The sequence below is a fragment of the Streptomyces sp. NPDC093071 genome, from assembly GCF_044754545.1.
In the GTDB taxonomy this organism is placed as follows: domain Bacteria; phylum Actinomycetota; class Actinomycetes; order Streptomycetales; family Streptomycetaceae; genus Streptomyces.
This window is the reverse complement of the sequence record NZ_JBIVPH010000006.1, coordinates 55,596-111,441: the sequence shown is the minus strand read 5'-3', so window position 1 is coordinate 111,441 and position 55,846 is coordinate 55,596. Positions and strand designations below refer to the sequence as shown.

Below are 55,846 nucleotides of genomic sequence, written 5' to 3'. Positions count from 1 at the left end.
GCCACTCGACGCCGTACGCGCCCGGCGGGCACTTCATGGGCAGCAGGTGCGCCGTGTGGGAGGCGTCCAGGGGCGCGAGCTGCCGGTTCCGGGGCTCGGCGCCGAGCCGCGCGCGGTAGTAGTGCCAACATGTCGACGGCACCGCCGAGGGGTGGAAGCGGACCTGGAGCAGATAGGTCCGCAGGGGCGTGGTGACGCGGCGTTCGTAGTGGTGGGAGACGCCCGCGGTGGCGGTGGAGCGGAGCGTGTACTCGACGACGGCGGTCTCGTTCCTGGCCAGTCGGCGGCCGAGCGGGATCTCGGCGACCACGCAGTTCGGCTCCGGCTGCGACCGGACGGCCGGGGGCGGCCCGTGGGGGACGGTGAGGTCGACCGAGGCGGCCTCCGCCGAGTCCAGGGTGTGCATGACCGTCAGGTGCCGCGCGTCGTCGCGGACGGCCCTGACCGCGACGGTGACGCGGATCTCGTCGATGAGCCGGCGCTCGTTCACGCGCACCGCCTCGTGGACGACCAGGCGCCGCAGACCGGCGTTGAAGTGCGGAAAGGTGTCGCCGAGGACCTTTTCGAGGTCGGAGCCCTCGCCGTAGACGCCGCGGACGGCGGCCGGGTCGTGCTGCGGGACCCAGCCGCGCGGCCGGCGCCTGAGCAGTGAGCGCAGGGCGCCGCGCGGAAGCCCGAGGAAGGGCTCCAGGGCGTCGACGGCGCGCAGGGACTGGGGCCTCTCGGGCAGGCTGCGGCCGCTCTGCCAGTAGCTGAGGGTGGCGAGGCTGAGGGTGATCCCGCAGGACTCCAGGTGGTCGCGCACGCGGTCCAGCGGCAGGCCCCGCCGCCGCAGGGCCTCTCTGAGCACGGCCGCGAACATCGCGTCCGTGCCGTCGTCGTGGGGGGTGTTCGGCATGGCGTCTTCCAGCGGGCGGGGACGGCGGACGGGACGGCGGACGGGGACCGCGGGCAGGGACGGCGGACGGGGGCGGTGGGTGGGGACGGTGGGCGGGACGCGGGGCTCCGTCGGCGCGCGACCGGGGGGCCGCTCGCCTGATTTCGCGAGCGACCCCCCGGCCGGTCATGTCACGGACCCGTTCAGTTGGTGTTGAGCGTCAGCCCGTAGTAGCGCAGGGCGTCGTCGAGCGGCTGGAAGTGCGAGGTGCCGCGGGAGTTGACCCCGCCGGTGCACTTCTGGCCGATCGGGCCGCCCGAGGTCATGCCCTGGGCCTGGTTCCCGGAGATGTACGCGCCGCCGCTGTCGCCGCCCTCGGTGCAGACGCTGGAGGTGGCCAGGCCGGTGACGACCGTGTCGGGGCCGCCGTTCAGGTCCTTGTAAGTGACGGTGTTGTTGTAGGAGCCGATCGTGCCGCAGGTCCAGCCGGTGGTGGCGCCGGACTTGCAGATCGCCGCGCCGGACGAGGCGCGGCTGCCGCCCTTGACGGCGACCGTGCTGGTGCTGCCCTGGCCCCAGGTGCCGACGCTGGTGACGATCGAGTGACCGGAGTTGACGGTCAGGATGCCCATGTCGACGCTGCGGGTGCCGAGCGCGTAACGGGTCTTGTAGCCCTGGGCGAAGGCCGTCCCGTCGTAGCGCAGGGTGTTGGTGACGCAGTGCCCGGCGGTCACCAGGTACTGCTTGCCGGAGCTGTCGCGGGCGCCGTAGCCGACGGAACAGTAGTTGCTGGTGTTGTTGAACGTCATCTTGCTGCCGGGGTAGATCGCGGCCTGGGCCGCGAACTCCTGCTGGCCCCGCACGATCTCGACGGCGGAGCCGTGCTTCGCGGCCGCGGCGAGGAACGCCCTGGCGGCGGCGCCCCGCTCGTTGTTGACCTTGACGGTCACCTTGTCGGAGGCCAGGTCCACGGACCATCCGACGACTCCGGAGGGGACCTTCTTCGCCGCGAGGGCGTCCAGTTCGGCCTTGATCCCGTCGAGCGCGGCCTGGCCGCGGGCGGGCACCCGGGCGGCGAGGCCGGCCTTCTCGATCCTGGTCGCCTCGGCCCTGCCGCCGGCGTTGACGGTCAGCGTGCCGGAGGCGTCGAAGAAGGCGCCGTCGCCGGCCGTCCCGCTCTTCCTCAGCTCGGCGAGCCTGGCCTGCTGGGCGTCCTGGCGGTCGAGGCGGTCGACCGCGGCCTTCTCGCTCACGCCGAGCGAAGCGGCCAACGCCCGTACCATCTCGGGCTGGTAGCGGGGGGTGGACTCCGTGTCCTGCGCCTGTGCCAGGGTCTGGGTGCCCAGGACCGCCGAGGCCGAGAGCACGATGCCCATCGCGGCCAGGCGGTACTTACGAGAGTTGCGCACGTTGATTCCTTCCGGACGACAGCCAGGAACCCGATGGGGGGTTTATCGCCGGAATGCGCCAACAACGCACCGACGAAAGGCGGTTCCTGTCTGACGGGGAGTCGGGGACTCGCCGCGACCCGAACTATCGCCCAGCGGTCGAATGAATTTCAAGACGCGTGCGGCGGGGAGTTTTCAACAGAAATAACGGCTTCTCTGTTGAACGGGGAAACGGGAACCGGGCGGTCTTTTCCGAGGAATGTGCGTGCGGTCGCAGGGGTGCGGAAGAGGTCGGTTCACTCGCCCCCGTGGCGCGCGGCGCCGTGGGGTGGGGATACGTATAGGTGATTGACCGTTTCCGGATATTCAGGGCTCGGCCGGGTTCGTAGGGTGGTGCGATCGGATCGGCGGTCGAGCGGACACGAAGGGGCGCGGCCGTGAGGGCGCGCGGCCCGCCGGGTGAATCCACCGCGGTCCGCGCCGACAGCGCGGGAAAGCGCAGAACCGAGGAGACGGCGTCATGACCAAGGTCTATTTCCAGGTCAATGTCCCCATAAGGAGCTCCGTGCAGCCCGGGCGGTACGGGCTGCACGTCCTCACCGGGCCGGCCGACAGCTGGTCGGAGGCCCTCCGCATCGCGCGCGAGACCTGCGACACGGCGGCCGCCGCGCAGCGGGCGGGCTTCCCGATCCCCCGTCGGCGTCCGGACGGCTGGGGAGCGCGGGGGCTGCGGCCCGGCTGGGTGTTCGACTGGCCGGCCGCGACCGTGGACGCCTGGGAGCACGACGGGATGTTCCGGACCGGCGGGTCTTCCCCGTTCCGGCGGGACGGGTACGCCTGGTAGGGGGCGCTCCCTAGGGGGTGCTCCCCAGGCGGTGGGTGAGGTCGCGGCGGGAGAGCGCCCCGGTCTTGCGCATGGCGCGGGCGATGTGCTGCTCCACCGTCCGGGGCGAGAGGTGCAGGGTCGTGGCGATCTCCCGGTTGGTCAGACCGGAAACCGCGAGCTGGGCCACCTCCGCCTCCCGGGGCGACAGCTCGTCGGCGTGCGAGGGGCGGCCGGGAGGACGGCCCTTCTTCACCGGCTGACGCGTGCGCAGCAGGGCCCTGGCCCGTGCCGCGTCCCAGACGGCACCCAGTTCGGTGAAGCCCCGGGCACAGGTCTCCAGCTCGGCGACCGCCGAGAGGGGGGAGGAGGGGGTGGACGCCGGGTCGGTCGGGGCGGTGGAGGGACCGGACACAGGGACCGCCGCCACGCCGGAGGGACGGCCGGGCGCCGAGTCCGCCGAGTCCACCGACGCGGTGGTGTCCCCGGTCCTCGCGCCCGGACCGGCACCCGCTGCGGTGTCCGCCGCCGCGCCGGAGGGACGACCGGACGCCGGGGCCGCCGCCGCGCCGGTGCCGCCGGTTTCCGTGGCCGGGTCGGTGTCCGCCGCGAGTACGCAGCGGGCGGCGCCCTCCAGGGCCAGGGCCCGGGCGTAGGGGCGGGGCATCGCCGCGTAGACCGCCGCGGTCTCCCGGTACAGCTCGGCCGCCCGCAGCAGTCCGGCCCGCCGCTCCCGGTCCTGGGCCCGGTCCTGGGCCTCCGCCTCGGCGAGTACGGCCCTGCTCCACACCAGCGCGGCCCGGGCGGCGGGCGCGTCGAGCCGGCCGAGGCCCCGGGAGAAGTCCCGGATCACGGCGCGGGCCCCGGCCCCGTCCCCCGCGCGGGCCAGCGCCTCCACGGCCCACGGCGCGAGTTCCGCGGCCCACGGCCACACCCCCTTCCCGGCGACCGCCGCCCAGGCGGCGCGTGCCTGGGCAGCCGCGGCCTCCACCTCCTGGCGGGCCAGGGCGAGGCGGATCACGGCCCCGGCCGTCGTCGCGGCCAGGGGCACGGGCAGCTCCTCGGTGCCGATCGTGCCCCGCTGGGACAGCCAGGAGGCCGCCTCACCCCAGTCCCCCCGGGCGAGGGCGAGCAGGCCCCGCACGACGTAGGCGTCGGAGGCGATGAACGGCATGTCGGCGGTCGCGGCGACGAACTCCTCGCACCGCTCGGCGAGCCCCGTCCACCGCCCGGTCCACCAGTCGCGGAGCAGCCGCGTGCCCAGCGCGTTGTACTCGATGTAGGGCGCGCCGCTCCGCGCGGACAGCTCGCCCCCGGCCGTCAGCAGGTCCTCCGCCCGCTCGTAGAAGCCGAGCCAGACCGCGAAGTCCGCGGCGTTGCACAGACCGCGCGCCGCCTGCCGGGCGCACGCGGGGTCGGTGTCCTTCGCGGGCAGCTCCTTCACCAGTTCCCACGCCTCCGGCTCGGCGCAGCTCATGGCGAGTCCCGTCCGTCCGGCCAGGACCGCCGTGCGCATGGGCTCGTCCCCGCTGGCGTCCGCCGCGACGGTGGCCTCGGCCAGCCAGCCCCGGTGGACGTCGAGGGTGCTGCCCGGCCAGTAGGGGCTGGAGAGGGCCGTCATGGCGCGCGCGGCCAGGCCGGGCCGGACCTCGCGCAGTTCGGCGGCGGCGGTCTCCAGGACCCGCCACCCCTCGGGGAACCGGCCCATCTGGTTGCACAGCATCAGTCCGAGGTCGAGCCGCAGCTCTCCGCGCACGGCCGGGGGGAGGTCCGCGTCCCGCACGATCTGCGCGAGGACCTCCACGGTCTGGTCCGAGCGCAGTCCGGTCACCGCGCTGCGGGCGAGGAGCGGTGCGAGGCGGGCCCGGCTCCTCGGGGGCAGGCCGGGCGTGGCCAGCGTCCGTTCGAGGAGGGTGACGGCCTCCTGGTGCCGGCCGGACTCCGCGGCGGACCCGGCCGCCTTCTCCACCGCCCTGAGCCATCCGCGGGTCTCGCCGGCCGCCCTGTGATGCTCGGCCACCTCGGCCCAGGGCACGGGCTGCCTGCGGCTCAGTACGCCCGCCGCCCGCTCGTGCAGGTCCTGGCGGACGGGTCCGGGCACGGCGGCCCGTACGGCCCGTGCGGCCAGCGGGACGGCGAAGCCGTAGCGGCCCTCGGCGGGCTCGGCCAGGGCGGCTCCCTCCAGGGCCCGCAGCAGCGCGTCGTTCCCGGCGGCGGCTCCGAGTCCCGACACCGCGATCAGCTCGTCGCGGCCGACGGGTCCGGCGAGGACGGCGGCCGCCCAGACCACCGGCCGGTGCGCCGGGGACAGCGCGTGCGTACGGCTCAGCGCCAGCTCCGCGAGCCGGGCGGGCACGTCGGCCGCCTCCACCTCGGCAGCCGTGCCGGTGAAGGCCGGACGCTGTTCGCCCAGTACGGCGAGGAGGTCGACGACCACCCGGGGGACCCCGCCGGTGAGCTCGCGCAGCCTGCGCACGGCCTCGGCCGTGCAGTCCTCGCCCAGCACCTCCGCGGCGGCCCGGCGGACGCGTTCCTCGTCCCAGGGCGCGAGGCGGTGCCGGAGCACCGTCAGCCGGGAGGGGTACGTCACGGGCGGGGCGCCGAGCGGCAGGCCGGACGCGGGGAGCTCCTCGGGGCGGCAGGTCACGGCGGCGGCCGAGCCCGGCCCCAGGCCTTCGAGGACCCGGCGCAGCCGCCGCAGTTCGTCCCCGTCCGCCCGGTGGACGTCGTCCACCAGCCACAGGGCCGGGCCCCGCCGGTGCTCGTCCTCGTCCGGCGGTCCGCCGTCGGCTCCGCACCGCCACCACACGCGGGCCGCGTCCGCCGTCCCCGGCAGGTCGGCCAGTTCCCGGAGCAGGTGGGTCTTGCCCTCTCCCGCGGCGCCTTCGACGAAGAGCAGCACCGGTTCGGCGCGCTCGTCGGCGAGGGCGCGCGCCAGGGGCCGCAGGGCCGAACCACGCGTCTCGATCACGCCGACCTCCTCGCTCTCCTTCTTCCGGGAGTTCTTCCGGGAGCTCTTCCGGATCACCGTTCCGCGCGGGTCGATTCCCGCACCGTACCAAGACGGCGACGCGGGAACACAGATACGGAACGGTATTTTCCCCGTTCCTCTCCGTGAATTCCCCGGAGGCCGCACGGGTCGAATCGAAGGCGGCGGACGGCACGGATCGCGTGAGGAGACGCGCGCATTCCCGCCTTCTCCCCGGCATTCGGCGGCACGGGTGCCCGGGCGCGCGGAAGAGCTTTCGGCGGGAAGGCGCACCGCGGAGCGCATCCTGCCGACCGCCGAAAAGCAGGGCGCGGTGCCATCCGGCCGGGACTGCCCGAAAGCGGTGCGCACAGCTCGTTCCGCACGCCCTTGCACGTGCCGGCCGACCGAGGCCGGACGGATCCCGTACGGCTGCCGCACGACTCCGCGAGTCCGGTCGGCCGGGCCCCGAAGCTACGACTCCGCTTCGCTCCCGAACATCCGGAGCACCGGTTCCACGGATACGCAATCAACCTTCCGGGGGCGGTACGGGGACACGCCGGCGCCCCTCACCGCCCTGCCGGACCCCTCCCGCCGGAGTCCGTTCGGGCGCGGGAGGCCGTGCGGCGTTCGCCCGCCTCGCCGGGGGACGCCTTCCGCGCGGCGACCGCCCCGCCGAAGGGATTCCGCCCTTCACCGGCTCGCGAACGAATCCTTCCGGTTTCGCCGCGATTCCGACGAAACCGCAGGGCGGTGGACGGCGCTCGAAATAAATAGGTGTCCGTATATGGGGGCTCCGGATGGTCGCCCGGAGCCCCCCGTTCGTAGGTTTCCGCTCACCGGTCGATCACTCGCCACCCACTGGCGATCGGCCGCATCACGAGGGGCCACGGGCGTACCCGGCCCCGCCGCCCTTCGTGCGCACCGCTGCCGACCCCCCACCGAAGAACGGACGGCATCCGGAAAGCAGGAACCGGACCCACGGACGCGCTCGCGCGTCCGTGGGTCCCAACCCCCTGTTTGTCCCCCTCCGTGACGGCGGACCAGCCGCCCGATCGGACCGAAAGGAACCACAGTGCGCGGTTTTACCCCCCTCCGAATATCCCTCGCGGTCGCGACCGCCGCCGCGGTGATGGGCACCGGCGTCGCCTTCGCCGGCGGCTCCTCCGACACCGCCCGCCCCGCCGAGACGACCCGCCCCGCCGCCCCCGGCCGGGCCGCCGCCCCCGCGGCCACCGACGTCACGGGCGCCACCGAGCTCGTCCAGGGCCTCATCGTCGGCTACAAGTCCCGTGCGGAAGAGGCCGGTTCGAACACGGCCGTCGCGAAGGACGCCCGGGCCAAGGCCGACAAGGCCGGCGAGCCGGCCTCCTTCGAGCGCCGCCTCGGCACGGGCGCCGCCCTGGTCGACCTGCCCGAGGCCGACGAGGCCCAGGACGCGCAGAAGGTCGCGGCGGTCTTCCTGGCCGACCCGGACGTCGCCTACGTCGTCCCCGACCGCCGGGTGCACGCCACCGCGGTCGACCCCGCCGAGTACTCCTACCAGTGGGACCTGTACGAGTCCACGGCCGGCATGAACGTTCCCTCGGCCTGGAAGCGGGCCACCGGCAAGGGCGTCACCGTGGCGGTCCTCGACACCGGCATCACCCGGCACACCGAGCTGAACTCCAAGGTGCTCCCCGGGTACGACTTCATCTCGAACACCTGGACCGCCAACGACGGAGGAGGCCGCGACGACGACCCCTCCGACGCCGGTGACTGGCTGAAGAAGGGGGAGTGCGGCAAGGACGAGTACGGCAACCCCGTTCCCTCCGGCGACCGGAACAGCTCCTGGCACGGCACCCACGTCGCCGGCACGATCGCGGCCGCGGCCAACGGGTCCGGTGTGGTCGGCGTGGCCCACGAGGCGAGCATCCTGCCGGTCCGCGTCCTGGGCAGGTGCGGCGGATCGACCTCCGACATCATCGACGCCATCACCTGGGCGTCGGGCGGAACCGTGAGCGGCGTGCCCGCCAACAAGAACCGCGCCGCGGTCATCAACATGAGCCTGGGCGGCGAGTTCGCCTGCGACCAGGCCTACAACGCCGCGCTCAAGGGTGCCGCGGACCGGGGCACCACCGTCGTCGTGTCGGCGGGCAACGACAACGCGGACGCCGCCTCGTACAGCCCGGCCGGCTGCGCCGACGTGGTCACCGTCGCCGCCTCCGACCGGGAGGGCAACCGCGCCGTCTACTCCAACTACGGCAAGGCCGTCGACGTCACCGCCCCCGGCGGCGAGACCGGCGTGCGCGCCGCGGACGGCATCTGGTCCACGCTCAACAAGGGCACCAAGTCCCCGGGCGACGCGAGCTACGCCTCCTACCAGGGGACCAGCATGGCCGCTCCGCACATCGCGGGTCTGGCCGCCCTGCTGAAACAGAAGGACCCCTCCCTCACCCCGGCCCGGATCGAGCAGACCATCAAGGACAACACGCGCGCCCTGCCTGGCACCTGCTCCGGCGGCTGCGGCGCCGGTCTCTCCGACGCGGACAAGACCCTGGCCGCCGTCACCGGCGGCTGACCCCGGCCCCGTACCGACCGACCCTTCCCCCACACCCGTACCGACCGGCTCTTCCCCCGTGCCCGAGCGGCCCCGGCGGCTTCCCCCCCGCCGGGGCCGCCCGGCGTCGCGCCGGCCGCCGTCCCCCACGGGGTCCCGCTCCCGGCGTACCGGGATACCGGGATATTGCGGTGAGAGCCGAACGGTGCTCCGCCTACCGTCGGGACATGCAGAAGCACTCCTCCCGGCTCGCGCTCGCCGCGGCCGGCGTCACCGTCGTCCTGTGGGCCTCCGCCTTCGTCTCCATCCGCAGCGCGGGGGCGGCCTACTCCCCCGGCGCGCTCGCGCTCGGACGGCTCCTCTCCGGGGTCCTGGTCCTCGGCGCCGTCCTCCTGGTCCGGCGGGAGGGGCTGCCGCCCCGGGCGGCCTGGCCGGGGATCGCGGTCTCGGGGCTGCTCTGGTTCGGGGTGTACATGGTGGTGCTCAACTGGGGCGAGCAGGAGGTCGACGCGGGCACGGCCGCGATGGTGGTGAACGTCGGACCGATCCTGATCGCCCTGCTCGGCGCGCGGTTCCTCGGAGAGTCCCTGCCGCCCCGGCTGCTCGCGGGCATGGCGGTGTCGTTCGCGGGCGCGGTGACCGTCGGCCTCTCGATGTCCCGGGACTCCTCCGGCGGCCACGCCTCGGTGCTGGGGGTCGCGCTCTGCCTGCTCGCGGCCGTCGCGTACGCGGGCGGGGTCGTCGCCCAGAAGCCCGCGCTCGCGCACGGCAGCGCGCTCCAGGTGACGACGTTCGGCTGCCTGGTGGGGGCGGTGGCGTGCCTGCCGTTCGCCGGGCAGCTGGCCGGGGAGGTGGGGCGGGCGCCGCTGTCGGCGACCCTCAACATGGTCTACCTCGGGGTGTTCCCGACCGCGCTCGCGTTCACGACCTGGGCCTACGCCCTGGCCCGTACGACCGCCGGGCGGATGGGCGCGACGACGTACGCCGTGCCCGCCCTGGTGGTGCTGCTCGCGTGGGCGTTCCTGGGCGAACTGCCCGGGCCGCTCACCCTCGCCGGGGGCGTGCTGTGCCTCGCGGGGGTGGCCGTGTCCCGGTCCCGGCCGAGGAGTTCCGCCGCCACCGGAACGGCCGAATCCACCTGACGGGTCGCGCCCCCGGTTCCGGCCGCTTCGCGGGCGCCCGTGACCCGGGAGGGGAACGTCCGTCAAGCGACGCCGCGGGCCGAGCCCCCGTCGGCACCCCTCGGCCCCTCCTCCGGAAGGCGCCCCGGAAAGAGCACCCGGAAGAGCACCGGGGAGCGCCCCGTACAGCGACTGGGAAGCGCCCCGTACAGCGCCCCGGAAAGCCCGTCCGTCCCTCCGAAGAGCCCGTCCCGAGGGGCGGGCCGTCAGCCCTCGCCCCCCGAGCGCAGCAACTGGCGGGCGAAGGCCGCCAGTGAGCCGCCGACGCGCTCGACGGACAGGCCGAGTTCGTGCCGCTGGAACCGGAAGAGCTCCGGCGACAGCGGGCTGAGCGCGATGTCGATCAGCGGGTCCGGGTCCTCGACCCCGTGGTCGACGAGGAGCGTCTGGACGTGGACGCGCCAGAAGCCGTACGCGCCCGTCCGGAAGCGCGCCGCGCCCGTCTCCGCCCCCAGGGCCAGCGGCAGGTGCCGTTCGAGGAGATCGAGCATCGCCAGGTAGAACGCCGCCAGCCGCTCCCCCGCCGGTGCGCCGGGACCGAGCGGCGGGGGGCCGTGGATCAACTGCCCCTGGAGCCGGCGCTCGTGCTCGTCGAGCAGGGCCACGGCGACCGAGGGCGGATCGGGAAAGCTGCGGTACAGCGTGGCGCGGCCCACCCCGGCGGCCTTGGCGATCCGGTCCATGGTGACGGTCCGGGGGTCCTGTTCGGCGAAGAGCCGTTCGGCCGCGGCCAGGATCTGGGCGCGGTTCCGCTCGGCGTCCGCGCGTCTGCGCGGAGCGACCGGCCGCTCGTCGGCGGCCTGGAGGTCGCCGAGGAGCCCGTCGACCCGGTACACGGAGCCGGCTCCGCCGCCCCGCTGCTCGTCGTCGCTCATGGGCCCGACCCTACTTCCTTCATTTTCTCCCCAAGGTAAGTGGACACCTTGTCCGCTTACTGCGCCGGGTGGCATCATAAACGGACTCACTGTCCACTTACCGCGCGTCATCCCGCCCCAGGGAGATCCCATGCACACCGCGCTCCTCGCCGCGGCCCTGCTGGTCGGCTGCCTCCTGGCCGTCCAGGCCTCGGTGAACCTCCAGCTCAACTCGGCCGTCGGCACCCCCTACGGCGCCTCGACCATCCAGCTCGGCGTCGCGACCGGCCTGCTGGTCGTCCTCGCGGTGGTGGCCGGCGCACTCGGCGCGCTCGGCAAGCTGCCGGACGTCGAGCCCTGGCAGCTCCTCGGCGGCCTCGCCAGCCCGCTCTACATCACCAGCGGCATCCTGCTCTTCCCCCGGCTCGGCGCCCTAGCCACCGTCGGGCTCTTCGTCACCGGGCAGATGTTCGCCTCGCTCGCGCTCGACCTCTTCGGCCTCCTCGGCCTGGAGCGGAAGGACCTCGGCGTCGGCATCGCCCTGGGCGCCCTGGCGGTCCTCGCGGGCATCGTGGTGATCATCCGGGGCATGAGGGCCGCCGCTCCCGCCGGCGCGCCCGCGATGTCGAGCGCCGGGCGCGTCGGCTGGCCGGCCCTCGGCATCGTGGCCGGCGGCGTGCTGCCGGTCCAGGGCGCGGTCAACGCCCAGCTGCGCGCCCGGCTCCAGGAGCCCCTCACCGTCGCGGTGATCAGCTTCGCCGTGGCGACCTTCACCATCGCCGTCGTCCTGCTCGTGCTCTGCGCGACCCGGCGCACCCCGAAGCCCAAGATCGCCCCGCTGAAGAAGATGCCCTGGTGGGGCTGGCTCGGTGGCGCCTGCGCCGCCGCCTACGTCACCGGCACCTTCCTGCTCATCCCGTCCATCGGCGCGGCGGTGACCATCGCCCTGACCGTGACGGGCCAGCAGCTGACCTCCGCCCTCATCGACCACAAGGGCCTGTTCAAGCTCCCGCAGCGCTCCCTCACCACGCCGCGCACCCTGGGCCTCGCCCTGCTGATCGCCGGCTCCCTGACCATCCAGCTCGCCTGATCCCGGGCCGGAGCGGTTCGGGGCGGCCGGGACCTCGACGATGATCTGCGCGGGCCGCTCGCGCGGCCCGCGCCTCACCCCGGACCCGTGACGGCCCGGAACCCTCAGGGGAAGACGACCAGGGCCCGGCCGCCCTTGCCCGCGAGCATGTTGTCGAAGGCGCCGGGGATGCCGTCCAGGGTGATCCGCTCGGTGACGAGGGAGCCCAGGTCGAACCGTCCGGCCCGGATGTGCCCGGCGAGGACCGGGAGGTCCTCGGCCGGGTTCGAGTTGCCGTAGACGCAGCCGGCCAGGGTGCGGCCCCAGTGGAAGATCTCCAGGGCGTTGAAGGTGACCTGCTGGTCCTTGCCGCCGATGCCGACGACCGTGGTCCGGCCGCCGCGCCGGGTGGACTCCCAGGCGGTGCGGATGGTGACGGCGCGGCCCACGCACTCCACGGCCACGTCGACGCCCTGCCCGCCGGTCAGCTTCCTGATGTCCTTCGCCGTGGTGTCGGAGGCGACGACGTACTCGGTGGCCCCGGCCGCCCGTGCGAGCGCCTCCTTCTCCGGGGAGACGTCGACGGCGACGATCGTCGACGCGCCCGCGATCCGGGCGGCCTGGAGCGTGGCGAGGCCCACGCCGCCGACGCCGAAGACCGCGACGGTCTCCCCCTCGCGGACCCGGGCGGAGTGGTGGACCGCGCCCCAGCCGGTGAGGACGGCGCAGCCGAGCAGGGCGGCGTCGGCGAGCGGCACGCCGGCGGGCACGGGCAGGACGCAGCGGGCGGCGACGACCGTCTCCTCGGCGAAGGCGGCGACGTTGAGCCCGGGGTGGAGTTCGGTGCCGTCCTGGGTGCGGGCGTGGACGTTGGCCGCGCCGGTCAGGGCGTCGGCGCAGAGCCACACCTCCCCGAGCGAGCAGGGGTGGCAGCTGCCGCAGGAGGGCGCCCAGTTGAGGACGACCTCGTCGCCGGGGGCGACGTGCGCGACGCCCTCGCCGACGGAGACGACGGTGCCGGCGCCCTCGTGGCCGAGGACGGCTGGGACCGGCACGCGCATGGTGCCGTTGGAGAGGGAGAGGTCGGAGTGGCACACTCCGGCGGCGGCGAGCCGGACCCGGACCTGGCCGGGGCCGGGCTCCGGGAGCTCGATGTCGGTTATCTCCAGCGGAGCGCCGACGGCGGGCAGGACGGCGGCGCGGATCAGGCTCACGTGCGGTGCTCCTCGGGGCTCGGACTGCGTCGGGGGGGAAGAGGAAGGGGGCTCAGAACTGCAGGGACTTGGTCTGGAGGTACTCGGCGAGGCCGTGCGCGCCGAGCTCCCGGCCGACGCCGGACTGCTTGTAACCGCCGAAGGGGGCCAGCGGGTTGAAGCGGCCGCCGTTGATGTCGACCTGGCCGGTCTCCATGCGGCGGGCGAAGGCGACGGCCTCGTCCCGGTCGCCCCAGACGGCCCCGGCGAGGCCGTAGACGGTGCCGTTGGCGAGGGCGAGGGCCTCCTCCTCGTCCTCGTACTTGAGGAGCGAGACGACCGGGCCGAAGATCTCCTCCTGGGCGATGGTCATGTCCGGGGTGACGTCGGCGAAGACGGTCGGGGAGACGTAGTAGCCGGTCTCGCGGGGGGCTTCGGGGCCGCCGGCGACGAGCCGGGCGCCCTCCTCGACGCCCTTCTCGATGTAGCCGCGGACGCGCTCGCGCTGCTTGGCGTTGACCAGCGGGCCGACGCGCTCGCCGGGGACGTACTTGGCGACGGCCTCGGCCGCGAGCGCCACGGCCTCCTCGTACCGGTCGGCGGGGATCAGCATCCGGGTCCAGGCGCTGCACGTCTGCCCGGAGTTGGACATGACGTTGGCGACGCCGACGGCGACGGCCTTGGGCAGGTCGGCGCTCGGCAGGATGACGTTGGCGGACTTGCCGCCGAGTTCGAGGGCGACCCGCTTGACCGCGCCGCCCGCGAGGGCGCCGATGCGGCGGCCGACGGCGGTGGAGCCGGTGAAGGAGACGAGGTCGACGTCCGGGTGCTCGGCGAGCGCCTGTCCCGCGACCGGGCCGAGGCCGGTGACCAGGTTGAAGACGCCGGCGGGCAGGCCCGCCTCGTGGACGGCCTCGGCGAAGAGCTGCGCGGTGAGCGGGGTGTCCTCGGCGGGCTTGAGGACGGTGGTGCAGCCGGCGGCGAGGGCCGGGGCGACCTTGGCGACGATCTGGTGGAGCGGGTAGTTCCAGGGGGTGATCGCGGCGACGACGCCGACCGGCTCGGCGTAGACGGTGGAGTTGCCGACCTCCTCCTCGAAGGGGTGGGTGGCGGCGAGTTCGGCGTACGTGCCGGCGACGGCGATCGGCAGCCCGGCGTGGACGGCGGCGGCGAACTGCGGCGGAGCTCCGAGCTCGGCGGTGACGGTGGCGGCGATCTCCTCCGCGCGGGCGGCGAGCGCGTCGCGCAGGGCGGCGATGCGGGCGGCGCGCTCGGCGGGCGGGGTGGTGGCCCAGCCGGGCAGCGCGGCGCGGGCGGCGCGTACGGCGGCGTCGACGTCCTCGGCGGTGCCGGCCGGGACGTGGCCGATGACCTGCTCGTCCGCCGGGTTGACCACGGGGATGGTGTCCGTGGAGGAGGCGGGGCGCCACTCCCCGCCGATGTACATCGCGTCGTGCGCCTTCATTCGCTGTCTCCTCACGTTACCGACGGGTTCGTCGCCCACCCAAACTAGCGCCGTTAGTTTTCGGGCGCCAGGGTGGCGGAGGGTGCCCCGGGTCTCAGTACCGGGACCGGTGCGGGGGTTCCGGTACGGAGCCGTGGGGGGGTTCGGTACGGAGTCGCTCGGGGTTTCGGTAGGGAGTCGATCGTGCCGTCCCGGACCGGGCGCCGTCCACGGCGGGACCGGACAGGCGGGGGCGCCGGAAATGGGCCGTTCCGCCTTGCCGCGCGGCGCGTGCCTGCTTCGTGTGGGCCCGCTCGGCGCGTGTTCGTTCGGGACGCGCCCGCCCGTCCGCCGTGCCCGTCCGGACGTGCCGCCGCGTCCGGCGGGGCGCGCGCCGGGTGGCGCGGCCCGCCGGACGCGGCGGGTGGGGGCCGACGGAGCGGCTGGGATCCGTCGGCCGGACGTTCCGGTGCCGCGGTACGGGGAGGGTGCGGCGTCCCGGGACGTCAGATCTTCTGGGCGATGTCGGTGAGGTGGGCGAAGACGACGATGTTCGCCTCGTAACCCGTCTTGCGGTCGAAGGCTCCGCCGCAGGTGAGCAGCCGCAGTTCGGGCCGCCCGGTGGCGCCGTACACCTCCTTGTCGGGGAAGTCGTCCTTGGCGTACGTCTTGACGCGGTCGACCGTGAAGACGGCCACCTTGCCGTCGGCGCGGGCGATCCGGACGGTGTTGCCGGGGTTGAGCACGCCGAGGTTGAGGAAGACCGCGGGCCCGGTGCGGGTGTCGCGGTGACCGACGACGACGGCGGTCCCGCGCTCGCCCGGCGTGGGGCCCTTGGCGTACCAGCCGACGACCCTGGGGTCGTCGACGGGCGGGGCGGCGAGCTGCCCCTTGGCGTCGAGGCCGAGGTCGATGACGGGGGCCTCGATGGTGATGGCCGGGACGGCGACGGTGGTGGGACGCGAGCGGGGAAGCGGCGCGGGCGCCCCGGACGCGCCCTTCGCCCCGGACGCGCTCTTCGGCTGCGGCGCGCTCTTCGGCTGCGGCGCGGCCTTCGGGGAAGGGGTGGCCTTCGGGGAGGCCTTGCCCTCCTGTGGGGGCGCGGCCTTCGGGGAGGGGGCGCGCTCCGGTGGGGGCGTGCTCTCCGGCGGGGCCTGGGGTTTCGCCTTGTGGTCCAGGGCGGCCGGCGCTCCGGCCGCCGCGACCGCCCCTGTCTCCGCCCCCGCCGCGACCGCCGCCCCGGCTCCGTCGGAGGCGGCCGGGGCGGAGGTGAGCGACGGGGCGGCGGGCTCCTCGTCGCCCGCCCACCAGAAGCCTCCGACCACCAGGACCACGAGCACCGTCATGGTCCTGGCGAGCCGGAACAGGCGCCGCCGCCTGCGCATGATGCGGGACCTACGCGGCGCCATCGTTGCGGCGGCGCGAGCGGCGGATCATGACCAGTCCGGCCGTGCCGGCGAGACCGGCGGCGACGGCCGCGCCGACGCCGAAGGCGGAGGAGTCCTCGGAGGCGGCGAGCTCAACGCCGCCGCCGCCCGCGCCCACCGGGCCCTGCGGGGGCCGGCCCTGGCCGTTGCCGGACCAGTTGCTGTTGTTGTCGTTGCCGGACCAGTTGCTGCCGTTGCCGTTGCTGTTGGGCCCGTTGTTGCCGTTGTTCTGGCCGTTGCCCGGCCGTCCGCCCTGCCCGTTGTTGTGGCAGTCGACCGTGAAGACCTTCTGCTTGCCGGTGGGGGTCGCGCCCGGGAAGGTCCAGGTGACCCGGTACTGGCCCTCGGGCAGTGTCAGCGGGTTGGTGTGTCCCATACCGGTGTTGAGGGCGACGCGGCCGCTGAGGGTCGGGACCTCCGGGCGGGGCGGCTGGGGGGTGATCTCCCAGCTGACCTCCTGCAGGATGTCGAAGTTGAAGGCCGCGAGGTAGAACTTGCAGACCCTCGCCTCGTCGTTCAGGTCCCCGTAGGGGGTGCCGACCTTGTGGACCTTGATGTCCCCGTTGTCGCCGGGTGCGGCGAACGCGGCCGGGGCGCCGGCGAGGGCGAGACCACCGAAGGCGGCCGTGGCCCCGAGGGTGGCGGCGAGGGGGCGGAGAGCACGAGCGAACATGCGGGTTCCTCCAGGAAAGGACATGTCGGGTGTTTCAACCGATAATCCGACTATCCGTCATCACATGAATGCGGAGGGTAGCGACATGCGTGTGTCGATCTCCGAGTCGCCCGTCCGGCTCAGAGGCCGCCGGACCCGCCAGGACCTGGCGCTTCGCCGGGCCCGGGATTTCAGACGATTCCGAAGAGGATCGCCGCCGCCAGCACGACCAGTGACGTCAGCGCGGCCCACTTCACCGTGAACCTGGTGTGGTCGCCGAACTCCACCTTCGCCATGCCCACGAGCACGTACACCGCCGGGACCAGCGGGCTCGACATGTGCAGCGCCTGACCCGCGATGGACGCCCGGGCGATCTCCACGGGCGACACCCCGTGGGCCGCGCCCGCCTCCGCGAGGACCGGCAGCACGCCGAAGTAGAAACCGTCGTTCGACATGAAGTAGGTGAGCGGGAGGCTGAGCACACCGGTGACCAGGCCCATGTGCGGCCCCATGCCCTCGGGGATCGCGCCGACGAGCCAGTCCGCCATGTGCTTGACCATGCCCGTACCGGTGAGGACGCCGGTGAAGACGGCGGCGGCGAAGACCATCCCGGAGACGTTGAGGACGTTGTCGGCGTGGGCGGCGATACGGGCCTTCTGCTCGGCCATGTTCGGGTAGTTGACGGTGAGCGCGAGGGCGGCGCCGAGAAGGAACAGCACCGGGATCGGCAGCAGTTCGAGGATCATCGCGGTGAGCAGCGCGACCGTCAGACCGGCGTTGAACCAGTACAGCCGGGGCCGGAGCGTGGCACGGTTCGGGTCGAGCCCCTGGAACCCGTCCCCGCTCCCCTCCTCCGCACCGGGTGCGCCCGAGGATCCGGCCGCGCCCTTGCCGCCACGGCCGCCGTCGCCGCTGCCCCCACCGCTGCCGCCACCGGCCTTGACCAGCACCGCGTCGGCCTCCGGCACCAGGGCCTCGTCGAGCGTGAGGTAGCCGATGCGCTTGCGCTCGCGGCGGCCGAGGACGTACGCGAGGACGAAGACGAAGAGCAGGCCCGTGCCGAGCGCGGGGATCATCGGCACGAAGATGTCGGAGGCGTCCAGCTTCAGGGCGGTCGCGGCACGGGCGGTGGGGCCGCCCCAGGGCAGGGTGTTCATGACGCCGTTGGCCGTGGCGGCGACGCCCGTCATGACGACCAGGCTCATCCCGAGCCGCTTGTAGAGCGGATACATCGCCGAGACGGTGATCATGAAGGTGGTGGAGCCGTCCCCGTCCAGGGACACGATCGCGGCCAGCACCGCCGTACCCACCACGATCCGTACGGGGTCGGCCTTGCAGAAGCGCAGGATGGCGCGGACGATCGGGTCGAAGAGGCCGACGTCGATCATGACCCCGAAGTAGACGATCGCGAACATCAGCATCGCGGCCGTCGGCGCCAGGTTGCCGACGCCTTCGATGACGTAGTCACCGAGCCGGGCGCCCTGCCCGACCGCGACGCAGAAGAGTGCGGGGATCAGCACGAGCGCCGCGATCGGCGACATCTTCTTCGTCATGATCAGGACCAGGAAGGTCGCGATCATGGCGAAGCCGAGGACGGTCAGCATGGAGGACACCTCACGTTCACCCTTGAACTGCCGCCGAGCGGCGGTCCGGATGACGGTAGGTGCCCCCTTCCGCCGTTAACAAGGTGTTGACGCGTGAGCAATACGAGCAAAACCCCAGGTCAATACGGGGATGCGGCTCGGGGTCACGGCAGGGGCGACACCTCGACGGGGAAGCCGTTGAGCACGGCGGTCCCGGAGAGGGGGTCGATCCGCGACCCGTCGAGCAGCTGGTTGACGTTGACACCGGGCCGGGCGGACGCCACGGCGAGCCGGGTGCCCGCCCGGTCGTGGCCCCAGCCGTGCGGAAGGCTCACCACGCCGGGCCGCACCCCTTCGGTGACCTCGACCGGCACCTCCAGCTCACCGCCCTCCCCCTTGACCCGGGCGAGCCCGCCGTCGGCCAGCCGCAGCCGGTCCGCGTCCCGGGGGTGCACCTGGAGGGTGCAGCGGTTCGAGCCGCCGCCGAGCGCGGGGGTGTTGTGCAGCCAGCTGTTGTTCGAGCGCAGGTGCCGTCGCCCGACGAGCCGGAGGGCGTCCGGGTCGGGTACGTCGTCGAGCGCGGCGCGCAGCCGGGGCAGGTCGGCGGCGAGCGGCGCGGGCAGGAGCTCGATCCGCCCGCTGCGGGTCTTGAGGAGCCCGGGCAGCCGGGGCTTGAGCGGGCCGAGGTCGATGCCGTGCGGGTGCGCCTTCAGCTCGTCGAGGGTGAGCCCGTACGGGCCGAGCCGCAGCATCAGGTCGAGCCGCCGCTCGGCCCCGGTGTCCCCGGTGAGCCGGGCGGCGAACTCCTCGGGGTCGGCGCCGTACGCCGGCGAGTGCTCCTGCGTCACGGCCTTGGCGAGGGTGCCGCGGATGGCGAGGTCGTCCACGGCGGAGGGCGGTGAGCCGTGGGCCCCGGAGACGGCGAGGATCAGCCGGGCGTGGATCTCGCACTCGTCCATCCGGTCCGCTTCCAGGGGAACGGCCGCCGGGGTGTGACGGACCTGGTCGCGGACGGCGAACCCGTTGAAGGCGAAGTCGAAGTGGGCGCTCCGGGAGGGCGGGGGCGGGGGCAGCAGGACGTCGGCGTGGCGGGTGGTCTCGTTGAGGTACGGGTCGACGGCGACCATCAGGTCGAGGGAGCCGAGGGCCGCGTCGAGGCGGTCTCCGTCGGGGGCGGACAGGACGGGGTTGGCGGCGATGGTGACGAGGGCCCGGACGCGCCCCTCCCCCGGGGTCTCGATCTCCTCGGCGAGCGCGACCAGCGGCAGCTCCCCCTTGACCTCGGGGTGGCGCGAGACCCGGCTGTGCCGGCGGCCGAGGGCGAAGCCCCTGCCGGGTCCGGCGGGGCGCGGGGCGGGCGCGGTGGCGGAGAGCGGGAAGAGCGCGCCGCCGGGCCGGTCGAGGTTGCCGGTGAGGACGTTGAGGACGTCGACCAGCCAGTTGGCGAGGGTGCCGTAGGCCACGGTGGAGCTGCCCATCCGCCCGTAGACGGCGGCGGTGGGCGCGGCGGCGAGTTCCCGGGCGAGGGCGCGGATGGTGGCGGCGTCCACGTCGCAGGCGGCGGCGACCGCCTCGGGGCTGAACTCCCGTACCGCGGCCCGTACCTCCTCGACGCCCTCGACGTGGGCGGCGAGCGGTCCGAGGTCGGTGAGGTCCTCCGCGAAGAGGGTGTGGACGAGGGCGGCGAGGAGCAGCGCGTCGGCGCCGGGGCGGATCGCGACGTGCCGGTCGGCGAGGCGCGCGGTGCGGGTGCGCCGGGGGTCGACGACGGTGAGGGTGCCGCCGCGCCGGCGGAGCGCCTTGAGCCGGCCGGGGAAGTCGGGGGCGGTGCACAGGCTGCCATTGGAGTCCAGGGGGTTGGCTCCGAGCATCAGCAGGTGGTCGGTGCGGTCCAGGTCCGGCACGGGGACGGCGAGGGGGTCCCCGAAGAGCAGGCCGCTCGACACGTGCTTGGGCATCTGGTCGAGCGTGGACGCCGTGAAGAGGTTCCTGGTGCGCAGCGCGCCGACGAGCAGGGGCGGGTAGAGGGCTCCGGCGATCGTGTGCACATTGGGGTTGCCCAGGACGATACCCACCGCGTCCGGCCCGTACTCCTCGACGATCGGACGGATTCGGGCGGCGATCGTGTCGAACGCCTCGGCCCAGCCGACCTCCCGGAGTTCGCCGTCCTTCCGGACCATGGGGCGGCGGAGCCGGTCCGGGTCGGCGTCGACCTCGGGGAACGCGGCGCCCTTGGGACAGATGAACCCCTGGCTGAACACGTCGTCGCGGTCGCCGCGCGCCCCGGTGACCCGGGTCCCTTCGAGCGTGAGGGTCAGTCCGCAGGTCGCTTCGCAGAGGGGGCAGATGCGCAGGGCGGTGGACATGGCGTCTCCCTGGGGGCGTCGGGAGCCCGAGCATACCGACCGGTAGGGACGGACGGGAGGGGCGTGCGCGAGGTCGCCGGAGCGCTGGCCGGGCGCGTTCGGGACCGGGGTTTCCGGGACCAGGGTTTCCGGCACTGGCGTTTTCGGGACCGGGGCGTTCGGGCCCGCCGGGAGTCGTCGCGCCGCACGGTGCCGGGCCCGGGTGCTGCTCTCCGGGTGCTGCGCCCGGGTACCGCGCTCCGGCGTCGCCATGCTCGCCTCGCCTACCGGGAGGCCGTCGCCGTCGCCGTCGCCGTCGTCGCAGTCGTCGTCGCGGCGCGGGCGGCCCCGGCGCGGGTCAAGCGCAGTTCCGGGTCGAGGAGGCTGTCGGCGCGGAGCAGTTTGACGTCGGAGTGGTAGTCCATCGAGGTCAGCCACGGCATCCGGTCGCCCTGCCGGGGCAGTTGGTCGACCCCGCGCCGGATGTAGCCGGCGCCGAAGTCGAGGAACGGCCGGGTCGGCATCGCCGGATCGGCCGGTTCGGGCCGGCAGACGTCGTGGCCGGAGGCGTCCATGTGGGCGAGGAGCCGGCAGAAGTGCTCGCACAGCAGGCCGACCTTCAGCGTCCAGGAGCTGTTGGTGTAGCCGATCGAGAAGACCAGGTTGGGCACCCCGGAGAGCATCACGCCCTTGTAGGCGACGGTGTCGGAGGGGCGGATCTCCTCGCCGTCGACGGTGATCCGCACGCCGCCGAACGCCTGCACGTTCAGGCCGGTCGCGGTGACGACGACGTCGGCCTCCAGTTCGCGGCCGGACTCCAGCCGTATCCCGTTCTCGGTGAAGGCGGCGATCCGGTCGGTGACGACCGAGGCCTTCCCGGCGCGGAGGGCCTTGAACAGGTCCCCGTCGGGCACGGCGCACAGACGCTGGTCCCAGGGGTCGTACGGCGGGTTGAAGTGCTCGTCGACCGGGTAGCCGTCGGGCAGGTGCCGGGCGTTGACCCGCCGGATGATCCGGCGCGCGATCTTCGGCCACCGCCGACAGAAGGTCCAGAAGAAGCGCTGCCGGGCGATGTTCTTCCGCCGGGTCAGCGCGTAGCCCCGCTCCTGCCCGAGGTACTTCTTCAGGGCGTTGGCGATCACGTCCTTCTTCGACACCGGCATGATGTACGACGGGGTCCGCTGGAGCATCGTCACGTGCGCGGCGGTCTCGGCCAGGGCGGGCAGCAGCGTGACCGCAGTGGCGCCGCTGCCGATCACCACCACCCGCTTTCCGGCGTGGTCGAGGTCCTCGGGCCAGTGCTGCGGGTGCACGATCATGCCGCGGAAGCGCTCCCGGCCCTCGAAGTGCGGGGTGAACCCCTGGTCGTAGCGGTAGTAGCCGCCCGCGCAGAACAGCCAGGAGCACGTCAGCGTCGTCCGCTCGCCGGTGTCGACGCGTTCGACGTGCACCGTCCACCGCGCCCGGTCGCTCGACCAGGAGACAGAGAGCACCTTGTGGTGGTGGCGGATGTGGGCGTCCAGCCCGTTCTCGGCCACGGTCTCGCGCAGGTACGACAGGACCCGGGGCCCGGTGGCGATGGCCTCCTCGTCCCGCCACGGCTTGAACGCGTAGCCGAAGGTGTGCAGGTCCGAGTCGGACCGGATCCCCGGGTAGCGGAACAGGTCCCAGGTCCCGCCGGAGACGGCCCGGGCCTCCAGGATCGCGAAGGTCTTGGACGGCAGCTCGGTCTTCAGCCAGCGACCGGCCCCGATGCCGGAGATCCCGGCGCCGATGACCAGGACGTCGAGGTGTTCGGCGGCGGGCGGGGCCGAGGAGGCGGACATGGACGACAGCTCCAGACGACGAGACGGATGACGAGGACAAGCGGGCGGGCGAGGAGGCGAGCGCCGGTCGCTCTCGAAGGCCTCCAGCGGCGCGAAGGCGACCGGCCCGGGCCGGGAAACGGTGGCCCTACGAGAGGGAGGGCGCCAGGTAGGCGTAGAGGAGGAGCCGGGTTTCGTCGACGAGCGCCGGATCCCCGGCGGGGTCTGTGCGGAAGGCGAGCCGGACGAGGGCGTCGGCGGTCTCGACCCCGACGAGCACCTTCCGGTGCAGCTCCTCGTCGGCGGGGCGGCCCAGATGGGCGGCGAGGAGTCCGCAGATCCGCTCGGCGACGAGCCGGTTGGGATCCTCGATCTCGTCACGCGAGTCCGCCCCGTCGCCAGGGGCGTCACCGACCGCGTCACCGACGGCATCACCGACGGCATCACCGACGACGTCGGCACCGTCCTCGGCGGTACGGCCGGAGGCCTCCCCGGGCGCGGCGGCGGGCACGCCGAAGTCGACGAGGGCGAAGCCCGGGACGGTCCGCTTCATCGCGATGAACTCGTCGAGGACGCCGTCGATGGCCCCGTACGCGTCGAGGAGCGGCGTCGCGGCGAGGCGCTCGGAGATCCGCTCGGCGTACCGGTCGAGGTTGCGGAGGGCGAGGGCCGCGACCATCGCCCGCTTGTTGCCGAAGAAGCGGTAGACGGAGCCGATGGGGACACCGGCGCGGGCGGCGACGGCCCGGGTGCTCAGCCGCTCGTACCCGGTCTCGTCGAGGAGCACGGCGCAGGCGTCGAGGATCCGGGCGAGCCGCTCGGCACTGCGTTGCTGCACGGGGGCGCGGCGGAGCGCCGGAGCGGTCTGGGGGCGGGTCTGGGGCACGGGGTCCATGATGCCGCTCCGGCCGGGAAGGGCGAAGCCGGGGCCTCAGGCGACGAGCAGGCCGATGCCTCCGAGGGTGTACGCGATCATCAGCAGGAACAGGGGGAGTTGGCCGACGACGGCCCGGGCGGGCGGGAAGAGGCGCACGGACCGGTCGTGGGCGGCGACGACGCCGAGGACGTGGCCGGCGACGACGGCGGCGACCTGGAGGGTCGCGAGGCCGCCGGGACTCAGGGGCGGAGCGGGCTCGGGGGCGTTGTCAGTACCCCCTGCCATGATTACGGTACGTGAAAATTCAGTGACTAGGAGTGAGAAGTAGTGGGCAGTGAGATAGCCGAGGGCAATGGGCAGCAGGGAGTGGGCGAAGGAGGTGAGGGGGGTGGTGAGTTCGCGGTCCATGAGACGCAGGGCGCCGGCGCAGAGGCCGTAGCAGGCGGCGGCGAGGGCCACGGAGGCGAGGAGACCGAGCGTGGCGGTGGGGACGGGGCCGAGAGGTGAGGTCTGGAGGGTGGTGATCCAGCGGGGGTTGTCGGAGAGGCCGTCGTAGGCGGTGGAGCCGAGGAGCACGCAGACGGTGGCGACGAGGCCGGGGACTCCGGGGGTGGAGTCGAGGCCGTCGAGCGGGGAGCGCAGGACCAGTCGGCCGTCCGTGCGGCGGCCGAGCGGGGAGAGCCGGGCGAGGAGGGAGGAGTAGACCTCGAAGGGGTCGGCGTGGGCGAACCAGCGGTCGCCGTAACGGGCGGCGCCCAGGAACTGGACGCCGAGGTGGAGGGCGAGGGCGGTCAGGAGGGTGGTGCGGGAGGTGTTGTCGGGGGCGACAAGTTCGAGCCAGGTGAAGAGGAGGAGACCAGCGGCGGCGGGCCGGATGCCGAGGGCGGCGGGCAGCGGACGGGGGTTCCGCGGCGGATGGAGGGCGTGGAGGGCGCGCAGGGGATTGAGCAGGCGCCAGACGGGGCCGAACAGGAGGGAGGCGGGGACGAGTCCGACCCAGAGGAGGACGTAGAGGGCGCCGGGGGCGGGGTTGCGGTCCGGGTCGTCCGGGCCGAGGAGGAGGTGGAGGAGGAAGAAGAGGGCGACGGCGGCGCCGAGGAGCCGGAGCGCGGTGCGGGTGGACGGGGCGTCGGCGGCCCGTTGGAGGGCGGCGGGGAGCGGGCGTCCGGCCAGGTCGCCCCGGAAGCGGGAGGAGGACCAGAGCAGGCCGAGGGCGAGGAAGGAGACGAGGAGTGCGGTGAAGGCGCCGGCGTAGGCGTAGAAGGGGGAGAGGGGGAGGTCGTGCCGGGAGCCCACGCCGTGGGCGAGCGGAAGGGGGAACGCCGTGGCGTGGGCGTGAGCGGGGGCGTGGGCGAGGGCCTGGACGGAGGTGAGGGGGTGGACGGAGGTGAGGGAGTGGGCGGAGGTGAGGGGGTGGACGGAGGTGAGGGAGTGGGCGAGGGCCGTGGTCATCGGACGACGAGTTGGGTCAGCACGAGTCCGGAATCGTGCGTCTCGACCTCGAAGAGGCCGGTGCGGTCCACGGTGAGGGTGAGGGTGGCAGGTGTGCCGGCCGAGAGCGGCAGTTCACGGTCGTAGCCGTGGACGTGGAGGGTGTCGTCGCGGTCGCTGGTGACGCGGAGGGTGAGCCGTTCGCCCTTCTTCAACTCGATGCGGGAGGGAGGGGGTTGGACGGTCTTGCCGGTGATGGTGAGGGCGACGGCCCGATCGGATCCGGCGGGATCGGCAGGGTCGACGGGGTCGGCAGGATAGGTGGGCTCGGCGGGGCGGGAGCTCGGTGGAGCGGAGGGGGTGGAGGGCGTGGAGGAGACGGAGGCCCCGGCCAGGGGGACGGTGGCCTGGACGGGGGCGCCGTCGGCGGCCCAGACGGTGTGGTCGTCCGCGTGGAGCCGGACGGTCAGGGTGCGGGCGCCGGGCGGTACGTACCCCCAGGGGCCGTAGAGGCGGCCGGTCTCGCGGCCGTCGACGAGGAGGCGGGCGTGGCCCCGGCCGGGGACGGCCGCGCCGCCGGTGCTCTCCGGGGTGAAGAGGAACCTTTCCACGGTGAGGTGGACGTTCCAGCCGCCCTCGGAGTCGGGGCGGACCTCGGCCCGGACGGTGGGCGCCTCCGTCCCTGGAAGCTCCCGGAGCCGGTGCCCGGCCTCGTCCCGGGCCGACAGCAGGGTGCCGCTGCCGGCCGTGGCCTCCTGGTGGCTGGTGCCGGGCTTGTGGTGGGTGGTGGCCCGGCCGCCGCAGCCCGCGAGGACCGGCGCGGCGGCCAGGACGAGCACCAGACAGAGACCGCCGAACCGGCGCCGGAGGGGCGGTGCCACGGTTGTGCGCATCACGCGGACCCCTCCCCGTGGTGCGGGCGGACATCAGGGGCCTGCGGGGCCACGGGGCCGGGGGCAGGGGCGGAGGTACGGGTGGGGGTGGAAGCGCTCCCGGGCTCGGGCGGCGCGTCCCCTGGCCCGGCCGGTGTACCTGCGGGCGTCACCGGCGCACCTCCGAGCCCGGCCGGGGCACCCCCGGACGTCACCGGTACACTCCCCGCCCCAGCCGGTTCTCCGTTCGCCCCTCCACCAGGCTCTCCACCCGCCCCTCCGACCGATCCTCCACTCGCCCCTCCGGCCGCCCCTCCGGCCGCCCCTCCACCCGGCTCTCCGGTAGAGGGGCGCGCGCCCGTCGCCACCACCGCCCAGAGGACCCAGACGGCGCCGAGGAGGAGGCGGAGCCAGGCGGGGCTCACGGGGGTGCCGGGGATCATGAGGACCGCCTTGTCGAAGGCATCGAGGAGGGTGAGGGCGCCGAGGGTCAGGGTGGTCCAGGCGAAGGCGGGGCGGGTGGGGCGCAGGGTGAGGCCGAGCAGGGTCCACCAGGCGCCGGTGAGCAGCAGTGCGACGGCCGGGACGGCGGTCGGGGTGAGGGCGAGGGTCGAGCCGGCCACGTCCAGGGCGAGGCCCGCGAGGCCGACGAGGGTGGCCGCGCCCGCGAGGCGGGAGCCTCGGAGCCGCCGCCACCACAGGGCGCCGCCGGTGAGGGCGAGGACGAGGGCGGTGCCGAGGGCGAGTTGGGTCTCGACGCGCTGGAGGCCCCGGGCGCCGTACCAGTCGCAGCCGGCCGGGAGGCGGCGGGCCTGGACGTCGTAGTCGGCGCAGACGAGGAGTTGGGCGAGTTTGACGGGTTCGCCGACGAGGCGGTCGGCGGCGCCGGAGACCTCGCCGCGCCGGGCGCCGCACTCGGGCGGGGCGCCGGGGCTGGTGGCGCCGGCGTCGGCCTGCCAGCAGTTGCCGCCGCCCTGGCCGTCCCACCAGACGTCGGTGCGGTTGGGGCGGGAGGCGCCCGAGCGGTCGACGCCGAGGTGGTTGCCGGCGTAGCGGTTGTGGTGGGAGGTGTCGGTCTGTTTGCCCCAGGCGGATTCGCCGCGGATGAAGGCGGGGACGGCGTTGAGGTAGAAGGCGGTGCGCTGGTGGCCGTAGACCCAGTTGTCCTCGTAGAGGTTCCAGTTGCCGCCGGCGGTGATGATGCCGGTGCCGGGCGGCATGGAGATCTGGGGGCAGACGACGCCCTGTTCGTAGCCTCGCTCGACGGGGGGCTTGGCGCAGGTGCCGTCGGCGACGTACCGGTAGTAGTTCTGGTTGTTGTCGTGGATCAGGTTGCGTTCGAAGCGGGCGTGGTTCTGGGGCAGGCCGGGGTGGCCGGGGAAGGCGGAGTCCATGGAGGCGCCGCCCATGTTGTGGTCGAACTCGTTGTCGTGGACCCAGACCGAGTCCCCGGCGGTGCCGGAGTAGCCGACCATGTTGTGGTGGCTGCGGCAGCCGGTGATCTCGATGGAGTAGCGGGGGACGTCGTAGCCGCGGCCGTCGTTGATGTTCGAGGCCGAGCCGGGGTAGATGCCGGAGTCGCCGTTGCCGTAGGACTCGCAGTTCTTGTAGAGGCCGTGGTCGGAGGCGAAGGTGAGGAAGCCGTACTCGTCGTTCCAGCGGGTGAGGACGTCGTCGATGACGAAGCCGTCGGCGGCGAGGACGTACAGCGAGTTGAAGGTGGTGCGCTGGGCGGTGAAGTTGCGGAAGTAGACGCCGTCGGAGCCGTCGGCCCGGATCGCGTTGAGCTTCTGGTACTTGGCGTCGATGACGACGTCGAGGCGGGAGGCGCCGGTGCCCTCGATCTGGAGGTCCTTCTTGCCGAGGATCGCGACGAGGTTCTGGTTGTGCGGGCACTGCCGCTGCTGCTCGTAGCTGAGGATCTGGTAGCCGAGCGCGGAGTCCGGGGCGTCGAGGGAGGCGCAGGCCCCGGTGGGCGGGGGCTGCGAGGGTTCCTCCTCGTAGCGGCCGGGGAGGATCGCGATGGTGAGGCCGGGTCGGTCGACGGCGTCGACGGCCTGCTGGAGGTGGCGGTGTCCGGAGGCCGCGCAGCGCTCGAAGAGGGCGAGGTTGCGGGTCTTGAGCGCGGCCGGGAAGCCGGAGATCCGGCGTGCGAAGTCGGCCCGGTCGGTCTTGCAGACGAGGAGGTCGGGTTCGCCGGTGCGGAGCTTCGGCACGCTGCCGGAGCCGTCGGGGAAGGTGACGGGCCGCTCCTCGTGGGCCTGGGCCCCGGGGGCGGTGAACAGGGCCGCGGCGAGCGCCGCGAGCACGACCGAGAGCGCGAGGACGAACCTTCGGGTCCGGGACATGCGCGTGAGAGTAGAGCAATGTTCATCTTTTTTGACCCCCTCGCGCACGCATCGGTGCGCGGCGACCCCCGGCCGCCTTCCCCCTCCACCGCCGCCCGGCGCACCGTTGACGGGAGCCGTGCGGAATCCTATGGTCTCCCATAGGATTCTCTTGCGGGCTCAGGACAGGAGCGGGCGATGACCACGGAGCAGGCCAGGAAGACGGCCGAGGCGCTCACCTACAGCACCGGTTTCGGCAACGAGCACAGCTCGGAGGCGATCCCCGGCGCGCTGCCGCACGGCCGCAACTCACCGCAGCGCGCCCCCCTCGGCCTCTACGCCGAGCAGCTCAGCGGCAGCGCCTTCACCGAGCCGCGGTCGCACAACCGCCGCTCCTGGCTCTACCGGATCCACCCGTCGGCCGCGCACCCGCCGTACGCCCGGATCGACAACGGCGCGCTGCGCGGCGCCCCCTTCACCGAGACCGTGCCCGACCCCAACCGGCTGCGCTGGAACCCGCTGCCCGACCCGGCCCCCGACACCGACTGGCTGGCCGGTCTGTGGACGCTCGGCGGCAACGGCGACGCGACCCAGCGCACCGGCATGGCCGTGCACCTCTACCACGCCAACGCCTCCATGGAGCGGGTCTTCGGCGACGCGGACGGCGAGCTGCTGATCGTCCCCGAGCGCGGCGGCCTCCTGCTCCGCACCGAGCTGGGCCTGCTCGCCGCCCGCCCCGGCGAGGTCGCGCTGATCCCGCGCGGGGTCCGCTTCCGCGTCGAGCTGCTCGACGAGACCGCCCGCGGCTACGTCTGCGAGAACTACGGCGCCCCCTTCCAGCTCCCCGACCTCGGTCCGATCGGCGCCAACGGCCTGGCCAACGCCCGGGACTTCCGGGCCCCGGTCGCCGCCTACGAGGACGTCGAGGGCCCGGTCGAGGTGGTCAACAAGTACTGCGGCAACCTCTGGTCCGCGACGTACGGGCACTCCCCGCTCGACGTCGTCGCCTGGCACGGCAACCACACCCCGTACGTCTACGACCTGCACCGCTTCAACGTCATCGGGACGATCTCCTACGACCACCCCGACCCGTCGATCTTCACGGTCCTCACCTCGCCCACCGACACCCCCGGCCTCGCGAACGTGGACTTCGTGGCCTTCGCCCCGCGCTGGCTGGTCGGCGAGGACACCTTCCGGCCGCCGTACTTCCACCGGAACGTGATGAGCGAGTACATGGGCCTGATCGAGGGCGCGTACGACGCGAAGGCCGAAGGCTTCGTGCCCGGCGGCGGCTCGCTGCACAACATGATGTCCGCGCACGGCCCCGACCGGGAGACCTTCGACAAGGCCAGTGCCGCCGAGCTGAAGCCGCAGAAGATCGACGACGGCCTGGCCTTCATGTTCGAGACCCGCTGGCCGGTGACCGCGACCCCGCAGGCCGCGAACGCCGACCATCTGCAGAAGGGGTACGACGACGTGTGGCAGGGTCTGGAGCGCCATTTCCGGCCGTAACGTCTCGGCCGTAAGCCCGTAGTCTCCGTACGGAGGACCCGTGACCGCCTTCGCTCCCGATTCGCTGGTCCTGAACCGCAAGCTGCCGCTCTGGTACCAGGTCTCGCAGTCGCTGCGCGCCTCGATACTGGGCCGCACGCCCGACGCCTCGCTGCGGCTGCCCACCGAGGAGCAGCTCGCCGCGCACTACGGCGTGAGCGTGCTGACCATGCGCCAGGCCCTCAAGGAGCTGGAGGAGGAGGGCCTGATCAGCCGGCACCGGCGGCGCGGCACCTTCATCGAGCCGGGCGCCCGCCGCTCCACCCCGCGCCGGCTGCTCGGCTCGATCGACGCAATCGTGGCCCAGCAGTCGGGCGAGCGGACGACGGTCCTCGGGCACGGCGCCGAGCCGGTGCCCGGGGAGCTCGCGGAGTACTTCCCCGACGTGCCCGAGGTCGTGGCGTACCGGCGGCTGCGCAGCGACGGGGAGAGCGGCGAGCCGACGAACTGGGCGGAGAACGCGGTGCTCCCCGGGCTCGCCGCCGCGATCGACCCGGCGGACCTGGAGCGCTGGCCGATGACGAAGGTGCTGCGAGACGTGGTCGGGGTGCGGATCAGCCGCATCACGGACACGGTCGAGGCCCGCCTCGCCGACCCGGAGACGGCGGGCCTCCTCCAGGTGCCGCTGCTCTCCCCGATCCTCCACTACACGGGCGTGACCTACGACGAGGACGGCCGGGTCGTCGACGTGGCCCGCATCCGCTACCGCGGCGACCGCTTCTCCTTCACGGTCACGGTCGAGGCGCACTGAGGCGCTGGAGCCGCACGGACGGCGGTCATTACCATGCGGGGCGTGACCGATGACGCCCGGCCGCAGGACGCGCCCCTCCTCGACGAGCTGATGCCGTGGTCCGTGGCCCCGCCGCGGTTCGGCCGCTCCTGGATCGTGGCCCCCGACGCGCGGACGCTGCGGACCCGCTGGGACCGGCTCGTGGCCGCCGAGGGGGCCGAGCGCGAGGCACTGTTCCGGCCCAGCCGGGCGCGGACCCAGGCGAGCGCGGTGGCCTCGCTGCCCGGACAGCGCACCGGGACCGTGCGGTTCGCGCGCGAGGCGGGCCCGTGCCCGGCGCCGGTGCGGGTGGCGCATGGGCCGTTCGACGAGCAGTGGCTGCTCCCCGACCACCGGCTGATCGACACCGCCCGGCCGGAGCTGTGGCGGGTCGCCGGGGAGCCGCAGCTGTTCGCCGTCGAGCAGGGGTACGCGCCGGGGGCGGCCGGGCCCGCGCTCCTGGTGACGGCCGCGCTGCCGGCGGGCCGCTCCCCGGCGGGCCGCCCGGGCCGGATCCGGCCGCTGTTCCGGCGCCCCGGCGGCCACGAGCCCAACCTCGCGCCCGGACTCCTGGACTTCCTCGGGCGGCGGTACGGGCAGGAGGCCGGCGCCCTCGACTGGCTGGCGTGGACGGTGGCGGCGGCCCTCCCCTCCCCCGCCGGGTGCCGCGTCCCCCTCCCCGCGGGCCCGGAGGTCTGGACGGCGGGCGTGGCGCTCGGCCGGGACCTCCTCGACGTGCAGCTGCGGGGCGCCCTGAGCGGGACGAAGCCCCGCCTGCCCGGCGGCCGCCGCCCCTACGTGCGGGCCGCGGTCCCCGCCCGTCCGACGACGATGGCGTACGACTCCGAGGACGAGGCGCTGCTCCTCGACGGGGGCCGGATCTCCCCCGTACCGGCGGAGGCCTGGGAGTTCCGGGTCGGCGGGGCGCGGGTCCTGGAGCAGTGGTTCGCGCACCGGACCGCTCCGGCGGAGCCCGGCTCCCTGGAGGCGATCGGTCCGGCCGCCTGGCCGCAGGAGTGGACCTCGGAGCTGCTCGACCTGATCACCGTGCTCGCGCTGCTCGGGGCGCGGGAGCCGGAGCGGGCGGCCCTCGCGGCACGGGCGGCGGAGGAAGCGGCGGACGGCGCGGCGGACGGCACGGCGGCGCTGCGGGCCGCCGGGGTGCTGCCGCCGCCCGCCCGGGCCCGCCGCCCCGCGTCCGTACTGGACCACCGGGAGGAGGGCCCGGAGGGGCAGTTCGTACTGCTGTGACCGCGACGGGGCGGAGGCGGCGGGGCAGCGGGGCGGGGTGACGCGTCTCCTGATGACAGGGGCCGGTCCGGCAGGGTAGGCAGGGCGGTCATGAGCACTCAGCCACTCCCCCTCGAAGGAATCACGGTCGTCGCCGTCGAGCAGGCCGTCGCCGCGCCCTTCGCCACCCGCCAGCTCGCCGACCTCGGCGCCCGCGTCGTCAAGGTCGAGCGCCCCGACGGCGGCGACTTCGCCCGCGGCTACGACACCGCCGCCCGGGGCCTGGCCTCCCACTTCGTGTGGTGCAACCGCGGCAAGGAGTCGGTGGCGATCGACCTCAAGGACCCCCGGGGCCTGGCCCTCGTCCGGCGGCTGACGGCCGGCGCCGACGTCTTCGTGCAGAACCTCGCGCAGGGGGCCGCGGCCCGTCTCGGCCTCGACGCCGCCACCCTGTCCGCCGCGCACCCCCGGCTGATCGCCGTGGACGTCTCCGGGTACGGGGCGGAGGGGCCGTACGCGCACCGGCGGGCGTACGACATGCTCGTCCAGTGCGAGGCGGGCCTCGTGTCGGTGACCGGGACCCCGGAGCAGCCCGTCAAGTCGGGCATCCCGGCAGCCGACATCGCCGCCGGGATGTACGCCTTCTCGGGCGTCCTCGCCGCGCTCGTGCGGCGCGGCACGACCGGCCGGGGCGGGCCGGTGGAGGTCTCCCTCCTCGACGCGCTGGCCGAGTGGATGGGACATCCGCTCCACCACGGGGCGCACGGGGGCGAAGCCCCGGCGCGCACGGGGCTCGCGCACGCGGTGATCGCCCCGTACGACGCCTATCCGACGGCGGACGGGGGCCTGGTGCTGCTCTCCGTGCAGAACGACCGGGAGTGGCGGCGGCTCGCCGGGCAGGTGCTCGGGCGGCCCGGCCTGGCCGACGATCCGGCCTTCGCGACGAACGCGGCGCGGGTGGCGGGGCGCGCGGCGACGGACGCGGCGGTCGCGGCGGCGCTGGCCCCGCTGACGGCGGAGGAGGCGCTCGCCCGGCTCGACGCGGCGGGCATCGCCTGCGCCCGGCTCAACTCGGTGGCGGAGCTGGCGGACCATCCGCAGCTGACGGCCCGTGACCGGTGGCGGGAGGTGGAGTCGCCGGTCGGGCCGCTGCGGACGCTGCTCCCGCCGATCGTCTTCCCGGACGCGCCGGAGCCCCGGATGGACCGGATCCCGGCCCTGGGACAGGACACGGACGAGGTGCTCGCCGGGCTCGGTCTGCGGGAGGCGGAGGTGAAGGAGCTCAGGGACGCGGGCGTGATCGTCTGACGGGTCCGGGCGGGGACGGCCGGTACGGACGGCCGGTAGCAACGGGCAGTACGGATGAGCGGTACGGACACGACGAACGCCGGACGGGCGGGGACACGTCCGGCGGAGTCGTGGTCGGGGCCGTACGGGTGGCCGGGACCGGGGTGGGCTAGCGGCGGGTGCCGAAGAGGGAGCGGCGGAGTCGGCGGAGCGGTGCGAAGAGCGAGACCCGGGCGCTGCGGCTGCGGTGGCCGTGCACCGGCGTCTCGTGCGTACGCGTCGTCAGTTCCCGCATCAGCAGGGTCGCCTCGGCCACCTCGCGCTGGGGCACGGCGGGTCCGCCGAGCACCGCGAGATGACGGTCGAGCCGCGAACTGGTCGCGCTGCTCCCGCAGGTGATGGCAGGCACTCGCGGCCTGCTGCGCATTGCTATCTGTTCCATGTCACTCCCCACCCGTACAAGGGCACCCGACCCGGGCAGGTTAACCCTATCGCCCCGTCATGACACCCGTGTATCCCGGCGAGGGGATTCAACGCACCCGTACGGGGGTTGACGGTCACCCTCCGAATCCATCTGATTCCAGGGCGAGTTGGACAGGGCTCGAACACCTGTCGAACCGTCACGAACCATCCTGCACTCCGGAGTGAACCCCGGAGGCACGGAGGACCGTGTGATCTCCACCACCAAGATCCAACGGCGGGGTCCGGCAGCCCGGGCCGATGCGGGCCGGGAGCCGGGAGGGCGCTCCTCGGCTACCGTGGATCCATGACGGTGATCGCGGGTCGTTACCGGCTTCTGGACGTCCTGGCCGAGGGGGCGACGGGCACCGTCTGGCGCGCCCTGGACGAGACGGACGGCCACGAGGTGGCCCTGAAGGACTCCCGGGTGCCGCCCGGACTCCCGGCGGACGAGGCACCCCTGCTGCACGCGCGGCGGGAGCGCGCGGCGCGGGCCGCCGCGCGGATCTCCCACCCCTCCGTCGCACGGGTCCTCGGCGTGGTCACCGAGGACGGCCGGCCCTGGACGGTGACGGAGCTGGTCCGGGGCCTCACCCTCGCCGAGACCCTGGAGGCGGGCGGGCCGCTGCCCGCGCGCGAGGCCGCGCGCGTCGGCGCCGAGGTCCTGGCCGGGCTGCGGGCGGCCCGGGAGGCCGGCGTCCCCCACCCGGGCGTGCGGGCGGAGCACGTGCTCCTGGGGAACGACGGCCGGGTGGTCGTCACCGGCTTCGGCGGCGCGCCGGAGGACGACGCGGGCCCGGCGGCGGAACTGCGCTCCCTGGGGGCGCTCCTGGAGACGGCCGCGGACGACCGGTCCGGCCCGCTGGGCTCCGTGATCGACGCGCTCCTGGACGGGGACCCGGAGGACGCCGTGACGGCGGACCGGGCCGAGCGGGAGCTGCGCCGGGTGGCGGGCGGCGGCGCACGGACGCCCGCGGGCGGCGCGGGGGCGGACGGGGACGGCGCGCGGAAGGACACGGGCGGCTCGCGGACGCGCGGGAGCGGACCCCGGCCGGACGGCGGTGCGCCGGGCGGCGGGTCGCCGACCGGCACCGGCGCCGGTGCGCCCGTCCCGCCCCGAAGCGCCCGCGGCGACGCCACGGCCTCCGCGCACGGCACTCCGCCCGCCCGGAAGCGCGGGGCGCCCCGCCGGGTCCCCGTCCTGGTGGCCGGGGTCGTCGGGGCGCTGCTCATCGCGGGGGCGCTGGTCTACCACGCGGTGCGGGACGACGGGCCGGGCGCCGGTCCGGGTGCGCCGGGCGGTGTCACGAGCACCGTTCCGGCCGGTCCCGGCGCCACGGGGGCGGACGGCGTACCGGCTACACCGCGTTCCTGAAGGGCGGCAGGTAGCCGCCGGACTGTCCGGCGGCGGTCGGGTGGTACGACTCGCCGATGTTGAGCCAGTTGACGCTGTGCAGCCAGGCCGAGCCGGAGCAGATCTCGTGTCCGGTGAAGGCGGAGACGACGCTGACGAAGGTGTAGCCGTGGTCGGCGGCGCGCTTGGCCACGGCGGCGTTGAGGTGGTCGGAGGCTCCGTTGATGGCCCTGCGCTCGCCCTCGCTCAGGCCGGCGACGCAGGTGCCGTTCAGCTGGTAGAAGCGCGGGTAACCGAGGACGATCACACGGGCGTTGGGCGCCTTGCTCCTGATCGCGTCGTACACGGAGTCGAGCTTGCCGGGCAGGGTGGAGTCGACGTAGGCCTTGGCCTGATTCACGCGATTGACGCAGGTGGACTCGGACTGGAGCACACAGGTCGTCATGACGTCGGCGAAACCGGCGTCATTTCCCCCGATCGTGACGGAGACCAGGTCGGTGGCGGCCGAGAGCGGTCCCAGCTGATTCGCGGTCACATCACCCGTTCGGGCGCCCGAGCAAGCGGTGAAGGCGAACGAGGAGGGGGCGTTCGCGTTCTTCCAGAGGACCGGGTACGCCTTCGTGGAGCGCTTGCAGGAGCCGCTGGCGCCGTCGTAGCTGCCGGCTCCCACGCCGGAGGAGTACGAGTCGCCCAGCGCCACGTAGTCGAGGGCGGCGCTCTCCGCGGCCTGGGCGGCGCCCGCCCCGGTGAGGGCGAGGACGGCGCCGAGGAGGAGCGAGGAGGAGAGGGCGGTGAATCGGGACAGTCTCATGGAACCTCCCTGTAGCAGGATCTCTGCGTTACCAGGTAGTAGCAGCGGATCCGCCGCCCCGGAAGTGTCCATGTCAAAACTGGGGATGAACTTCCTCCGATCCTCCGTCATGGACCATCGAAATCCGGCCAGGAGAGGAAGCGGACGCTCCACTCCCGCTTACGACCCCGGGAAACCACAGGATCGCGACACGTTCGCACATCAATGCACAGGAGTACGCCCTCACCCCACCACCCCCCGACGCATCGTCGGATTGATCGAATCCGACCGGGACGAGCGCGTATCCGACCGCTGAAGCTCCGTCAAACTACGGGAAAGCAGGTCACAGATCCGGGACTTGCCATACAGTCCCATTCATCAATACCGTCGTACATCTCACCCGCACCGGTCCATCATGCAAAGCGGCTCAGGGGAGGGCTCTAGCGTCGCGGTGGCCCCGGTGCGGGGCGCGGTAGGGGGGTGCCGTGCTCGGTGTCCGAACGTGCGCCGAGTCGCGGGTACCGCGCGGCCAGCCATGCCAACTCGCCGGTCCCGCAAGGTGATCGTTTCCGCGCGGAATGGCGAGAACCCCCCTTTCGAACCGGACACACCATCGGACCGCCCAAGGGGTGGGCGGCCCACCGGACGAGAGGGAAAAAAGACCCATGAGCTCGTTCCTGCGCCCGGCCGCCACGGGCCAAGAATTGACCGAGCCGAGTCGAATAGCCGCCCAGTACCGGGCCATCACCTCACATCTGGCGATCACTCCGCCGGTGAGCGTGGTCATTCCCGCGATGAACGAGGCCGAAAATCTTCCGTACGTCTTCAAGACGTTGCCGGACTGGATTCACGAAGTCGTCCTCGTCGACGGAAATTCCACCGACAACACGGTCGACGTCGCCCGTGAACTCTGGCCGGACGTCAAGGTCGTCAAGCAGGTCGGAAAGGGCAAGGGCGACGCGCTGATCAGCGGTTTCGCCGCCTGCACCGGTGACATCATCGTCATGGTCGACGCGGACGGCTCGGCCGACGGCCAGGAGATCGTCTCCTACGTCTCCGCCCTCGTCGGCGGCGCGGACTTCGCCAAGGGATCCCGTTTCGCCAACGGCGGCGGCACGGACGACATGACGACCATCCGCAGACTCGGCAACTGGGCCCTCTGCACGCTCGTCAACCGCAAGTTCGGCGCCCGCTACACCGACCTCTGCTACGGCTACAACGCCTTCTGGCGCCACTGCCTCGACAAGATCACCCTCGACTGCACCGGATTCGAGATCGAGACCCTGATCAACATCCGGGTCGTCAAGGCCGGCCTCAAGGTGCAGGAGGTGCCGAGCCACGAGTACAACCGCATCCACGGCGTCAGCAACCTCAACGCCGTGCGCGACGGCATCCGGGTCCTGAAGGTCATCCTCAAGGAGAAGTCCCTCGCCAAGGCGGCCCGCCGCCGGCCCGCCCCCTTCTCGGTGAACGTCCCCCGGGGAGAGGTGTCTTGAGCGACGGCACGTCCCCGCACGGCTTCTCGGTGGTCGTCTGCGTCTACACGGAGGACCGGTGGGAGGACATCCTCGCCGCCGTCGACTCCGTACGGAAGCAGTCGCTGCCGCCGCTGGAGACGCTCCTCGTGGTCGACCACAACGAGCGTCTGCGCGCACGGCTCGCCGAGGAGTACGCGGACGCAGGGCTCCGGGAGGAGGTGCGGGTGCTCGCCAACGCGGGCCCCCGCGGCCTCTCCGCCGGCCGCAACACCGGAATCGCCGCCGCGCGCGGCGAGTTCGTGGCCTTCCTCGACGACGACGCCGTCGCCGAGCGGGACTGGCTCCACCACTTCGCCGCCGCCTACGACGACCCGCGCGTCATGGCCGTCGGCGGCCGGACCCTGCCCGCCTGGGCGTCCGGCCGCCGCCCGGCCTGGTTCCCCGAGGAGTTCGACTGGGTCGTCGGCTGTACGTACCGGGGCCTGGCCCCGGGCCGCGTCCCCGTGCGGAACGTGCTCGGCGGCAACGCCTCCTTCCGCCGTACGGCCTTCGACGCGGCGGGCGGCTTCGCCACCGGCATCGGCCGGGACGGCGACCGGCGGCCCCTGGGCGGCGAGGAGACCGAGCTGTGCATCCGGCTCTCCAAGGCGCTGCCCGAGGCGGTGCTGCTCATGGACGACCGGGCGGTCATCCACCACAAGGTGCCCGCCGCCCGCGAGCGCTTCGGCTACTTCCGCACCCGGGTGTACGCCGAGGGGCTCTCCAAGGCGCTCGTCGCGCGGAGCGTCGGCGCGCAGAAGGGCCTGGAGTCCGAACGGCGCTACACCACCCGGGTGCTGCCCGCCGGCGTCCTGCGCGGAGTGCGCGACGCGCTGCGCGGCCGCTCCGGCGGCGCGGGCCGCGCCGGGGCCATCGTCACCGGGGTGGCCCTCGCGGCCGGCGGCTACGCCCTCGGACAGCTGCGGGCCCGCCGCTCCGGCACCACCTTCTCCTGGGGCCCGATCGAACGCACCGACGAGCACACCGACGAGCACGCCGCCGGACGCACCTCCGGACGGAGCGGGAACGAAGCCGCCGAGGGGGTGGCCACGTGACGGACACTTCCGGGAACACTCCCGTCCCCGTCCTCATGTACCACGCCGTCGACCGGGACCCCGCCCCCGCCGCCCTCGGCCTCTCCGTCACGCCCGGGGCGTTCGCCGCGCAGATGGAGGCGGTCGCCGAGCGGGGGTTCACCCCGCTGACCACCGCCGGGCTCGCCGCCGCCTGGCGGAACGGGGCGCCGCTGCCCGCGCGGCCGCTGCTCGTCACCTTCGACGACGGCTACGAGGGCGTGCACCGGCACGCCCTGCCGGTGCTCGCGAAGCACTCCTTCGCGAGCACCGTCTTCGTCTCCACCGGCTGGCTGCGCGGCAAGCACGACGGGGGCGGCGCCCTCGACACCATGCTCGACTGGGCGCAGGTGCGCGAACTGGCCGACGCGGGAACGGAGATCGGCGGCCACAGCCACAGCCACCCGCAGCTCGACCAGCTCGACGCGGCACGGCTCCGGTTCGAGACGCTGCGCTGCCGGGAGATCGTCGGCGAGGAGCTCGGCTCCGCGCCGGTCTCCTTCGCCTACCCGTACGGGTACTCCAGCCGGCGGGTCCGCCGGGCGGTCCGGGAGGCCGGGTTCGCCCAGGCGCTCGCCGTCGGGAACGCGCTCGCCCGCCGCCGCCAGGGGCCGTACGCCCTGGAACGGGTGACCGTGCGCCGGTCCACCGGCATCGAGGAGTTCGTCCGGCTGATCGAGGGCCGGGCGATCGCGCGGAACTTCGCGGCCGACCGGGCCATGACGAAGGGGTACGCGCTCGCCCGGCGCGCCCGGGGCGCGCTGCGCGGCCACTGGATCTGACGTACCGCCACTCCGGCGACCGGGGGCGCGCCCCGCCCAAAAGACGGTGCGCCGCGCACCCGGTTGCCGGATCATGGGCGCCATGGCTGACACCCCACCGGTACCGTCCGCACCGCAGCGGTCGCTGCCGATCCGGCTGAACCTCGACGACAGCGACTCGCCGTCGGACGTCGTCGACGCGCTGTTCCTCGGCCGCTTCGCGACCGGCGAGCAGCCCCACTCCCACAGCACCACCCTGGACCGGGTCAAGCCGGAGGCCACGCTGCTCCCGGCGGGCGCGCGCGTGCTGCGGGCCTCGAAGGACGACGACCGCAGCGCCCTGCTCGCCGAGGGCGAGGGCTGGACGCTCCTGGTCTCCCGCTGGAACCGGGGCGCGGACGTCACCGTGACGGCCACGGACGAGGAGCTGGCGCGGCGGATCCTCGGCGAGGCCACGGAGGGGGCGAAGGACGAGCCGGAGCCGCAGCCCGAGAACGTGACGATGGGCTTCTGGTACGTGTCGCCCCGGCGCGGCCCGCACCGCACCACCCGGCAGATCAGCGCCGGGACGTGGGAGGAGGTCCGGCCCAACTACGCGGCGTCGGTGGCCGATTCCATGGACCGGCTGATGAAGGTGACGCCGGACTCCATCGCGGGGCGCCTCCTGCTGCTGCACGGGCCGCCGGGGACCGGCAAGACGTCCGCGCTGCGGACCCTGGCGCGGTCCTGGCGGGACTGGTGCCAGGTGGACTGCGTCCTCGACCCGGAGCGGCTCTTCAACGACGTCGGCTATCTGATGGACATCGCCATCGGGGAGGACGAGGGCACGGCGAAGGGCCGCTGGCGGCTGCTGCTCCTGGAGGACTGCGACGAGCTGATCCGGGGTGAGGCGAAGCACACGGCGGGGCAGGCCCTGTCCCGGCTGCTCAACCTGACGGACGGCCTGCTCGGGCAGGGGCGGAACGTCCTGGTCGGGGTCACCACCAACGAGGACCTGGAGCGGCTGCACCCGGCCGTGGTCCGGCCGGGTCGCTGTCTGGCCCGCATCGAGGTGGGGCCGCTGAGCCGGGCCGAGTCGGTGGCGTGGCTGGGGCGCGAGGAGGACGTGCCGCGCGAGGGCGCGACGCTGGCGGAGCTGTTCGCGCTCCGTCGCGGCACGCCCCCGGCGGACCTTCCCGAGCCCCGCACGGCGGGGGCGGGGCTGTACCTGTAGCGCTCTTCGGGGGGCGCTAGCTGTCGTACGCCGCCCGCAGGGCCTCGCTCATCGCCGCCTCTGCGGCCTCGCGGCTGAGGCCGAGGCGGCGGGTCTCCTCGGCGTACTGGGCGGCGGCGCTGGCGGCCCGGCGGCTCGCCGCGTCCCCGGCGGCGGCGACGAAGGTCCCGTGGCGCCCGCGCGTCTCGATGACCCCGTCCGCCTCAAGGGCCTTGTACGCCTTGGCGACCGTGTTCGCTGCGAGCCCCAGCTGCTCCGCGAGTCCCCGTACCGTCGGCAGTTTGTAGCCGACCGGCAGTCCGCCCGACCGGGCCCGCTCCGAGATCTGGGCACGCAGTTGTTCGTAGGGAGCGGTGGTGGATTCGTGGTCCACGACGATGGTGAGTGTCACCCGCCGATTCTGCCCCCACCCCGCCGGAAAAGGGGAGGCGGCGGTACGCGCTCTGCCCGTAGCGTGCGCCCACATGACTGTGATCGTCCGTGATGTACGGCCCGGGGACGCCGAGGGCTACGCCCGGGTCCGCCGTGCCGCCCTCCCCTTCATGCTCGCGACCGCGGAACAGTTCCTGTTCGACTGGGCGCACGCCCATCCCGGGAGCCACGCGCGCCCGTTCGTCGCCGTGGACGGGGACGGGGACGGCGAGGTCGTGGGAACCGTCCAGCTGCGGATCGCCCACGACTCGCCGGAGCCGGGCGTCGGCTCCCTCAACGTGTACGTGGACCCCGCCCACCAGGGGCGCGGCGCGGGGACGCTGCTGCTGCGCGCCGCCGAGGAGCACCTGGCCGCGCACGGCGCGCGCACCCTCTACAGCTGGGTCCTGGACGCGCCGGAGCACCGGGGCTGGGCGGAGCGGCGGGGGTACTCCCCCAGCCGCTCGGCGCACTTCCTGCGGCTCGACCTGGCGGGGGCCGGGCTGCCGCCGCTCCAGGCGCCGCCGTCCGGGGTCGAGCTGGTGACGGCCGAGGACTTCGCGGCCGATCCCCGGCCGCTGTTCGAGCTGGACGCGGTGACGACCGCGGACGAGCCGGGCGACGTGTCGGTCGCGATGGACGACTACGCGCACTGGCGGGAGACCACCTGGGAGCATCCCCTCCTCGACCGGTCACTGACGACGGTCGCGGTGGTGGACGGGGTGCCGGCCGCGTTCAGCGTGGCGCAGACGGACGGGCTCGGCCGGTACGGCACGGGGATGACGGGCACGGCGCCGGCCTTCCGGGGCCGGGGGCTCGCCAAGCTGGTGAAGAACGCGTCCCTGCACCGGGCCCGGGAGGCGGGCTGCACGGAGGCGTTCACCGGGAACGACGCGGGCAACGGGCCGATGCTGGCGATCAACAGGTGGTTCGGCTACGCGATCGCGGCGACGGAGGTGCGGCATGTCCGGGCGCTCGGTTGAGGTCACCCTGACGAAGGCGGGCCGGACGAAGATCCGCTATCCGGCCGAGGTGCTCGTGGCGGAGCCGGGCCGGCTCTCGGTGCGCGCGCCGTGGGCGGCCGAGGGGGTGCGGGACTTCGGCTTCGTGCGGTTCGAGCCGGGCGACGTCTTCGTGGAGCACTACTGGCGGGACCGCTGGTTCACGGTCAAGGAGGTGCGGTCCGCCGACGGCTCTCTGAAGGGCTGGTACTGCGACGTCACCCGGCCGCCCGTGATCGGCGGCTCCGGGGTGGTGGTCGAGGACCTGGACCTGGACCTGTGGGTGTCGGCGGACGGCAGCGAGGTGCTGCGGCTCGACGAGGACGAGTTCGCAGCGAGCGGTCTCGCCGCCTCCGATCCGGAGGCGGCGGCCCGGGCCGTGGCCGCCCTCGACGAGCTGGAGGCGCTCGGCCGTGACGGTCTGGTCGGCCTGCTGGACGCTCCCTAGGGGGGTCAGCGCAGTGTGACGTCCGCCTTCTCGGTGGCGAGGAAGCGGGGCAGCGGCAGGCCCGTCCCGCTGAGCTGGAGGAGGGTGGCCTCCACGCGGGCGGCGCCGGGGACGTAGGCGGGGTCCTTCACCACGGAGCTGTTGGTCCAGGTGTGGAGGTGCCCGTCGCAGACGGCCCGGGTGCCGCCGATGCCGGTGGAGCGGTCCCCCTGGACGAGGGTGGAGCTCACGAAGACGGGGCCGGCGCCGTCGTCCAGGCACCGGTAGGTGCCGGAGAGGGTGACGGTGGCGTCGTCGGCGACGGTTCCGTACGCGTCGACGAAGAGGCCGTTGGTGAAGTGGCCGTCGCGGGCGGAGGTCCCGGTGGGCCGGTCGGCGGAGTGGTGGCCGTCGGCCCCTCCCGCGTGGGCGAGGGGGGCGACGGCGGCGGTGAGCAGGGCGGCTGCGGCGAGAACGAGCCGGACGCGCATGAGGGGGTCCCTTCGGGGTGGGGGATGGTACTGCCCGCCAGGGATACCCGGATCCGGCCGTCAGATGGCCGAAGTTCATCCCTTCGGTGGGGAGGGGGCCGGGCGCCGGGGGAACGCCCGCCGCAGGAGCGGCCAGGTGAGCAGGACCGCGACGACCGCGTACACGGTGATCGCGAACGGGGTGTTCACGAGTCCGGTCAGGGAGCCGTCGCTGATCTGGAGGGCGCGGCGCAGCTGCTGTTCGGCGGCCGGGCCGAGGATGACGCCGATGACGGCGGGCAGCACCGGCAGGCCGTAGCGCCGCATCCCGAGGCCGATCAGGCCGATGACGAGCAGGACGACCAGGTCGAGCGCCTCGCCGCCCACCGCGTACGCGCCGACGGCGGCGAAGAAGAGGATGCCGGCGTAGAGGTACGGGCGGGGGATGCGCAGCAGCTTGGCCCAGACGGGGGCGAGCGGCAGGTTGAGCGCGAGCAGCAGCACCATGCCGACGAAGAGCGAGGCGATCAGGCCCCACACGAGCTCGGGCTCCCGCTCGAAGAGCAGCGGTCCGGGCTGGATGCCGTACTGCTGGAACGCGGCCAGCATCACGGCGGCGACGGCGGTCGTGGGCAGGCCGAGGGTCAGCATGGAGACGAGCGTGCCGGCGGCGGAGGCGGAGGCCGCCGCCTCGGGTCCGGCGACGCCCTCGACGGCGCCCTTGCCGAACTGCTCCTTGTGCTTCGAGAGCCGCTTCTCGGTGACGTACGAGAGGAAGGTCGGGATCTCGGCGCCGCCGGCCGGGATGGCGCCGAAGGGGAAGCCGATGAACGGGCCGCGCAGCCAGGGCTTCCAGGTGCGCTTCACGTCCTCCCGGCCCAGCCAGGGGCGGCCGACCGGGATGGCCTCGCCCTCGGTGCGGCGCAGGTGGGCGGCGACCCACAGGGCCTCGCCGATGGCGAAGAGGCCGACCGCGACGATGACGACGTCCACGCCGTCGGCGAGCTGGAGCGAGCCGAAGGTGAGGCGCTGCTGTCCGGTCATCGCGTCCAGGCCGACCAGGCCGATGGTGAGGCCGATGAGCAGGGAGGCGAGGCCGCGGACGCGGGAGGAGCCGAGGACGGAGGTCACCGCGATGAAGGCGAGGACCATCAGGGCGAGGTAGTCGGGGGCGCCGATGTCGACGGCGAGCGCGGCGACGGTCGGGGCGAGGACGACGAGCAGGATCGTGCCGATCATGCCGCCGGCGAAGTGGCCGACGGCCGCGGCGGCGAGCGCCTGCGCGCCCCGGCCGGCCTTGGCCATCGGGTTGCCCTCGATGGCGGCGACGACGGCCGCGCTCTCGCCGGGGGTGTTGAGCAGGATGGAGGTGGTGGAGCCGCCGAACATGGCGCCGTAGTAGATGCCGGCGAACATGATGAAGGCACCGGTCGGGTCGAGTCCGTAGGTCACCGGGAGCAGCAGGGCGACGGCCATGGCGGGGCCGATGCCGGGGAGGACGCCGATGGCGGTGCCGAGGAGCACGCCGAGGGCGGCCCAGAGCAGGTTCGCCGGGGTGAGGGCGGTCCCGAAGCCGTCGATGAGGGAGTTCAGGGAATCCACGGGTCAGATCACTCCCATCAGGGGGCCGCCGGGCAGCGGGACGCCGAGCAGCCGGTCGAAGACGGCGTAGGTGAGGAGCGACAGGCCGGCCGCGATCAGCGGGTCGCGGGGGAGGTGGCGGCTGCCGAGGGCGTAGGCGGCGCCCCAGAAGAGGAGGGCGCCGGCGACGGGGAAGCCGACGGGGCCGATGAGGACGGCGAAGCCGAGGAAGACGCCGGCCAGGAGCAGGACGGTGCGCCAGTCGGCGGGTTCGGTCAGGTCGACGTCCTCGCCGCCCTCGGCCTCGCCGCGGCCGCCGCGCAGGACGTCGACGGTGAGCAGGACGGAGACGACGAGGAGGCCGCAGCCGACGACGAGGGGCACGGTGGCGGGGCCGACCGGGCCGCGTCCGGTGACGGTGTCGTCGAGGGTGAGGGCGTCGGTGAGGACGAGGACGCCGAGGAGGAAGAGGAGGGCTCCGACGCCGAGTTCGGAGCGTCCGCGCAGCCAGGGGGGAACGGTCGGCTTCACAGTCCCAGCTCCTTCAGTACGGAGGCGACGCGCCGGTCCTGCTCGGTGAGGAAGTCGCCGAAGCGCTCGCCGGGGAGGAAGGCGTCGTCCCAGCCGTGGGTCTTCATCGACGCGCGCCACTGCGGGGAGCCGTGCAGGGCGGTGACGAGGGCGACGAGCTTGTCGCGCTCGGCGTCGGAGAGGCCGGGCGGGGCGACGATGCCGCGCCAGTTGGTGAACTCGGTGTCGAGTCCGGCCTCGCGGAGGGTGGGGGCGTCGAGGCCGGGGACGCGCTTCGGGCCGGTGACGGCGAGGAGGCGCAGTTCGCCGGCCTCGATCTGGTCGAGGTACTCGCCGACGCCGGAGACGCCGAAGGCGACCTTGTTCCCGAGGATGGAGGCGAGGAGTTCGCCGCCGCCGTCGAAGGGGACGTAGTTGACGTCCTTCGGGGAGATCCCGGCGGCGCGGGCCATCAGCATGGGGGCGAGGTGGTCGGGTCCGCCGGGCGAGGAGCCGCCGCCGACGGGCAGCTTGCCGGGGTCCTTCCTCCAGGCGGCGAGCAGGTCCTCGATCGTCTTGTACGGGGAGTCCTTGGCGACCACGACGATGTCCTGCTCCTCGGTGAGCCGGGCGATCGGGGTGGTGTCGGCGAGGGTGATCGGGGTCTTGTTGGTGTGGACGGCGCCGACGACGCCGAGGCCCATGGACATCGCGAGGCGCCCGTTGCCGCGTTCGCCGACGAGCCGGGTGAGGCCGACGGTGCCGCCCGCGCCGGGCAGGTTGAAGACCTCGACGTCGCCGGTGAGTCCGGCTTCCTCGGCGTTCTTGGCGGCGGTGCGGGCGGTGATGTCGTAGCCGCCGCCGGGGGTGTTGGGGACCATGAGGCGCAGGCCGGGGATCCGCGTGCCGGTGTCGGAGCCGCTGCCCGGGCTGAGCAGCGGCGGACCCACCAGCACGAGCAGCGCCGCTCCGAGGAGGGCGAAGGGGGTGCGCAACCGCACGTGTGCCGCCTCTCAGGTAGGAGGGAAAGGGGGTGTGAGGTGGCCCACATGTTGCCCGCGCGTTAAGAAGCTGTCTCTCTTCCGCAACCAACGGACGTTGTGGTCGTTGTGGTCGGGACCTAGCGTGGGTCGGCGTGACGAGGGTGCTGGTGGTCGACGACGACTTCATGGTCGCCAAGCTGCACTGCCGCTATGTGTCGGCGGTGGCGGGCTTCACGGTGGCCGGGGTCGCGCACAGCGGCGCCGAGGCCCTGCGCGCGGCCGGGCGGCTGCGGCCCGACCTGGTGCTGCTCGACGTGTTCCTGCCCGACATGGACGGCGTCCGGGTGCTGCGGGAGCTGCGGGCGGCGGGGCACGCCACGGACGCGCTCTTCATCACGGCGGCGCGGGACGCGGGGACGATCCGCTCGGCGCTGCGGGCGGGGGCGCTGCACTATCTGATCAAGCCGTTCAGCCAGGCGGCGCTGCACGAACAGCTCCGCCACGTGGCCTCGCTGCGCACCCGCCTCGACGACCTGGACGAGGCCCGGCAGGAGGACGTCGACCAGATCTTCGGCGTCCGCCCGCGCGGCTCCCGCGAACTCCCCAAGGGCCTCGCCGCCCCCACCGCCGACCTGGTCGACGCGGTCCTCCGCGCCCACCCGGAGGGCCTCTCGGCGACGGAGTGCGCCGAGGCGGGCTCCCTGTCCCGCGTCAGCGCCCGGCGCTACCTCGAATACTTCGCGGAAACGGGCCGCGCGGAGGTCACCCTCCGCTACGGCGGCACGGGGCGACCGGAGCGGCGGTACCGGCGGCTGGGCTGACGGGACTCCCCCGAAGGGGCCCGCCGGGACGGTTCCTCAGCCGTCGCTTAGTGGCTCCTTAAAGGGGCCCTAAGGATGGCCTCCGCCCCCTCCTCGCGGGCCTTTTCGCGGTTTCGGGCGGCTAGCTTGCTGGGCAACCCCCCTTGCTCGCCCTCGTGAAGGAGCTGTCCTCCCATGACCTCTCGTCGTTCGGCCGCAGTCGTCACCGCCGGTACCGTGCTGGCCCTGTCCGGGCTTTCGGCCGCGCCCGCGTTCGGGCACGGGTCGATGACGGATCCGGTGAGCCGGGTCTCGGCCTGTTACGCGGAGGGGCCGGAGTCGCCGCGGTCGGCGGCCTGCAAGGCGGCGGTGGCGGCGAGCGGGACGCAGGCGTTCTACGACTGGAACGCGGTGAACATCGCGAACGCCGCCGGGCAGCACCGGCAGCTGATCCCGGACGGCAAGCTGTGCAGCGCGGGCAACGACAAGTACCGCGGGCTCGACCTGGCCCGGGCCGACTGGCCGGCGAGCAGGCTGAGCTCCGGGGCGCACACCTTCCGCTACAAGGGGACCGCGCCGCACAAGGGCTCGTTCGAGCTGTACGTGACGAAGGACGGCTACGACCCGTCGAAGCCGCTGAAGTGGTCGGACCTGGAGGCGAAGCCGTTCCTGACGGTGACCGACCCGGGGATGCAGAACGGCGACTACGTCTTCCAGGGGACCGTGCCGAAGAAGTCCGGCCGCCACCTGGTCTACTCGATCTGGCAGCGCTCCGACTCCCCCGAGGCCTTCTACACCTGCTCCGACGTGGTGTTCGGGCAGGACGGCGGCGCTCCGGCGCCGAGCGCCTCCGCGCCCACCGACGAGCAGATCCAGGACGGCAAGGACCAGTCCTCGGTCGAGCACGGCGGGCACGGGGACGACGACCCGGCGACCGGCGCCGGGGACACGGGCGCCGGGAACGAGGGTGCCGGGAGCGAGGCTGCCGAGGGGACGAAGGCCCCCGCGACGGCCTCCCAGGACGCCGCCCCGGCCGCCCCCGCCTCCCCGGCCGAGCCCAACGCGCCCGCGCCCGCCGGTACGTCCGGTTCGGGTGTGGAGCTGGCCGAGACGGGGGGCGACTCCAGCACCCCGTACCTCGCGATCGGCGGCGCCGCCGTGCTCGCGGCCGGTGCGGCCGTGCTCTTCGGGACCGCCCGGCGCCGCCGGGCCTGACCGTACGGCCGCCGCCCGGGGCGGTTTCCCGCTCCCGGGCGGCGGCCCGCGCGTCAGGCGTTGTCCGCCGCGCCGGCCGTTCTCGTGTGCCGCACCACGGCCGAGGCCGCCAGGGCGACGACGGCCACGGCGCCCAGCAGGGCCAGGGCCTTCGCCCAGGCGGACGTGGCGCCGAGGCTGCCGCTCAGCAGATCGGCGGTGCGGGCGCTCGCGACCCCGTGGAGCGCGATGACGGCGACGCCGAGGCCCGCCGCGGCCGCCCAGGCCACCAGGGTGTCCCGCGCCGCGAGCCATGCGGCGCCCACCAGGCAGAGCACGGTGACGACCAGGGACAGCGTCGCCGCGTCGCCGCCCGAGCGCAGGCCCGTGAGGTCCGTCGGCAGGTGGACGAGACCGCAGGCGGCCAGGGCGAGCGCCGCCGGCCAGCGCAGGACCGACCGCAGCGCCGGGGAGGTGCTGTGGCTGCCGGGTCCCATGGCCAGCGCGCCGTCCAGGGGCGACCTGGTCGGCCGCGCGGCGCCCCGGGAGCGCTTCGGGACGGCGGGAGCGACGGTGGAAGCGGCGGCGGCCGGAGCGGCGGCGGGCCGCCAGTCGGCGCCCTCGGTGCCGAGGATGCCGACGAGCCGCACCACGTCCTCGATCGGCCGCCCCACCGCCGCGGCGCGCAGCGTGGTCTCGGCCTCGTGGAGGTCGTACCCGGAGGCGTTCAACAGGACGACCAGTTCCCGCACTTCGTCCAGGGGGCGGGTGACGGCGGCCGCACGGAGCGCCACGTCGGCGGGGCTGGAGAGCTCACCGGTCTCCTGGAGCCGGGCCACGAGCGCGGCGACCTCCTCCACCGGGCGCTCGGTCGCCGCCGTGGTCAGGAGCGTGCGGACCGCCTCGTCGCCGGTCTCGTCCTGGTCCGGAGTCTCCTGCTCGGCCGGGGGGTTCCCGGCGTCCGGGATCCGCTCGGCGACCGGAACCTCCTCGGCGAGCGGGTTCTCTCCGGGAGCTGAGGTCTCCCACTCGGCCGTGGCTTCCTCGGCCGTCGACGGCTCCGCCGCATGGTCTGTGGGGGGTCGTATCTCCGCTTCCGCTCCCGCTTCCCTGCCGTCCTCGGTGGGCTGGATCTGGGGCAGTTCGGTGGTCATGTCACAAGCTCCGTTCGTGGACGCCTTCGGGACGCCCACCATGGCTGTCTCACGATGTGCAAGAAACGCACACCTGATGACAATTAGTGCTCATTCCGTGACACTGCGCCATCAGAGGGCGTTCCCATTGGGCCGACGGAGCGAAGACGAGCGCGGCCGGGGCCCCTCCCGAGGGCCCCGGCCGCGTACCGAGCGCTCTTCTAGCCGACCACGGAGAGGCAGGTGGTCGGAGTCGCGCGGGCCGGGTCGAGGGCGTTGGCGACCTCGTGGAAGGTGACCCGGTCCACCGTGCCGATCGCCACGTGCTCGGAGAGGTCGAGCGCGCACTTGTCCTGGATGAGGACGTTGGTGACGTTCGGGCCGCTCAGGAACTGCGAGCGGTACGGCGTGACGACCTCGTCGTACTTGGTCGCGATGACGTGGTAGCGGACCCCCGGCACGGTGTCGCCGCCCTGGTTGAGCTTGGTGACGAAGGGCGAGCCGGCGACCTGGTCGGCGAGGCCCGGGGTGCTGGAGCTGATGAGGTCCTCGACCCCGGGGAAGTACGGAAGGAGCCTGGTGAGGCCGAGCAGGGTGGTGCCGTGGCTGTTCGGGGCGATGCCGACCAGCGCGTTCACCTTGTCGGCGCCGCCGAGGAACTTCAGGTACCAGCGGGGCATCATGCCGCCCTGCGAGTGCCCGACGAGATCGGCCTCGGGGGCGCCGGTGGCGGCGAGGACCCGGTCGACGTAGGTGGCGAGCTGCCCGGCGGAGGCCTCGACGGGACCGAGACCGTGGAAGAAGGGCACGCCGGGGAGCTGCCCGTAGTCGAGCGAGAAGACGCAGTACCCGCGGTTGACCAGGTACGGCGCGAGGCCGAGCCAGTTGTCGACGGAGTTGCCGAAGGTGCCGTGGACGAGGACGACGGGGCGCGGGTGGGCGGCGGAGGGCTTACAGGAGAAGTCGTTCCAGCCACGGCTGGGCGCGGCGGCGACGGTTCCGGCCCGGTCGGGGGCGGCGGAGGCGGCGGTGGGGGCGAGGGTGGCGGCGGCGGTCAGCAGCAGGACGGACAGCGCTCTGACGGCGTGCTTCCAGGGCAGCATCGGGCGATCTCCTTGCGGCTCAAGGGGAAAGGTGGGGTGCTACGCCCTGCGGTCCGGACCACAAGTGGGGATGCGCTTCAGCCAAGCTACGCACGGGTAGCCTCGACTGGGAAGTTACGCGTCGGTAAAAAGTGATGCGCCGTCATGACCATCTGATAATGCGGGAGTTGAAGACACGGCCACGCCGGGACGCGGGAAGGCCCCGGCACGGGAGCGCCGGGGCCTTCTCGTTCTCGCGCCGGGGCCGCCCGCCCCGGCAGGGTCGTCAGAACACGCTCACGCCGTACGCGCTCAGCGCCTCCGTCACGGGCTGGAAGAAGGTCGTCCCGCCCGAGGAGCAGTTGCCGCTGCCGCCCGAGGTGAGGCCGATGGCCCGGGTGCCGGAGTAGAGCGGACCGCCGGAGTCGCCGGGCTCGGCGCAGACGTTCGTGCGGATCAGGCCGGAGACGATGTCGCCGCCGCCGTAGTTCACGGTGGCGTTGAGGCCCGTCACGGTGCCGCTGTGGATGCCGGTGGTGGAGCCCCGGCGGGTGACCGACAGGCCGACCGTGGCGTTTCCGGCGCTCGTGATGTCCACGCTGCCGACGGTGCCGGGCTTGGCGATGGACGCGTTGGTGTAGCGGACCAGGCCGTAGTCGTTGCCCGGGAAGCTGGACCCGGCGGTGGTCCCGAGGACGGTGGTCTTGGCGGAGTTGGCGTACCAGGTGCGGGCGCCGTCGGTGCAGTGCCCGGCGGTCAGGAAGAAGTAGTTGCCCGCGGCGTCCCGGACGTTGAAGCCGAGGGAGCAGCGCCAGCCGGCGTCGGCGTAGATCGGGTCGCCGCCGGAGATCAGCTTGCTGAAGCGGCCCGGGGTCCTTTCGACCTTGATGGCGGCGGCGTTGGCCCCGGCCCGCTCCTTGATCCTCGCGATCTCCGCCTGGCTGACGGTGGAGTCGGCGGTGACGACGAGCCGGCCGGTGGCGGTGTCGACGTGCCAGGCGGTGCCGGCCACGTCGGCGGCGCGGACGGCGTCGCCGGTCGCCGCGAGGGCGGCGGCGCCGTAGGCGCCCGTGGTCCCGGTGGCGTCGGTGGTCCCGGCGTTCGCGGTGGGGACGGCGAGCGCCGCGGCGGCGGCGAGACCGGCGGTGACGGCGAGCAGCCGGATCGTTCTCGTGGGGGTGGTGCGCGTGGTCCTCACTTCTCGTTCCTCCCGAAAGGAATCGGGGGCCCGCCGTGGGGGTCGGGCCCGTGAGGCGCGGCCCGGGGGCCTGCGCTGTGGGGGAGTCTCCGGCCGTACGACTTCACGCCGCAAGGGCGCCTTTCGGCCGTACAGCCGTCAACTACCGCACACCACCACGGGGTTGATGATCAGCCGCGCGATCCCGGTGGGAGCCGCCGCTCCCCCGCCGATCAGCCCGCCGCGAGCCCCCGCTCCCCCGCCGGGACGGCGACGTCGAGCGTGTTGCCCGGCGGCGGGAACGGGCAGAGGAAGTGGTCCGCGAAGGCGCACGGCGGCAGCAGCGCCCGGTTGAAGTCCACCGTCACCGTGCCGTCCGCCGCCGGGGGCGGGGGCTTCAGGAAGCGGAAGCGGTTGCTGCCGCGCCCGCTGGTGGCGTCCGCGAAGACCGCCCACAGCGAGCCGCCCTCCTCGACGGCCACCTGGAGCGTGCGCTCGGCGCCGTCCAGCGCGAAGACCAGCTCGCCGGCGAGGCCGAGGCCCCGCTCCCGGCCGTCGGCGTTCTCGACCCGCACGCTGCGCGTCTCCCCGTACGGGCGGAAGACGCCGGGCACCACCCAGCGCTCGTCGTACGGGGTGGCCTCGATGCCCCGGAAGGCGCGGCGCGTCTCCGCGTCGGGGTCGAAGTCCCGTACGGCCCACTCCCCTTCGCGTCGCAGCACCACGATCCGCCGCTCCCCCGCCGCGACCCGGGACTCCTCGGCCGGCCCCTGGTCGGCGGCGAGCCGGACGGTGCCGGTGAACGGCTTCCCGTCGACCGTGAGGCCGTCCTCGCCGGTCGCCGTCAGGACCACCTCGTCGCCGTCCGCCCGCCACTTCCCCGGAACGGCCGGAATTCGCCCCTCCGGGTGATCGGAGAGCCAGTGGTTGCCCGTGAGGGAGAGCAGGCCGTACGGAGCGGAGACCGAGGCCTCGCGCGCCTCGTGCCACTCCCGCCAGTCCTGCCGTGGATCCGTGCTCATGCTTCTCAGACCTTTCGTACGGGCTCGCGGAGCCCGAGGTGGGACCGCAGCGTCGTGCCGGTGTACTCGGTGCGGAAGACCCCGCGCTCCTGCAGGAGGGGGACGACCCGGTCGACGAAGTCGTCGAGGCCGCCGGGCGTGAGGTGGGGGACGAGGATGAAGCCGTCGGCGGCGTCCGTGGCGACGAACTCCTCCAGGGCCGCCGCGACCGTCTCCGGGGAGCCGACGAAGGACTGGCGGCCGGTGGATTCAATGACGGTCTGCCGGATCGACAGGCCCTTGGCCTCCGAGAGCGCCCGCCACTTCCGGGCCGTGCCGATCGGGTCGGCGACCCGCACCCTGCCCTGGACGAGCGCCGAGTCCGGGTCGGGGTCGACGTCCGGCAGCGGCCCGTCGGGGTCGTGGCCGGACAGGTCGCGGCCCCAGACCTGCTCCAGGGCGAGGATCGCGTTCTGCGGGGAGACCTGCTGCGCGCGGATCTCGGCGGCCCTCTCCCGCGCGTCGGCGTCGGTGTCGCCGAGGACGTACGTCACGCCCGGCATGATCCTCAGGTCGCCGGGCTCCCTGCCGTACCGGGCGAGCCGGCCCTTGACGTCGGCGTAGAACTCCCGGCCCGCTTCCAGGGTGGAGTGGCGGGTGAAGATCACGTCGGCGCCGGAGGCGGCGAACTCCCGGCCCTCGGGCGAGTCCCCGGCCTGGATGACGACCGGGTGCCCCTGCGGGGAGCGCGGGACGGTGAACGCGCCGTCGATCCGGAACTGCGGCCCGCTGTGGGCGAAGGGGCCGGGAGTGCCCTCGGGGGTCCAGGAGTCCCACAGTTCCCGGGCGGTGGCGAGGAACTCGGCGGCCCGGGTGTACCGGTCGGCCCGGTCGAGGTAGCCGCCGCGCCGGAAGTTCTCGCCGGTGAAGGCGTCCGAGGAGGTGACCACGTTCCAGGCGGCCCGGCCCGCGCTGAGGTGGTCGAGCGAGGCGAGCCGCCGGGCCAGCTCGTAGGGCTCGTTGAAGGTGGCGTTGACCGTGGCGGCCAGGCCGAGCCGGTCGGTGACGGCGGCCAGCGCGTTCAGGACGGTGATCGACTCGGGCCGGCCGACGACGTCCAGGTCGTGGATGCGGCCCGCGTGCTCGCGCAGCCGCAGCCCCTCCGCCAGGAAGAAGAAGTCGAAGAGGCCTCGCTCGGCGGTCCTGGCGAGGTGTTCGAAGGAGGAGAAGTCGATCTGTGAGCCGGAGCGCGGATCGGCCCAGACGGTGGTGGAGTTGACGCCGGGGAAGTGCGCGGCGAGGTGGATCCGCTTGCGGGGCCGGGGAGTGCTCATGCGCCCGCTCCCGTGGCGACGCGCGGGCCGGTGGCGTACTGGCTCTCGGGGCGGGCCAGTCCCAGGTGGTCGCGGAGGGTGGTGCCCGCGTAGGACGTACGGAACAGGCCCCGGTCCCCGAGCAGCGGCACGGTCACGGCGGCGAACCGCTCCAGGTCCCGCTCCGGGACGGCCGGCACGAGGTGGAAGCCGTCGACGGCCCCGCCGCCGTGCCAGTCCGCGATCAGTCCGGCGAGCGCCCCGGGCCCGCCCTCGTACGCGTCGAGGTCGACGGTCAGCGAGAGCAGGACGCGCAGCTGCCCGGGGTCCCGGCCGTGGGCGCGGGCGCCCCGGTGCAGTTCGGCGCGCAGTGCGGCGGCCTCCTCGGCGGTGGCGGCCGCGATCAGGGCCACGTCGGCGTGGTGGGCGGCGGTCTCCCGGGCGGCGGGGCGGGTGGCGTCGACGACGGTCACCGGGTTGCCCTGCGGGGGCCGGGGGACGATCGAGGGGCCCTTGACGGAGAAGGTCGCGCCCTGGAAGTTCACGTAGTGCAGCTTGCGGCGGTCGACGAACCGTCCGGTGGCCACGTCCCGTATCTCGGCGTCGTCCTCCCAGCTGTCCCACAGCTTGCGGGAGACCTCGGCGACCTCGCCGGCCTCCTGCCAGAGCTCGGCGGTCGGCGGGGCCGGGCGGCGGCCGAAGAGCCGGGCCTCGGCGCCGGTCGGGGAGACCCCGATCCGCCAGCCCGCCCGGCCCCGGCTCACCCAGTCGAGGGTGGCGACGGCGGCCTGGACGTGGAAGGGCTCGGTGTGGGTGGTGGTCACGGTCGGCACGAGGCCGATCGAGCGGGTCTCCGGGGCGACCCGGGCGAGGACGGCGAGCGCGTCGAGACCGGGCCGGGCGAAGGAGTCGTCGTGGGTGAGGAAGTCGAGCCCGGCGGCCTCGGCGAGGCGGGCGAGCGCGACCGTGCGCGCGGCGGTGTCCGGGCCCGGATCGGCCCGGCCGGAGCCCGGGGCGAGCTCGGCGGCGAGGTGGAGCGGTCGGGTACTGGTCATGCGGTCTCTCTCGGAAGGGTTCCGCGGGGCGGGGCCGGGCGGACCGGCCCCGTCGCGGTTCTTTCTGGGCGGGTCAGTTCTTGGTGCGGGGCAGGCCGGGCGGGTTGATCTCCGACTTGGGGACGGACTCGCCGTCGAGGCCCCAGCGCTTGAGGACCTGGGCGTAGGTGCCGTTCTGGATGACGTGGTCGAGCGCGGCGGCGTAGGCGGCGACGAGGCCGCTGTCCTTCTTCGTGGTGGCCGCGATCTTGCCCTGGAGCCCGGCGCCCGCCCCGGAGAACTTGCCGACGACCTCCGTCTGCCCCGAGGAGAGCACGTGGTAGGCGGCGACCGGGTTCGGGCCGAGGTAGGCGTCGATCCGGCCGGACTGGAGCGCCAGGTAGTAGTCGGAGGTGTTCTGGTAGTACTTGATGTCGACCGGCTTGCGCCCGGCCTTCTCGTTCTGCGCGGACCAGTCGACGAGGATCTTCTCCTGGTTGGTGCCGGAGCCGACCGCGATCGCCTTCCCGGCCACGTCCTCGGGCCCCTTCACCGTCCAGCCGGAGCCCTTCTTGGCCTCGAAGGCCAGGTCGTCCAGGCGGTAGGTGGCGAAGTCGTACTTGTCCTTGCGCTCCTCGGTGACGGTGACGTTGGAGAAGACGCCGTCGTACTTGCCGCTGTCCAGGCCGACGAAGAGGTTCTCCCACGAGACCGCGTTGAACTCGGGCTTCAGGCCGAGCGCGTCGGCGACCAGGGTGGCGATGTCGATCTCGACGCCGATCAGCGTCTTGTCGTCGGTGGCGCGGAAGGCGAGCGGCGGATTGCTGGACGCGGAGACGCCCAGGACGAGCGTGCCTCTCTCCCGTACGGCCGCCGGGAGCTTGGCGGCGATGGCGTCGACCTTGGCGGTGTGGACGCGGTTCTGCTCCGGGGTCAGGTTGATGCCGCCGCCCTTCTTCGCCTCGGGCTTGGTCTCGTTGAGAGCGGCGTCGCCCGAGCCGCAGGCGGTGAGGACGCCGAGGGCGGTGAGCGAGGCGAGGGCGGTGAGGAGGGTGCGGCGGGACTTCATGACGGTGCTCCTGTCGTGAGGCGGTGAAGGGGGAAGGGAGGGTCAGAGGACCTTGGAGAGGAAGGCGCGGGTGCGCTCGTGGCGCGGGTTCTCCAGCACCTCGGCCGGCGGGCCCTGCTCGACGATCCGGCCCTCGTCCATGAAGACCACGGTGTCGGCGACCTCGCGGGCGAAGCCGATCTCGTGGGTGACGACGATCATGGTGGTGCCGGTGGCGGCCAGGTCCTTGATGACGTCGAGGACCTCGCCGACCAGCTCGGGGTCGAGCGCGGAGGTCGGCTCGTCGAAGAGGAGCAGGCCCGGTTCGAGGGCGAGCGCGCGGGCGATGGCGACCCGCTGCTGCTGTCCGCCGGAGAGCTGCTTGGGGTAGGCCTCCGCCTTGTCGTCGAGTCCGACGCGTTCGAGCAGCTTCCGGGCCGCGGCCTCGGCCTCCTTGCGGGGGCGCTTGAGGGCCGAGACGGGGGCCTCGACGATGTTCTCCAGGACGGTCAGGTGCGGGAAGAGGTGGAAGTTCTGGAAGACGAAGCCGATCCGGGTGCGCTGCTTGAGGATCTCGCGCTCGCGCAGCTCGTAGAGCTTGTTCCCGGAGCGCCGGTAGCCGACGAGGACGCCGTCCACGCTGACCGTGCCGCCGTCGACCTTCTCCAGGTGGTTGATGGTCCGCAGCAGGGTGGACTTGCCGGAGCCGGAGGGGCCGAGGACGACGGTGACCTCGCCGGCCCGCACGTCGAGGTCGATGCCGCGCAGCACGTGCAGGGGGCCGAAGTTCTTGTGGACGGCCCGGATCTCGACCTTGGCGGTGGTGTCGGCGGGGGCCGGCTCGGCGGTGGTGGCGGAGCTCATCGGGTGCTCCCCTTCGCGTAGTGGCGTTCGACGTAGTGCTGGACGACGGAGAGCGCGGTGGTGAGCAGGATGTACCAGGCGGTGGCGACCATCAGGAGCGGGACGACCCGCCCGTTGCGGCCGTAGACGACCTGGACCTGGTAGAAGAGTTCGCCGAT

Annotated in this window: 48 protein-coding genes (2 of these 48 only partly in view); 17 read left to right on the top strand and 31 right to left on the bottom strand. The window is 73.8% G+C overall.

What is annotated here, in order from left to right:
- Together ACIQD7_RS23310 and ACIQD7_RS23305 are read right to left on the bottom strand one after the other, a co-directional pair.
- Nucleotides 1-898 carry the 5' portion of a hypothetical protein gene (locus tag ACIQD7_RS23310; protein WP_402443948.1) on the bottom strand. The gene continues 14 nt to the left of window position 1, outside the view, so the window shows 898 of its 912 coding nt (coding positions 1-898); it begins with the start codon at nucleotides 896-898; its stop codon lies off the left edge, out of view.
- Nucleotides 899-1,080: 182 nt separating this feature from the next.
- The gene (locus ACIQD7_RS23305) at nucleotides 1,081-2,286 is read right to left on the bottom strand and encodes a S1 family peptidase (RefSeq protein ID WP_402443947.1); all 1,206 of its coding nucleotides are present in this window, start codon (nucleotides 2,284-2,286) and stop codon (nucleotides 1,081-1,083) included.
- Between the two features lie 499 nt (nucleotides 2,287-2,785).
- On the opposite strand from ACIQD7_RS23305, the gene ACIQD7_RS23300 reads away from it, so the two are divergent.
- Complete coding sequence (locus tag ACIQD7_RS23300; RefSeq protein ID WP_161373795.1) at nucleotides 2,786-3,109, top strand: hypothetical protein; 324 nt, start codon at nucleotides 2,786-2,788, stop codon at nucleotides 3,107-3,109.
- 10 nt (nucleotides 3,110-3,119) lie between these two features.
- Here the strand turns inward: ACIQD7_RS23300 and ACIQD7_RS23295 are convergent, their stop codons facing one another.
- Nucleotides 3,120-6,059, bottom strand: coding sequence for a LuxR C-terminal-related transcriptional regulator (locus tag ACIQD7_RS23295; protein ID WP_402443945.1), 2,940 nt, complete (start codon nucleotides 6,057-6,059; stop codon nucleotides 3,120-3,122).
- A gap of 1,072 nt (nucleotides 6,060-7,131) precedes the next feature.
- Here ACIQD7_RS23295 and ACIQD7_RS23290 point away from each other — a divergent pair.
- Together ACIQD7_RS23290 and ACIQD7_RS23285 are read left to right on the top strand one after the other, a co-directional pair.
- Nucleotides 7,132-8,616, top strand: a complete 1,485-nt coding sequence (locus tag ACIQD7_RS23290) for a S8 family peptidase (RefSeq protein WP_402443943.1) — start codon at nucleotides 7,132-7,134, stop codon at nucleotides 8,614-8,616.
- A gap of 206 nt (nucleotides 8,617-8,822) precedes the next feature.
- Complete coding sequence (locus ACIQD7_RS23285; protein ID WP_402443941.1) at nucleotides 8,823-9,737, top strand: DMT family transporter; 915 nt, start codon at nucleotides 8,823-8,825, stop codon at nucleotides 9,735-9,737.
- Between the two features lie 245 nt (nucleotides 9,738-9,982).
- Here ACIQD7_RS23285 and ACIQD7_RS23280 read toward each other — a convergent pair whose 3' ends face one another.
- The gene (locus ACIQD7_RS23280) at nucleotides 9,983-10,651 is read right to left on the bottom strand and encodes a TetR/AcrR family transcriptional regulator (RefSeq protein WP_402443940.1); all 669 of its coding nucleotides are present in this window, start codon (nucleotides 10,649-10,651) and stop codon (nucleotides 9,983-9,985) included.
- A gap of 130 nt (nucleotides 10,652-10,781) precedes the next feature.
- Between ACIQD7_RS23280 and ACIQD7_RS23275 the strand changes: the two genes are divergently transcribed.
- A complete protein-coding gene (locus ACIQD7_RS23275) occupies nucleotides 10,782-11,720 on the top strand; it encodes a DMT family transporter (protein ID WP_402443938.1) in 939 nt (312 codons plus the stop codon).
- Between the two features lie 104 nt (nucleotides 11,721-11,824).
- Here the strand turns inward: ACIQD7_RS23275 and ACIQD7_RS23270 are convergent, their stop codons facing one another.
- The 11 genes from ACIQD7_RS23270 to ACIQD7_RS23220 all read right to left on the bottom strand — a co-directional run bounded on the left by ACIQD7_RS23270 (nucleotide 11,825) and on the right by ACIQD7_RS23220 (nucleotide 27,676).
- The gene (locus ACIQD7_RS23270; RefSeq protein ID WP_402444202.1) at nucleotides 11,825-12,907 is read right to left on the bottom strand and encodes a Zn-dependent alcohol dehydrogenase; all 1,083 of its coding nucleotides are present in this window, start codon (nucleotides 12,905-12,907) and stop codon (nucleotides 11,825-11,827) included.
- A gap of 58 nt (nucleotides 12,908-12,965) precedes the next feature.
- Nucleotides 12,966-14,357: an aldehyde dehydrogenase family protein gene (locus tag ACIQD7_RS23265; protein WP_402443936.1), complete on the bottom strand. Its 1,392-nt coding sequence runs from the start codon at nucleotides 14,355-14,357 to the stop codon at nucleotides 12,966-12,968.
- Between the two features lie 485 nt (nucleotides 14,358-14,842).
- Nucleotides 14,843-15,721 (bottom strand): class F sortase, encoded by an 879-nt coding sequence (locus tag ACIQD7_RS23260; protein WP_402443934.1) that lies wholly within the window; start codon nucleotides 15,719-15,721, stop codon nucleotides 14,843-14,845.
- Nucleotides 15,722-15,731: 10 nt separating this feature from the next.
- Nucleotides 15,732-16,436, bottom strand: a complete 705-nt coding sequence (locus tag ACIQD7_RS23255; RefSeq protein ID WP_402443932.1) for a hypothetical protein — start codon at nucleotides 16,434-16,436, stop codon at nucleotides 15,732-15,734.
- Nucleotides 16,437-16,606: 170 nt separating this feature from the next.
- Complete coding sequence (locus ACIQD7_RS23250; protein WP_402443930.1) at nucleotides 16,607-18,019, bottom strand: CitMHS family transporter; 1,413 nt, start codon at nucleotides 18,017-18,019, stop codon at nucleotides 16,607-16,609.
- 143 nt (nucleotides 18,020-18,162) lie between these two features.
- Nucleotides 18,163-20,364, bottom strand: coding sequence for a molybdopterin-dependent oxidoreductase (locus tag ACIQD7_RS23245; protein WP_402443928.1), 2,202 nt, complete (start codon nucleotides 20,362-20,364; stop codon nucleotides 18,163-18,165).
- Nucleotides 20,365-20,627: 263 nt separating this feature from the next.
- Complete coding sequence (locus tag ACIQD7_RS23240) at nucleotides 20,628-22,169, bottom strand: flavin-containing monooxygenase (RefSeq protein ID WP_402443926.1); 1,542 nt, start codon at nucleotides 22,167-22,169, stop codon at nucleotides 20,628-20,630.
- A 127-nt stretch (nucleotides 22,170-22,296) separates the two neighbouring features.
- On the bottom strand, nucleotides 22,297-23,043 hold the full coding sequence (locus ACIQD7_RS23235) for a TetR family transcriptional regulator (RefSeq protein ID WP_402443924.1): 747 nt from the start codon (nucleotides 23,041-23,043) through the stop codon (nucleotides 22,297-22,299).
- 36 nt (nucleotides 23,044-23,079) lie between these two features.
- Nucleotides 23,080-24,477, bottom strand: a complete 1,398-nt coding sequence (locus tag ACIQD7_RS23230; RefSeq protein ID WP_402443922.1) for a hypothetical protein — start codon at nucleotides 24,475-24,477, stop codon at nucleotides 23,080-23,082.
- Complete coding sequence (locus tag ACIQD7_RS23225) at nucleotides 24,474-25,349, bottom strand: hypothetical protein (protein WP_402444201.1); 876 nt, start codon at nucleotides 25,347-25,349, stop codon at nucleotides 24,474-24,476. Before ACIQD7_RS23225 ends, ACIQD7_RS23230 begins: the two co-directional genes overlap by 4 nt.
- The gene (locus ACIQD7_RS23220; RefSeq protein ID WP_402443920.1) at nucleotides 25,349-27,676 is read right to left on the bottom strand and encodes a right-handed parallel beta-helix repeat-containing protein; all 2,328 of its coding nucleotides are present in this window, start codon (nucleotides 27,674-27,676) and stop codon (nucleotides 25,349-25,351) included. Before ACIQD7_RS23220 ends, ACIQD7_RS23225 begins: the two co-directional genes overlap by 1 nt.
- A 177-nt stretch (nucleotides 27,677-27,853) precedes the next feature.
- On the opposite strand from ACIQD7_RS23220, the gene hmgA reads away from it, so the two are divergent.
- The 4 genes from hmgA (at nucleotide 27,854) to ACIQD7_RS23200 (ending at nucleotide 32,513) form a co-directional block, all read left to right on the top strand.
- Nucleotides 27,854-29,167, top strand: coding sequence for a homogentisate 1,2-dioxygenase (gene hmgA, locus ACIQD7_RS23215; protein WP_402443919.1), 1,314 nt, complete (start codon nucleotides 27,854-27,856; stop codon nucleotides 29,165-29,167).
- Nucleotides 29,168-29,207: 40 nt separating this feature from the next.
- Nucleotides 29,208-29,957, top strand: coding sequence for a GntR family transcriptional regulator (locus ACIQD7_RS23210; RefSeq protein WP_121832962.1), 750 nt, complete (start codon nucleotides 29,208-29,210; stop codon nucleotides 29,955-29,957).
- 33 nt (nucleotides 29,958-29,990) lie between these two features.
- The gene (locus ACIQD7_RS23205) at nucleotides 29,991-31,226 is read left to right on the top strand and encodes a type ISP restriction/modification enzyme (protein WP_402443917.1); all 1,236 of its coding nucleotides are present in this window, start codon (nucleotides 29,991-29,993) and stop codon (nucleotides 31,224-31,226) included.
- A 90-nt stretch (nucleotides 31,227-31,316) separates the two neighbouring features.
- Nucleotides 31,317-32,513 carry a CaiB/BaiF CoA transferase family protein gene (locus ACIQD7_RS23200; protein ID WP_402443915.1) on the top strand — a complete coding sequence of 399 codons (1,197 nt, stop codon included), beginning with the start codon at nucleotides 31,317-31,319 and terminating at the stop codon, nucleotides 32,511-32,513.
- A 148-nt stretch (nucleotides 32,514-32,661) separates the two neighbouring features.
- Here ACIQD7_RS23200 and ACIQD7_RS23195 read toward each other — a convergent pair whose 3' ends face one another.
- Entirely contained in the window at nucleotides 32,662-32,934 is a 273-nt protein-coding gene (locus ACIQD7_RS23195; RefSeq protein ID WP_121834013.1) for a hypothetical protein, read from the bottom strand.
- Nucleotides 32,935-33,258: 324 nt separating this feature from the next.
- Here ACIQD7_RS23195 and ACIQD7_RS23190 point away from each other — a divergent pair, with 324 nt between their 5' ends.
- On the top strand, nucleotides 33,259-34,326 hold the full coding sequence (locus tag ACIQD7_RS23190; RefSeq protein WP_402443913.1) for a protein kinase: 1,068 nt from the start codon (nucleotides 33,259-33,261) through the stop codon (nucleotides 34,324-34,326).
- Here the strand turns inward: ACIQD7_RS23190 and ACIQD7_RS23185 are convergent.
- Complete coding sequence (locus tag ACIQD7_RS23185) at nucleotides 34,310-35,116, bottom strand: SGNH/GDSL hydrolase family protein (protein ID WP_402443911.1); 807 nt, start codon at nucleotides 35,114-35,116, stop codon at nucleotides 34,310-34,312. The genes ACIQD7_RS23190 and ACIQD7_RS23185 overlap by 17 nt on opposite strands.
- Before the next feature lie 644 nt (nucleotides 35,117-35,760).
- Here ACIQD7_RS23185 and ACIQD7_RS23180 point away from each other — a divergent pair.
- The 4 genes from ACIQD7_RS23180 (at nucleotide 35,761) to ACIQD7_RS23165 (ending at nucleotide 39,659) form a co-directional block, all read left to right on the top strand.
- Nucleotides 35,761-36,591: a glycosyltransferase family 2 protein gene (locus ACIQD7_RS23180; protein ID WP_161374704.1), complete on the top strand. Its 831-nt coding sequence runs from the start codon at nucleotides 35,761-35,763 to the stop codon at nucleotides 36,589-36,591.
- Nucleotides 36,588-37,667, top strand: coding sequence for a glycosyltransferase family 2 protein (locus ACIQD7_RS23175; protein ID WP_402443908.1), 1,080 nt, complete (start codon nucleotides 36,588-36,590; stop codon nucleotides 37,665-37,667). Before ACIQD7_RS23180 ends, ACIQD7_RS23175 begins: the two co-directional genes overlap by 4 nt.
- A gap of 35 nt (nucleotides 37,668-37,702) precedes the next feature.
- Nucleotides 37,703-38,467: a polysaccharide deacetylase family protein gene (locus ACIQD7_RS23170; protein ID WP_402444199.1), complete on the top strand. Its 765-nt coding sequence runs from the start codon at nucleotides 37,703-37,705 to the stop codon at nucleotides 38,465-38,467.
- Between the two features lie 73 nt (nucleotides 38,468-38,540).
- Nucleotides 38,541-39,659, top strand: coding sequence for a DUF5925 domain-containing protein (locus ACIQD7_RS23165; RefSeq protein WP_402443906.1), 1,119 nt, complete (start codon nucleotides 38,541-38,543; stop codon nucleotides 39,657-39,659).
- Nucleotides 39,660-39,675: 16 nt separating this feature from the next.
- On the opposite strand, the gene ACIQD7_RS23160 is transcribed toward ACIQD7_RS23165, so the two are convergent.
- Complete coding sequence (locus tag ACIQD7_RS23160) at nucleotides 39,676-40,050, bottom strand: GntR family transcriptional regulator (protein WP_121833177.1); 375 nt, start codon at nucleotides 40,048-40,050, stop codon at nucleotides 39,676-39,678.
- Between the two features lie 73 nt (nucleotides 40,051-40,123).
- On the opposite strand from ACIQD7_RS23160, the gene ACIQD7_RS23155 reads away from it, so the two are divergent.
- Both ACIQD7_RS23155 and ACIQD7_RS23150 read left to right on the top strand, forming a co-directional pair.
- Nucleotides 40,124-41,053 carry a GNAT family N-acetyltransferase gene (locus tag ACIQD7_RS23155; RefSeq protein WP_402443904.1) on the top strand — a complete coding sequence of 310 codons (930 nt, stop codon included), beginning with the start codon at nucleotides 40,124-40,126 and terminating at the stop codon, nucleotides 41,051-41,053.
- Nucleotides 41,034-41,519, top strand: coding sequence for a DUF402 domain-containing protein (locus ACIQD7_RS23150; protein ID WP_402443902.1), 486 nt, complete (start codon nucleotides 41,034-41,036; stop codon nucleotides 41,517-41,519). The genes ACIQD7_RS23155 and ACIQD7_RS23150 overlap by 20 nt, the downstream gene beginning before the upstream one ends.
- 5 nt (nucleotides 41,520-41,524) lie before the next feature.
- Here the strand turns inward: ACIQD7_RS23150 and ACIQD7_RS23145 are convergent, their stop codons facing one another.
- From ACIQD7_RS23145 to ACIQD7_RS23130, 4 genes are all read right to left on the bottom strand, one after another.
- A complete protein-coding gene (locus tag ACIQD7_RS23145; protein WP_402443900.1) occupies nucleotides 41,525-41,989 on the bottom strand; it encodes a DUF6299 family protein in 465 nt (154 codons plus the stop codon).
- A 75-nt stretch (nucleotides 41,990-42,064) separates the two neighbouring features.
- Entirely contained in the window at nucleotides 42,065-43,570 is a 1,506-nt protein-coding gene (locus ACIQD7_RS23140) for a tripartite tricarboxylate transporter permease (RefSeq protein WP_402443898.1), read from the bottom strand.
- Between the two features lie 3 nt (nucleotides 43,571-43,573).
- Entirely contained in the window at nucleotides 43,574-44,080 is a 507-nt protein-coding gene (locus tag ACIQD7_RS23135) for a tripartite tricarboxylate transporter TctB family protein (protein WP_121833172.1), read from the bottom strand.
- Nucleotides 44,077-45,060 carry a Bug family tripartite tricarboxylate transporter substrate binding protein gene (locus ACIQD7_RS23130; protein WP_383415017.1) on the bottom strand — a complete coding sequence of 328 codons (984 nt, stop codon included), beginning with the start codon at nucleotides 45,058-45,060 and terminating at the stop codon, nucleotides 44,077-44,079. The genes ACIQD7_RS23135 and ACIQD7_RS23130 overlap by 4 nt, the downstream gene beginning before the upstream one ends.
- A 134-nt stretch (nucleotides 45,061-45,194) precedes the next feature.
- Between ACIQD7_RS23130 and ACIQD7_RS23125 the strand changes: the two genes are divergently transcribed.
- Together ACIQD7_RS23125 and ACIQD7_RS23120 are read left to right on the top strand one after the other, a co-directional pair.
- Complete coding sequence (locus ACIQD7_RS23125) at nucleotides 45,195-45,863, top strand: response regulator (protein ID WP_402443896.1); 669 nt, start codon at nucleotides 45,195-45,197, stop codon at nucleotides 45,861-45,863.
- A gap of 174 nt (nucleotides 45,864-46,037) precedes the next feature.
- On the top strand, nucleotides 46,038-47,057 hold the full coding sequence (locus ACIQD7_RS23120) for a lytic polysaccharide monooxygenase (RefSeq protein WP_402443894.1): 1,020 nt from the start codon (nucleotides 46,038-46,040) through the stop codon (nucleotides 47,055-47,057).
- A 53-nt stretch (nucleotides 47,058-47,110) separates the two neighbouring features.
- On the opposite strand, the gene ACIQD7_RS23115 is transcribed toward ACIQD7_RS23120, so the two are convergent.
- The 9 genes from ACIQD7_RS23115 to ACIQD7_RS23075 form a co-directional block, all read right to left on the bottom strand.
- Nucleotides 47,111-48,190, bottom strand: coding sequence for a hypothetical protein (locus ACIQD7_RS23115; RefSeq protein ID WP_402443890.1), 1,080 nt, complete (start codon nucleotides 48,188-48,190; stop codon nucleotides 47,111-47,113).
- Between the two features lie 200 nt (nucleotides 48,191-48,390).
- The gene (locus ACIQD7_RS23110) at nucleotides 48,391-49,272 is read right to left on the bottom strand and encodes an alpha/beta fold hydrolase (RefSeq protein WP_351973753.1); all 882 of its coding nucleotides are present in this window, start codon (nucleotides 49,270-49,272) and stop codon (nucleotides 48,391-48,393) included.
- A 265-nt stretch (nucleotides 49,273-49,537) separates the two neighbouring features.
- Nucleotides 49,538-50,449: a S1 family peptidase gene (locus tag ACIQD7_RS23105; protein ID WP_402443888.1), complete on the bottom strand. Its 912-nt coding sequence runs from the start codon at nucleotides 50,447-50,449 to the stop codon at nucleotides 49,538-49,540.
- A 212-nt stretch (nucleotides 50,450-50,661) separates the two neighbouring features.
- Nucleotides 50,662-51,450 (bottom strand): DUF1684 domain-containing protein, encoded by a 789-nt coding sequence (locus ACIQD7_RS23100; RefSeq protein ID WP_402443886.1) that lies wholly within the window; start codon nucleotides 51,448-51,450, stop codon nucleotides 50,662-50,664.
- 5 nt (nucleotides 51,451-51,455) lie between these two features.
- Nucleotides 51,456-52,763: an NtaA/DmoA family FMN-dependent monooxygenase gene (locus ACIQD7_RS23095; protein ID WP_121833075.1), complete on the bottom strand. Its 1,308-nt coding sequence runs from the start codon at nucleotides 52,761-52,763 to the stop codon at nucleotides 51,456-51,458.
- Nucleotides 52,760-53,797: an LLM class flavin-dependent oxidoreductase gene (locus ACIQD7_RS23090; protein ID WP_402443884.1), complete on the bottom strand. Its 1,038-nt coding sequence runs from the start codon at nucleotides 53,795-53,797 to the stop codon at nucleotides 52,760-52,762. The genes ACIQD7_RS23095 and ACIQD7_RS23090 overlap by 4 nt, the downstream gene beginning before the upstream one ends.
- A gap of 73 nt (nucleotides 53,798-53,870) precedes the next feature.
- Nucleotides 53,871-54,845, bottom strand: coding sequence for an ABC transporter substrate-binding protein (locus ACIQD7_RS23085; protein ID WP_402443882.1), 975 nt, complete (start codon nucleotides 54,843-54,845; stop codon nucleotides 53,871-53,873).
- Between the two features lie 42 nt (nucleotides 54,846-54,887).
- Complete coding sequence (locus tag ACIQD7_RS23080; RefSeq protein WP_402443881.1) at nucleotides 54,888-55,688, bottom strand: amino acid ABC transporter ATP-binding protein; 801 nt, start codon at nucleotides 55,686-55,688, stop codon at nucleotides 54,888-54,890.
- Nucleotides 55,685-55,846, bottom strand: partial view of an amino acid ABC transporter permease gene (locus ACIQD7_RS23075; RefSeq protein ID WP_402443879.1) — the 3' portion only. Its footprint extends 735 nt past the window's final position; only the last 162 of its 897 coding nucleotides appear in the window; its start codon lies beyond the right edge, outside the window; it ends in the stop codon at nucleotides 55,685-55,687. Before ACIQD7_RS23075 ends, ACIQD7_RS23080 begins: the two co-directional genes overlap by 4 nt.

Bases quoted from the DNA above. Each gene is read 5' to 3' on its own strand.
- ACIQD7_RS23230 (WP_402443922.1), bottom strand. From the start codon at position 24,477: ATGACCACGGCCCTCGCCCACTCCCTCACCTCCGTCCACCCCCTCACC.
- ACIQD7_RS23150 (WP_402443902.1), top strand. From the start codon at position 41,034: ATGTCCGGGCGCTCGGTTGAGGTCACCCTGACGAAGGCGGGCCGGACG.
- ACIQD7_RS23200 (WP_402443915.1), top strand. From the start codon at position 31,317: ATGAGCACTCAGCCACTCCCCCTCGAAGGAATCACGGTCGTCGCCGTC.
- ACIQD7_RS23155 (WP_402443904.1), top strand. From the start codon at position 40,124: ATGACTGTGATCGTCCGTGATGTACGGCCCGGGGACGCCGAGGGCTAC.
- ACIQD7_RS23225 (WP_402444201.1), bottom strand. From the start codon at position 25,349: ATGCGCACAACCGTGGCACCGCCCCTCCGGCGCCGGTTCGGCGGTCTC.
- ACIQD7_RS23205 (WP_402443917.1), top strand. From the start codon at position 29,991: ATGCGGGGCGTGACCGATGACGCCCGGCCGCAGGACGCGCCCCTCCTC.
- ACIQD7_RS23185 (WP_402443911.1), bottom strand. From the start codon at position 35,116: ATGAGACTGTCCCGATTCACCGCCCTCTCCTCCTCGCTCCTCCTCGGC.
- ACIQD7_RS23165 (WP_402443906.1), top strand. From the start codon at position 38,541: ATGGGCGCCATGGCTGACACCCCACCGGTACCGTCCGCACCGCAGCGG.
- hmgA (WP_402443919.1), top strand. From the start codon at position 27,854: ATGACCACGGAGCAGGCCAGGAAGACGGCCGAGGCGCTCACCTACAGC.
- ACIQD7_RS23095 (WP_121833075.1), bottom strand. From the start codon at position 52,763: ATGAGCACTCCCCGGCCCCGCAAGCGGATCCACCTCGCCGCGCACTTC.
- ACIQD7_RS23240 (WP_402443926.1), bottom strand. From the start codon at position 22,169: ATGTCCGCCTCCTCGGCCCCGCCCGCCGCCGAACACCTCGACGTCCTG.
- ACIQD7_RS23280 (WP_402443940.1), bottom strand. From the start codon at position 10,651: ATGAGCGACGACGAGCAGCGGGGCGGCGGAGCCGGCTCCGTGTACCGG.
- ACIQD7_RS23120 (WP_402443894.1), top strand. From the start codon at position 46,038: ATGACCTCTCGTCGTTCGGCCGCAGTCGTCACCGCCGGTACCGTGCTG.
- ACIQD7_RS23300 (WP_161373795.1), top strand. From the start codon at position 2,786: ATGACCAAGGTCTATTTCCAGGTCAATGTCCCCATAAGGAGCTCCGTG.
- ACIQD7_RS23250 (WP_402443930.1), bottom strand. From the start codon at position 18,019: ATGCTGACCGTCCTCGGCTTCGCCATGATCGCGACCTTCCTGGTCCTG.
- ACIQD7_RS23285 (WP_402443941.1), top strand. From the start codon at position 8,823: ATGCAGAAGCACTCCTCCCGGCTCGCGCTCGCCGCGGCCGGCGTCACC.
- ACIQD7_RS23190 (WP_402443913.1), top strand. From the start codon at position 33,259: ATGACGGTGATCGCGGGTCGTTACCGGCTTCTGGACGTCCTGGCCGAG.
- ACIQD7_RS23180 (WP_161374704.1), top strand. From the start codon at position 35,761: ATGAGCTCGTTCCTGCGCCCGGCCGCCACGGGCCAAGAATTGACCGAG.
- ACIQD7_RS23115 (WP_402443890.1), bottom strand. From the start codon at position 48,190: ATGACCACCGAACTGCCCCAGATCCAGCCCACCGAGGACGGCAGGGAA.
- ACIQD7_RS23110 (WP_351973753.1), bottom strand. From the start codon at position 49,272: ATGCTGCCCTGGAAGCACGCCGTCAGAGCGCTGTCCGTCCTGCTGCTG.
- ACIQD7_RS23195 (WP_121834013.1), bottom strand. From the start codon at position 32,934: ATGGAACAGATAGCAATGCGCAGCAGGCCGCGAGTGCCTGCCATCACC.
- ACIQD7_RS23275 (WP_402443938.1), top strand. From the start codon at position 10,782: ATGCACACCGCGCTCCTCGCCGCGGCCCTGCTGGTCGGCTGCCTCCTG.
- ACIQD7_RS23080 (WP_402443881.1), bottom strand. From the start codon at position 55,688: ATGAGCTCCGCCACCACCGCCGAGCCGGCCCCCGCCGACACCACCGCC.
- ACIQD7_RS23170 (WP_402444199.1), top strand. From the start codon at position 37,703: ATGTACCACGCCGTCGACCGGGACCCCGCCCCCGCCGCCCTCGGCCTC.
- ACIQD7_RS23220 (WP_402443920.1), bottom strand. From the start codon at position 27,676: ATGTCCCGGACCCGAAGGTTCGTCCTCGCGCTCTCGGTCGTGCTCGCG.
- ACIQD7_RS23265 (WP_402443936.1), bottom strand. From the start codon at position 14,357: ATGAAGGCGCACGACGCGATGTACATCGGCGGGGAGTGGCGCCCCGCC.
- ACIQD7_RS23245 (WP_402443928.1), bottom strand. From the start codon at position 20,364: ATGTCCACCGCCCTGCGCATCTGCCCCCTCTGCGAAGCGACCTGCGGA.
- ACIQD7_RS23235 (WP_402443924.1), bottom strand. From the start codon at position 23,043: ATGGACCCCGTGCCCCAGACCCGCCCCCAGACCGCTCCGGCGCTCCGC.
- ACIQD7_RS23085 (WP_402443882.1), bottom strand. From the start codon at position 54,845: ATGAAGTCCCGCCGCACCCTCCTCACCGCCCTCGCCTCGCTCACCGCC.
- ACIQD7_RS23090 (WP_402443884.1), bottom strand. From the start codon at position 53,797: ATGACCAGTACCCGACCGCTCCACCTCGCCGCCGAGCTCGCCCCGGGC.
- ACIQD7_RS23100 (WP_402443886.1), bottom strand. From the start codon at position 51,450: ATGAGCACGGATCCACGGCAGGACTGGCGGGAGTGGCACGAGGCGCGC.
- ACIQD7_RS23145 (WP_402443900.1), bottom strand. From the start codon at position 41,989: ATGCGCGTCCGGCTCGTTCTCGCCGCAGCCGCCCTGCTCACCGCCGCC.
- ACIQD7_RS23260 (WP_402443934.1), bottom strand. From the start codon at position 15,721: ATGCGCAGGCGGCGGCGCCTGTTCCGGCTCGCCAGGACCATGACGGTG.
- ACIQD7_RS23255 (WP_402443932.1), bottom strand. From the start codon at position 16,436: ATGTTCGCTCGTGCTCTCCGCCCCCTCGCCGCCACCCTCGGGGCCACG.